This is a genomic window from Mycobacterium sp. E2989, assembly GCF_001667595.1.
Lineage (GTDB): Bacteria > Actinomycetota > Actinomycetes > Mycobacteriales > Mycobacteriaceae > Mycobacterium.
Window position 1 is genome coordinate 1 of record NZ_LZJX01000111.1, and the last position, 49,650, is coordinate 49,650.

Sequence of the window (49,650 nt, forward strand, 5' to 3'; positions counted from 1 at the left end):
GGCCGGTGTGCTGGTCTTCGTGGTGCTGAAGCTGACGCAGGGCAACCAAACCGCCGGGCGGCCGACCACCCAGCCCGCGCCCCCGCAGAGCTTCGCCATCCCGGGCTGTTACAACCTGTCGGTTCCGCCGGTCGAGCGTCCCAAGCGCCTCAACGTCCTCGGGTGCGCGAGCGTCGCCGTTGCGCTGCAAGACATGTCGTGGAGCTCGTGGGGCCCGCAGGGCGCGGATGGGACCGGCACGGCGGTATTCAAGGTCTGCGACCCGAACTGCGCGGCCGGGTATCAGCTCACCGAGCCGGTCGTCGTGCATGCCTGGAATCCACAGCCGCCGCGGCGCGAGGCCATCTGCCAGGTCGGCCTGAACATCTTCGCCGACATGATCCTGGCGTTCCCCAAGGGCGTCCCGCCACCGCCCGTGCAGAAGATGAACACCCAATACAACGGGCAGCCGGCGGTGCACTTCGCCAATTACTCGAGCGGGGACACCCGCGGCACCCAGTTCATCGGCTACACGTACTGCAACTAGCGGCTAAACCTCGATCACTACGGCGCCGCCCTGGCCACCACCGGCGCACATGGCCGCGACGCCGATGCCGCCGCCCCTGCGGGCCAGTTCGTAGGCCAGCGTGGTCACCATGCGCGCACCCGAGGCCGCGATGGGGTGCCCGAGGCTGCAACCGCTACCGGAGAAGTTCACCTTCTCCTCGTCGATGCCGTACTCCCGGCACGCCGCGATCGGCACGGACGCGAACGCCTCGTTGATCTCCCACAGCGCCACGTCGTCGACCGACAGGCCGGCGCGCTGCAGCCCCTTGCCGATGACCTTGACGGCGCCCAGGCCGGTGTCCCGCGGGGCGACGCCCGCGGCGGCCCACGCCCGGACGGTGCCCATCACGTTCAGGTTCTCGGCGGCGGCGTACTCGCGGTCGACGAGGGCAACCGCCGCCGCGGCGTCGTTGGTGCCGCTGCTGTTGCCGGCGGTGATCGAGAACCCCTCGATCTCCGGGTGCAGCACCTTGAGCGCGGCGAGCTTCTCCACGGTGGTGTCCCGGCGGGGGTGTTCGTCGACGGAGAACTCGGTGACCGAACCGTCGAACTGGGTGACCTTCAGCGGGACGATCTCGTCGACGAACTTGCCCGCGTCCATGGCCGCGATGGCGCGCTGATGTGACCGGGCGGCCCAGGCGTCCATTTCTTCGCGACTGATGCCCACCGCCTGGGCGGTGTTCCAGCCCACGGTGATCGACATGTCCTTGGCGGGCGCGTCCGGCGTCTCGACGTGAGTCGGCGGCATCCAGCGTTCCTCGAACTTGAGCTCCGGGCCGGGGATGCGCCAGTTGGTCAGCGGCGTCATCGACAGCGACTGCACGCCGCCGGCGATGAGCACGCGCTCCATCCCGGAGCCGATCTGGGCCGCGGCGTTGCCGATGGCGGTCAGGCTGCCCGCGCAGTGCCGGTTCACCGACTGCCCGGGAATGTCCTCCATGCCGGTCGCGGTGGCCGCATACCGCGCCAAATCGCCGCCGCCGTAGTGGGATTCGGCGAAGATGATGTCGTCGATCTCGGACGGGTCGACGCCGGACCTGCGAACGACCTCCGGAAGCACGGTGGTGATCAGCGTCTCGGGCGGCGTGTTGACGAGCGTGCCCTTGAAGGAGCGGCCGATCGCCGTCCGAACCGCTCCGACAATGACGGGTGTGGCCATGCTTTTCATCCTCGAACTGTCGTGGGCGTGAAAGATATGTCGCGCCGAGTTTACACTAATCGCCTCGAGCGTAACGCCGCGGCTCCCGATCGGCGGGCCCGCGACTGCGGCGTTACGCTCGCGCGATGAGCACCACACCCCTCGCAAAACCCGACACCACCCAGACCGCCGCGTACCGGGTCGCGGCGATGCTCCTCGGCGTGGGCACGCTGCACTTCGTGGCGCCCAAGCCGTTCGACACGATCGTCCCCGCCGAGCTACCGGGCAGCGCCCGGTTCTACACCTACGCCTCCGGGGTGGCCGAGATCGGCGTCGGCGCGGCGCTGGTCCCCCGACGCACCCGCCGATTGGCCGCGCTGGCGGCGGCTGCGTTGTTCATTGGGGTGTTTCCCGCGAACGTCAACATGTGCCGGTTGTGGTGGAACAAACCCTGGCCCATGCGGATCGCTGCCTTCGCCCGGCTGCCGCTGCAAATACCGATGATCACCACCGCGCTGAAGATCAGCCGCAACAGCTGAGCGTCACACTAGTGACGGGGGTCAGTGCGGTTCAGCCGCAAAACCCTTGTGCGGCACTCGAACTCACGCCTCGACGTCGACCGAACGGCCGAGGAACGCCATGAGTCGGGCGGTCGGCGTCGCATCGCCCGGCGCGGGTTGGGCCGGCCCGAAGCCCGCTGGTCGCCGCAACAGGTGCTCCGGGACCGACTCCACCAGCCCGCGGCACAGTTCCAGCAGGTCCCCGGGCAGCTCGATCAGTCGGCCCTGGGAACGATGAATGTCCCAAGCGTGCATGGCCAGGTCCGACACCGGATAGGTCAGCGCTCGGCGCAGCGGGACTTCACCTTCTGGGGATCTCCGCGGTCCGTCGAAGTCGGCGGCCGGCAACGCCGCGGCCAGCCGCCCTGCCAGCTCGCGCAGCCGCTCGGCCGGGTTGTCGCACATCCAGTCGGAAGGCTGCGACGGCCGGTCCCAGAGCTCGCCGTCTTCAACCAGGGTCACGACTTTCGCGGCGCTGCCGGTGACATGCCCGACCAGCTCGCGCACGTTCCAACCTTCGAGGTTGGACGGCTGGTCCCAGTGTTCCGGTGAGACCTGGTCGACGGCCTCGATGAGCAGATCGATCGCCTCGGTGGCCAGCACGCCGATCCGGGCGTTCGTGTCGTTCATGGCGTGCATCCCCTCGAAACGCCGTGTCGCGTACCGTCCAGAAGTCTAGGGTCGCAACGCCGGATACACAGGAGGTCCGCTTGGGCAAAACGGATATCGCGGCGGTCTTGGCGGTCGCCTCCGCCCTGATGGTGGGTATCGGAGACGTCATCCAGCAGCGATCCGCCCAAGAGGTCACCGACAAGCCGGTTGGCACCGTCGCCCTGTTTCGCCGGCTACTGCGCGATCGGCAGTGGTGGACGGGCAGCCTGGTGGCCGGCGCCGGTTTCGGGTTCCAGGCCGCGGCGCTGGGGATGGGTTCCGTCGTGCTCGTTCAGGCGCTGCTGGTGACGTCGTTGCTGTTCGCGCTGCTCATCAGCGCGCGGATCAACCATCGGAGAATCACTGCGCGACAAGCAGTCTGGGCCGTCCTGCTGGCCGCGGCGGTCGCGGTGGTGGTGACGGTCGGCGACCCGCAGGAGGGCACTCCGCGAGGGTCTCTGCATACCTGGACCATCGTGGCGCTGGTCATGGGCCCGGCGCTGATCCTGTGCATGGTCGGCGCGCGCCTGTTCCCCGGTGCGGTCGGCGCGATGCTGCTGGGTTTGATGTCCGGCTCGCTGTGGGGGTTGTTCTCCGTGTTGACCAAGGGTGTGGTCGACCAGCTCGACCGCGGCATCCCGGCCCTGCTGCGCACACCCGAGGTGTACGTGTGGGCGGTCGTCGCGATCGCGGCCACCGCCTGGGAACAATCGGCGTTTCGGGCGGGCCCGCTCACCGCGTCGCTGCCGGCGACGACCGTCGCCGAGCCCGTCGTCGGATCGGTGCTCGGTGTCACCGTGCTCGGTGAGACGCTGCGCACCAACGACATCGGCATGGTGGCACTGGTCCTCTCGGTCGTGGTGATGGCGGCGGCGACGGTGGCGCTCACCCGCAGCCAGGCCGCGTCCACCCCGCCGGCGGACGAAAAGCCCGCGGTATCAGCTTGATCGGCTGCGCGAACCGACGCGGTGCGCCGTGCCGTCCGGATCGACATAGGCGAATTCGCGGAGCCCATAGGGAGTGTCCTGCGGGGGGACCAGGCGGCCCTCAAGGTCTTCCAGCGCCGCCCACTCCGCATAGAGGCCGTCGGCATCACTGACATAGAGGTACACGCTTGCGGCGGTTCGCAATGGGTCGTGCTCGTCCCACTCGGTGAGGTGAATGGATACGGATCCGCGGTCGACGAAGCCGTAACGATCTGGTCCGTCGTATGCACGTGCGGCGAAGCCGAGTCGTCGATAGCGGGCCAGGGCGACATCGAGATTCCGGACCGGGACGATCGGGGCTACGGAGGAGAAGTCGACTGCGGTCACGTCGCGAACATATCGCCTGGCCCGACATCGGTGGCGCCAGCATCGCCAATCGGATCGCCGGGAAGATCGGCAACCAATGGCACCGCAATAGCCGCCCGCCGTTCACCCGTCGGCGGTAGTTGCTCGCTGCGGCCCCGGCGTACGATCTTGCGGCCGAACCCGGTGAACCGACCACACTTGCACCACCACCGATCCTGGCGGTAAGCCGTACCTGCACACGACGTCGCGACGTGGCTTCGTGCAGGCTGATCGGAGAGTCGGTCGCGGGGTGTCGAGGAGGAACGAATGAGCGCATCGGAGACGGTGGCCGAAGGCGGCGGCCGACCAGTGATCCACCTTTCGCAACTACTGCGCGCGCCGGTGCTGGCCCGCGCCGGGGAGACCGTGGGCCGCGTCGAGGACGTGATCGTGCGGCTGCGGGGCGCGGACGAGTACCCGCTCGTGACCGGGATCGTCGCGGGGGTCGGCGGCCGGCGGGTGTTCATCGGCGACAAATCCATCGATGAGTACGCCGCCGACCGAGTCCTGTTGACCAAGAACAAGGTTGACCTTCGCGGCTTCGAGCGCCGGGACGGTGAGGTGCTGTTGCGCACCGACGTGTTGGGACATCGGCTGATCGACGTGGCCAACGTCGAGCTGATCCGCGCCTACGACGTTGAGCTCGAGGACACCGGCGCCGGATGGATACTTACGCGGGTTGACACCCGACGGCCACCCCGGCTGTTCGGGCTGATCAAGCAGTCCGGTGGACACGCGGCTCGCGACTGGAAGGCGTTCGAGCCGCTGATCGGTGACGCTCGATCCGACGCCGTCCGGCGCCTGTCGGACCGATTCGGCGAGTTCAAAGCCGCCGAAATCGCCGACCTTCTCGAAGAGGCGGACAAGGCCGAGGGCGGCGAGATCCTCGACCGCGTGCGCAGCGATCCCGAGCTGGAAGCCGACGTCTTCGAGGAGTTGGAGCCGGAGAAGGCCAGCCGGCTGCTCGACGGCATGCCTGACAACGAGGTCGCCGCCCTGCTGGGCCGGATGCGGGCCGACGACGCTGCCGACGCCATCGCCGACCTGCGCCAGTCGCGCCGCCGGCGCGTGCTGGATCTGATGCCGGGCCCGCAGCGCACCAAGGTCATCACCCTGATGGGCTTCAATCCCGAAAGCGCCGGCGGGCTGATGAACGTCGACTTTGTTTCCTGCGCCGCCTCGATCACCGCGGCGGAAGCGCTGAACCTGATCGCGAACGCCCGCACCATACAGCCGGAGGCGCTGATCAAGGTGCATGTGATCGACGAGGAGAGACGGCTCGACGGCGTCGTCTCGGTGATCGCCCTGCTGCAGGCACCGGCCGGGGAAGTCCTTGAGCGACTGATGGATTCGGACCCGGTGCGGGTCACGGCGGACGCCGATCTCACGGACATCGCACTGTTGATGGCCGACTTCAACCTCTATTCCATCCCGGTCGTCGACGACCAGGACCGCGTGCTGGGGGTGGTCACCGTCGACGATGTGCTCGAGGCGACCATTCCCGAGGATTGGCGACGGCGCGAACCGGCGCCGCGTCCCGTTCGCGAGGTCCCCGGTGACCAAGGCACCCGCGTGCCGGGAGGCAACCCGCTGTGAGCACAGGTCGCGAGGACACCAACCGGCGCAGCGCGGTGCTCGACACGGCGCATCTCGGTGACATCGAGGGCGCGTTCGGTCGGATCAGCGTCGGCGAAACCGAGCACGCCCGCACCTGGAAAACGCGGTTGCTGACGCTGCTGGCGATCGTCGGTCCCGGAATCATCGTGATGGTCGGCGACAACGACGCCGGCGGCGTCGCCACGTATGCCCAAGCGGGACAGAACTACGGCTACTCCCTGCTGTGGGTGCTCTTGTTGTTGATCCCCGTGCTGATCGTCAACCAGGAGATGGTGGTGCGGCTCGGGGCGGTCACCGGGGTCGGGCACGCGCGGCTCATCAACGAACGCTTCGGCCGTGGCTGGGGCTGGTTCTCGGTCGGCGACCTGTTCCTGCTCAACTTCCTGACGATCGTCACCGAATTCATCGGGATCACCCTGGCCGCGGAATTCATCGGCATCTCCAAGTACGTTGTGGTGCCGGTCTCGGCGGTGGCCCTCGTCGCGATCATGGCGAGCGGAAGCTTCCGCCGCTGGGAGCGCGCGATGTTCGTCTTTATCGCCGTCACGTTGCTGCAGATCCCAATGCTGCTGATGTCCCACCCGCAGTGGGCACAGGCGGCGAAATCCTTCGTGGTGCCCACCATTTCGGGAGGCGTCAGCTCGGATGCGGTGCTGCTCATCATCGCCATCGTGGGGACCACCGTGGCGCCCTGGCAGTTGTTCTTCCAGCAGTCCAACGTCGTCGACAAACGCATTACCCCGCGGTTCATCGGATACGAGCGCGCCGACACCGTGCTGGGCGCCTTCGTCGTGGTCATCGGCGCCGCGGCGCTCGTGATGACCGGCGAATGGGCGGCACGCTCCACCAGCAGCGTCGGCGGTTTCACCGACGCCGGGGCGACCGCGCACCTGCTGGGCGAACACCGGGCGACGCTCGGCTGGATTTTCGCCATCGTGCTGATGGACGCCTCCATCATCGGCGCCGCCGCGGTGACCCTGGCCACCAGCTACGCATTCGGCGACGTGTTCGGCCTGAAGCACTCGCTGCACCGTGGGTTCGCCGACGCCAAACAGTTCTATTTTTCCTACACCGCGATGGTGGTGGTGGCCGCGGCCATCGTCCTGATCCCCGGCGCCCCGCTCGGGCTGATCACCACCGCCGTGCAGGCCCTTGCCGGCCTATTGCTGCCCAGCGCCAGCGTATTTCTACTGCTGCTGTGCAACGACCGAGAGGTGTTGGGGCCGTGGGTCAATCGGCCGTGGCTCAACTGGGTTGCCGGGTTGATCGTCGGCACGCTGCTGCTGTTGTCAGGAATCCTGATGACCACCACGCTGTTCCGCGACCTCAACGTCGTGGCGGTGGCCGGCTACCTGGCCCTGGCACTGGCCATACTCGCGGCGGCGGCGGTACCGGTGCTGCGCTGGATGTCGCGCCGTCAGCCTGCAGCGCCCGCGGCGCGGCTTCCGGCGCGCGGGGTAGACCGCAATACGTGGCGAATGCCGCCCTTGACGCTGCTCGAACCGGTCACCTGGTCACCGGGCACCCGGCTCGGGATGATCGCGTTGCGCGCCTACCTGATCGTCGGCGCACTGCTGTTGGTGGTCAAGGCGATTCAGCTCAGTCACTGACGGCGTGTTGAATGCGGCGGGCCACCTCGCCGTACCGCTCGAACCGTTCCGGATCGCCGACGGCGTTGTAAAGCACCAGGCGCGTGGCCTTTCCGGCGTACTTCTCGGTGAGCGCGTCGGCCAACCCATCCCACGTCGACTCGGTCGCGAAGGCGGCGACGTGGTCGTCGCTGACCTGGGCCGCCATGCCGGCGAAGTCACCGGCCTTCTGCTTCTCGCGGATCCGGGCCGTGGTGCCCTCGAACCCGGCCTGGTCCCAGATGAACGCGTAGTTGGGGGTGCTGCCGTAGAAGGCCATGCTGGCGCGCACCCCTTCTCGTTGCTTGTCGCGCTCCTCGTCGGTGTCACCGACGATGGTCATCACGGGCACGATCACCGCAAGGTCCGACGGTGAGCGCCCGGCCTTCGCCGCCCCGTCGGCGATGTTGGGCAACACGTGCCGGGCGATGTAGCCCGGCTCCCCGATGGGATGCACGTGCACCCCGTCGGCCACCTCGCCCGCCATCCGCAGCATCCACGGATTGACCGCTGCGATATCGACTTTCGGATCGGGGGCGTCAATGGGACCCGGGCTCCATTGCGGGGTGATGAAGTCGAGGTCGTAGAAGTCGCCGTGGTGGTCGAGCGTCCCGGATCGAAAGGCGGCGAAGCACGCCTTGACCGCGAAGAGGTAGTCGCGCAGCCGCGGGCCGGGCCGCTCGAACGCCACACCGTAACGCCGGACGACATGGGTGCGCACCTGGGTGCCGAGCCCCAGCCGGAAGTTGCCGCCGGTCGCTTCCTGAAGCTCCCAGGCCGTGGCCGCCGTGATGAAGGGACTTCGCGGGAAGGCCACCGCCACGCCCGTGGACAGCTCGAGGCCGGGAGCGGCCTGCGACGCGACGGCGGCGTTGAGATAGGCCGTGCGCCCCGTCTCGGTGAACAACAAACCGGAGAAGCCGGCCGATTGCGTTCGCCGGGCCAGCTCGCCGATCCGGTGCAGCGGTTGCGGGACCGTCATCGCGTCGACGTGCATCCTCGGAGCCTACGTGTGGCTTGCCCCTTGCTGGGCGGCCGCGTCACGGTGTTAGCTCTTTAGTCGGCAGCAACCACCGCCGCTTGCGCTAACGGAAGGCTCGCGAACATGCTTCGTGGATTACTGGTCACTGCAGCAATCGCCGTCGGAATTGCCGGCACTCCCCCGGCCCAGGCCGCTCCGTGCGAAGTGTGCCACTGATGTTCGCTCCCATCACACGAACCGTCGCCGCCGTCGCCATGGTGGGTACCGGTCTCACGGCGTGCGGGTCGCAGCACGCCGCGCCGCCGGCCGCGTCCAGTTCGAGCGCGACGAAGGCGTCGGCTGCTCCCAGCCCGATCGCCTCGTCCAGCACACCCAGTAGCACCAGCGCGCCGGACTGCGTCGGACTGTCGATATGCCGGCCACCGCCGCCCGACGCCGAGGGGAATCCCGCGTGCTACTACTCCGACGGCTGGCGCGGCGACTCGTCGGGCAACGGTATCGAGGTGTGGTACTTCCGTGACCCGAAGAACCCGCCCAACCCGGACAAGGTGACGGCGTTAGTGCGCAAGAAGGACGGCACCAACGAGTCGCAGGACGCCGACATCGGGGCCGACCAGCAGGTGCATCGCTTCGGCTTCCCCGCGATCGCGGAGTCCTCGGTTCAAGAGGTGTTGCTCACCAGCGGCAGCGGCGCCCGCTGCTTCGTGATCGGACCCGGTGGCTGACGCGCAACGTGATCAGCGCCGACGGGGGCGATGGCTCACGGGCGCGGTGAAACCCTGGGTGTCGTCGAAGTGGGCCCACTGCCCGTCATCGTTGACCTCCATGCGCCAGCCCAGCTCGGTGTTGCCGCCGACGGAGTCGACGAACCAGGCGTAGGCGGACTCCGCGCCGGCAAAATTCTTCGTCGCGACGACCCGCCCACGTGGGTCGATGACGCGAAACTCAGCCATGGGAGGTGATTATCCCAGCAAACCCGCTTTCAATCGCCGTCATCTCCGGCGATTGTCGAGAATGCCGGCGGCCTACACGGTGCGGGTCAATCGGTCGGCCAGCAGCTCGGCGAACCTCGCCGGATCGTCGAGCGCTCCGCCTTCGGCGAGAAGCGCTGTGCCGTATAGCAATTCGGCCGTCTCGGCGATTGACGGGTCGTCGCTGCGGTCATGGTGCGCTTGGCGCAGGCCGGTGACCAGCGGATGGTTCGGGTTGAGTTCGAGGATCCGCTTGCCGACCGGGATGTCCTGGCCGGACGCCCGGTAGAGCCGCGCGAGCGCCGGGGTGATGCCGAAGGCGTCGGTGATCAGGCAGGCCGGCGAGTCGGTCAGGCGGCTGGAGAGCCGCACTTCCTTGACGTGGTCGCTCAGCGTCTCCTTCATCCAGGCCAGCAGGTCGGCGAAGTCCTTCTGCTGTTCCTCCCGCTCCGCCTCGCTCTCCTCGCCCTCGGAGCTGAGGTCCACCTCGCCCTTGGCGACCGACTGCAGCGGTTTGCCGTCGAACTCGGTCACGGTTCCCACCCAGACCTCGTCGACCGGATCGGTGAGCAGCAGCACCTCGTAGCCCTTGGCCTTGAAGGCCTCGAGGTGCGGGGACTTCAGGATTTGTTGCCGCGTCTCCCCCGTGGCGAAGAAGATCTGCTCCTGGCCCTCCTTCATGCGCTCGACGTATTCAGCGAGGGTGGTGGCCTCCTCCTCGCTGTGCGTCGAGGCGAATGAGGAGATCTGCAGCAGGGTTTCGCGGTTGTCGAAGTCCGACAGCAGGCCCTCCTTGACGACTCTGCCGAACTGGGTCCAGAAGCTGCGGTAGTCGTCGGGCCGTTCGGACTGCAGCTCCTTGATGGTGGAGAGGACCTTCTTGGTCAGGCGGCGGCGGATGGCCTTGATCTGCCGATCCTGCTGCAGGATTTCGCGCGACACGTTCAGCGACATGTCCTGTGCGTCAACGACACCCTTGACGAAGCGCAGGTACTCGGGCATGAGCTGGTCGCAGTCGCCCATGATGAACACCCGCTTGACGTAGAGCTGGATCCCGGTCTGGGCGTCGCGGTTGAACAGGTCGAACGGGGCGTGGGACGGGATGAACAGCAAGGCCTGGTATTCGAAGGTGCCCTCGGCCTTCATCGCAATGATTTCGAGCGGGTCGTCCCAGGCGTGCGCGATGTGCTTGTAGAACTCCTTGTACTCCTCCTCGGAGACCTCTTCCTTGGGGCGGGCCCAGAGCGCCTTCATGGAGTTGAGGGTCTCGGTTTCGAGCGTGACGGTCTCTTCGCCGCCCTCCTCCTCAGCCGAGGTCCGTCGTTCGACCTCCATCCGGATGGGCCACGCGATGAAGTCGGAGTACTTCTTGACCAGGCCGCGGATCTTCCATTCGGACGTGTAGTCGTGCAGCTCGTCCTCGGCGTCTTCGGGCTTGAGGTGCAGGGTGACCGACGTCCCCTGGGGAGCGCTGTCGACATCTTCGATGGTGTAGGTGCCCTCGCCGCTGGATTCCCACCGGGTGGCTTCGCTCTCGCCGGCCTTGCGGGTGAGCAGCTCGACCTTGTCGGCGACCATGAAGCTCGAGTAGAAGCCGATGCCGAACTGGCCGATCAGTTCCTCCGAGGCCGCGGCGTTCTTGGCGTCCTTCAGCTGCTGACGCAGCTCGGCGGTCCCGGACTTGGCCAGGGTGCCGATCAGCGCCACCACCTCGGCGCGGGTCATGCCGATGCCGTTGTCGCGGATGGTGAGCGTCCGCGCGTTCTTGTCGACCTCGATCTCGATGTGCAGGCCGGAGGTGTCCACGTCGAGTTCTTTGTTGCGGAAGGCTTCCAGCCGCAGCTTGTCCAGTGCGTCGGAAGCGTTCGAGATCAGCTCCCGCAGAAACGAATCCTTGTTGGAGTAGACGGAGTGGACCATCAGGTCCAGCAGTTGCCGGGCCTCGGCCTGAAACTCCAGCTGCTCGACACGCGCGTTCATGAGATTGCCTGCACTTTCCTCCAGGAGACGACGATGCAAATTTACGCAAGACGCGGATGGTCCGTGCCCGGGGGCTGGTCCTACCCTGAACACATGTCTGTCGCGCAACGCGAACGTGCCGCCCTCGTCGAAACCATGCGCGCCGCCGGGCCGGATGCGCCTACCTTGTGTGAGGGGTGGAAGACGCGGGACCTCGCCGCCCACCTCGTCATCCGGGAGTACCGGCCCGACGCCGCACCGGGCATCCTGATCCCGTTCTTCGCCCCGCACACCGAGAAGGTGCAGAACCAGGTGGCCGAACGGGCCGAGTGGGACGAGCTGGTCGACAAGGTCGCATCGGGACCGCCGGTCTACTCGCCGTTCAAGTTGCTCGACCCGGTGGCCAATGTCGCCGAGATGTTCATCCACCACGAGGATGTGCGTCGCGCGCAGCCCGGCTGGCAGCCGCGCACGCTCGACCCCGACCTGAGCGCCCGGCTGCGCCGCACCCTGCCGTTGATGGCCCGGCTCATTCTGGCCAAGGTGCCGGGCCGGGTCGCGTTGCGCACCCCGGAGGGCAAGACGCTGTTGACCGCGGGACGCGGCCCGGCGGTCACGGTGACCGGTGCGCCCCAGGAGCTGTTGCTGTTTTCGGTCGGGCGCGCCGCCAACGTCGAGTTCGACGGCGATCCCTCGGCGGTGCAGGCCGTCCGCGATGCGCCCAAGGGGCTGTAGAAGCGGCGCCGTGCCAGTCAAGCGCCGGCGTGGTCGCTTGCCTCGGGGTCGACTTCCGTATCGGTGCGAACAAGCGCCCTGGGCGTGCGATCGATTTGCAGGCTGAGCACGTCGGGACGGCCGTAGTGCCCATTGGCATCCATGAGCGCCTTGCGCCTGTCGATCAATGAAAAGTCCAGATCGCCGATCACCTCGCCTTCGCCCGAGCGCAGCGGTTCGCCCAGCAGCTCGCCCTGCGGCGTGATGATCGCGGTAAAGCAGCCGCCGGAAATGGGGCCGACCGGACCGCCCGTGTCCGACGCGATCCTCGCCTGTTGATCGGCGTCGAGCCAGGCCGTCGCGATCACCACGAACGCGCCGGATTCCAGCGCGTGGTTGCGGACGCTGATCTCCGTCTGTTGGGCGAACAACTCGCCCCCGAAGCATCCAGGAAACATGGCCGAGTGGATCTGCTCGCCGTCGGCGATCAAGGCGAATCGGGCCAGCGGGTTGTAGTGCTCCCAGCAGGCCAACTGGCCGATGCGACCGGCCGCGCTGTCCACGGCGCACAGTCCACTGCCGTCACCTTGTCCCCAGATCATCCGTTCGTGGAAAGTCGGGCTGATCTTGCGGCGGTGCTGAATCAAGGTGCCGTCGGCGTCGAAGAGCAACTGCGCGTTGAACAACGAGCCGCCGGCGCGTTCGTTGACCCCTATAGAGACCACCATGTCCGCCCGGCGGGCGGCTGCGCCTATCGCCGTCGTCGTCGCCGACGGTATCGTCACCGCCTCACCCATCAATCTCAGCTGCTCGGAACTCATTTCGAACGGACGCTGGACGAAGGAGAAGTACGGATAGTACGGGACAAAAGTTTCCGGAAAAGTCGCGAATTGCACTCCCCGGCAGGATAATTCGTCGATTTTCGCGACGACCCTGCTCACGGTGTCTTCGCGACTGTAGAGCACCGGACTGATCTGCACGGCGGCGGCCCGGACTGTGGTCATTGGCGCCTTCTATCCCTCGACGTCAGCGCTTCTGGCGAAAGCGATTACGGAGTGCCTTCCCAATGTTTGGCTAACGGTGTGCCGGCGAACTTTTCGAGCATCAGGCGCGAGAAGGACAGCAGCGCGCTGCGGGGTCGGTGGTTGACCACCACGCGTTGGGTCTGGCCGGCGGCGTTGTACGTGACCAAGACGACCACCCTGGTGGGCACCCCCCGGACATCGGCTGTGTAGTCCTCGACGAAGCCGTAATCGCCGCAGGGCCCGGCGAAGCTGAACACCTGATTCTCGTATTGCTGACGAGCCATCACCAGGATGGCGCCGACGTCCGCGACCCCGTGCGCGATGCCGTCCATCGCCGCGGCCTCGAGGGTGACGTCATCGGCCAATTCGTCCAACCACGCGGGGTAATAGTCCTTACCCGCATACGTCATGCCGGCCTCCGTTTCGAACGCCGGCAGGGCCGGCTCCCTGGCGCATCTTGCACGCTACGCCGTTCGTCACTTACGGCCTACACTTTGACCACTGGTTTACCGCTTGGAATCGGCAGGAGCAGCGGATGAGTTGCCGGGGTTGCCCAATGGTGGTCGGTCGTCGATCGTGACCGGGCCGCTGTACTTGATCACGGGTGCCGGCGGCGGCACGGCCGGGGTGAGTCGGTTGGTGATCGAGCAGCTGCGGCAGCGCGGAGAGCGGGTGCGCGCGCTGGTGCACAGTGACGATGCTCGGGCCGATCCGTTGCGCGCCATGGGCGCCGAGGTGGTGGTGGGTGACCTCACCGATCCGCAGAACGTCGTCGACGCCCTGGCCGGCGTTGATCGCATGTTCTTCTCGATGAGCGTCTCTCCCGACTACCTGCAGGCCACGGTGGTCGTCTGCGAGGCGGCATTGGAATCGCGCGCCGTCGAGATCGTCGTGAACATGTCACAGATGACCGTCTCGCAGATGACACTTACAAGTAGGGGCGAGTCTCGTCAGCATCGCTTGCACTTCCTGGCCGAGCATGTGCTGAATTGGTCCGGGGTGCCGGTCGTGCACGTCAGACCTACGACATTCCTTGACAATCCGATCTTTACGCTTTTTGCGGTTCCCGCGCTGCGCGACCGAAACGTGTTGATGCTGCCGTTCGGCACGGGCCGGACGTCACCGATTGCGGCCAGCGATGTCGCGCGGGCGGTCTCGACCGTCTTATCAGACCCGGCCCAGCACATCGGGCAGATCTATGAACTGACGGGTCCCCAAGTCCTCGACATCGACGGGCTGGCCGCCCAATACGCCCGCGCGTTGCATCGACCGATCACCGGCTCCGATGTCCCGCACGACAGATGGGTCGACGAGGTGCTAAAGCCCCTCAATCTTCCCGCGCACCTGCAGCAACACCTCGCCACCATGGCATTGTTGCACCGGGCCGGCCGCTACGATCGCTCCACCGCCGACGTCGAAAGGCTCACGGGGCGAGCGGCGTTGACCGTCGAGCAATATATCGTCGAGAACCCCCACCTGTTCTCGTGAGGGCCTCACCGAAATCACCCGAAGGCATCGCGGAGGTCTTTCTTGATCACCTTGCCGAACTGGTTGCGCGGCAGCGCATCGACGATCACCAGGCGCTCGGGATGCTTGTAGCGGCTCAGCTTGTTTGAATGGCAGTGCCGCACCAGCGATTCCAACGACACCTCTTCGGCCGATGCGGGCACCACCACCGCGCAGACGCGCTCACCGGTGCGCGGGTCCGGAACGCCGATGACCGCGACGTCGGCGACCGCGGGATGGGTGGCGAGCACGTTCTCGACTTCGAGGGCCGAGACGTTTTCGGCGTTGCGAATGATCGCGTCCTTGATGCGGCCGGTCACCCGCGCGTTGCCGTCCGCATCGACCAGGCCGAGGTCGCCCGTGCGCAGCCAGCCATCCCGGTCGAACGCGTCGGCGTCCAGCGCGGCGTCCGCGTACCCGAGAAAGCATTGCGGCCCCTTGAGCCGCAACTCGCCCTCCTGCCCGACAGGCAGTTCCGCCTCGTCGCCGCCGACCACCCGGACGCTGACGCCCGGTGTCGGCGCGCCGACGGTGTGGTCGAGCGACTCGGGCGTGGCGTCGAGCGACGGTGAGGCCGCCACGGGGAACTCGGTGAGCCCCCACGCGTTCGCGATGCCCGGCAGGCCGAAGGCCTCCCGGATTTGGCGGCCCAGCTCGGCGGTGATGGGGGCGCCGCCCGCCAGGCACCCCCGAAGGTGGGGAAAGAGCGGCCGGTCCCCGTGCGCCCGCTGGGCTTCGAGGTAACCGACGAAAAAGGGGGTCGCGGTGCCGAGGAAGGTCGGGTTGTGCTCCGCGATGGAAAACGGTGTGGTCACCGGATCGAACACCTCGAACAGCGCCAACCGCATGCCGGTCTGCAGCGCGGCCGCCAGCATCACCGCCCCGCCGATGTGCGCGATTGGAAAGGCGATGGGGTCGACGTCGTTGCCGTTGATGCCGACCGCACCGACCAGCCCGGTTGCACCGGCTATCACCGATGCGTCGGAATGGCGAATCCCTTTGGGCGCCGCGGTCGTTCCCGACGAGTAGTAGACCCACCGCGCGTCGCCGTCGGAATCGGGCGGTGGCGGGAGATCGTCGGCGCCGGCGCGGGGCAGCCGGAGCTCGCCGTCGGCCGGCGGCGTCGCCAAGTCGACGGTGATGACTTCGAAGCCGCGGGTCGCGGCCAGCGTCCGCGCCAGCTCGGCGTGATCGAATCCGCGCCAAAGTTTCGGCACCACCAGATATTCCGAGGAGAGCTGGTCGGTGATGAAGCCGACCTCGTGTTCCCGCAAGATGGGAATGATCGGGTTTTGCATGGCGCCAAGCCGGGCCAGCGCCGCCATGACGACCGCGGTCTCCAGCGTGGTCGGCAACTGCCAGGACACCACGGTTCCCGCCCGTATCCCGCGTTCGGCGAGCGCGGCGGCCGTCGCGCATGCGGCGTCGCGAAACTGACGCGCGGTCAGGCTGCGCCCCTTGTCGTCGGCGAGCAGCGGCCGGGGCGAATCCGTTCGCGCCGCGTCGGCGATCAACGTCCAGTAGGTGACACCTGGGCCGCTCATTCGCTCGTGGGCTTGACGTGTGCCGGGCGGAACCCGGAGTGCGCTATCGCGACCGACACCGCACTGCCGATGGGGCCCTTGCCGTCGACCAGCACCGCCGATCCCGTGGCCACCCCGTCATGGCTGTAGTGCGTCAGGGAGGCCATGCCGATGTGCGGCCCCTCGGGCAGCCGGCTCAGCGTCAGCGTGTAGTCGGCGTTGATGAATTGCAGGCCGTTGGTGCCCCAATTGGCAAGGGACGCCGTGATATCTGCCGCCATCGCCGCGCGGGTGAAAGCGCTGAGCGGTTCGCCCTCGATGAGCGCGCGCGACTCATACAGCCACGTGTATTTCGGCCCTGAGGTGTCGGCCCAATCGGGGTCGCGATTCTGCAGTTCGGTGCCCCAACCGTAGGTGCGCATGAAGAGCGTGGGTTGGGCGCCGTCCTCGATGGGCAGCGGTGGCATGTGCGGGGCGGGCGACCACACGTCCCCTTCGGGCTGGAGGCCCCGCCGCAGGAACAGCGCACTGCCCCGCGCGATTGGCACGCCCCGCTGACTGAGGACGGCCTCGACGAGCCGCAGCCGTCGACGGTCGTGATGCACGGTGGTGCTTACCTCGATGGGTTCCAGGGCGGCAGGCGCGGGTAGGTCGACGGTCAGCCGGGCGGGTTGCAGTTGCGGGTCGTCGACCGCGGTTTCGACCGCCCAGCCCAGCAGGCCGCCGACCACGTGCCCGCTGAGCGACGGGCCCCACCCGCCGCGCCCGATCGGGTTTGGCACGAAACGGCTTTCGTCGCGGGAGAAGTACGGCGTGGACGGCGCCCAGTCGACGTCTTCCGGCACGAAATTCGTTTCGGTCAATGCGCGACGCTCCGCCCGGCGTTGGGACCCTCAGGGTGAGGATGGCAACAGTTGATATTACAGTTCGAGTTCCAGTGCCGCGGGGCCGGACGGCGTCAGGTGATCGCCGCGCCCACCAAATGGCCGATCACGTAGGTGATCGCCAACGCGAGGCCGCCTCCGATGACGTTGCGAAGCACCGCGGGCCCTTTGGGCGCGCCGCCCAACCCCGCCGACACCGCCCCGGTGATCACCAGCGCCAGGAGTACCGCCGCGACGGTGACCGGGATTCTCCAGGATGCGGGTGGGGCCAGGATGGCGATCAACGGCAATAAGGCGCCGATCGCGAAGGACAGAGCCGAGGACGACGCCGCCTGCCAGGGGTTGGTCAGCTCCTCGGGATTGATACCGAGTTCGACCTCGGCGTGGGCGAGGAGCGGGTTGTGGTCGGTGAGTTCCTCGGCGACCGTGCGGGCGGTCGCGGCGGTGAGGCCTTTCGCCTCATACAGGGCGGCGAGCTCGTCCAATTCGGCCGCCGGGTCGTCGCGCAGCTCTTTGCGCTCCTTGTGCAGCAGCGCCTTCTCCGTGTCGCGCTGGGTGCTGACCGACACGTACTCGCCCAACGCCATCGACACCGCCCCGGCGACCAGTCCGGCGGTGCCGGCGGTCAACACCGGAGCGCGTTCCACCGTCGCCGCCGCGACGCCCACCACGATGCCCGCCGTGGACACGATTCCATCGTTGGCGCCAAGGACCCCGGCACGCAGCCAATTCAGCTTGGACGACACCGAACCCACGTGGGGTTCGGCGGGATGTGACGGAGTCGACACGGCGGCAACGATATACGTCGAAAACCGGCCCGACTAGCAAACATAGCCTTGCCAAACCGGCAGGCGCCCCTCATTTTCCGCGCCGCGGCGCGCGCCAACGCTCCGCATGGGCCTCGCACAGCCGATCCATAGGGAAGCTATCTATGGTCGGTCTGTGTAAGGGGGGATTCCGAGGAATTCACTAATCGCTAGACAGGTGAAGGACTATGAGATTCAGGCAGATACTTGGGGGAATAACCGTCGCCGGTGCCCTTAGCGCTGCCGCGCTGGGCATGGGCGCGGCCGCGGCCAACGCCGCTCCGGGGGCGCCGCCGCCCGGGCCGGCCGGCAATCATGGCGGGCCGGCCCCGGGCGGTATCCATCCGCCGAACGCGCCCGGTGATCCGGGTGGCCCTGGCGGTCCCGGCGGGCCGGGTGGGCCCGGCGGCCCCGGTCACCCGGGCGGACCCGGTGGCCCAGGCGGACCCGATCATCCCGGCGGTCCGGGCGGCCCAGGCGGTCCCGGTGGGCCCGACCATCCCGGCGGTCCCGGTGGGCCGGGCGGTCCCTGGCACGGAGATCCCCAGCGCGGTTACTTCCGCGGGGCGCCGTGGGGCGACGGACCGGCCCCGTGGGGACCCGGTGAGCCGCCGCGGCCCGCGTGGGACCGGCCGCTCCCCCCGCCCGGTGGGCATTGGGGATACGGCCCGATCAACTACTGGGGCTACCAGGAGACCCCGGTGTGGGATCCCGGATTCAACCAGTGGGGATTCTGGTTCTTCGGCGTCTGGATTCCGCTGTAAAGAGCATTAAGCGCGGCGCCCGCTTCGCCACCAGGCGAGGCGGGCGCCGTCGCTTTCCCGCGGATCGCCGGGGTAACCCGTTGCGGCACAGGCGTACAGCGCGTTAGCCGGTCTTGGTGCCGACGGTGATGAGGTCGGAAATGATTCGCGTCCAGGCCGGCCGCGGGATGCGGTGCTGATCGCTGATCACGAAACCGGCGGCTTCGAACATGGCCCGCATCTCCGCCGGCGACGCATTGTGCTGCGGCTTCCATCTGCTGGCCGACGGCGCCTGCAACAGCTGTTGGCGCGCGCTCAGGGCCGAAACGGCCACCATCCCGCCGGGCGCCAGCACGCGGTGGAATTCGCGCAGGGCCGCGGGCTGGTCGAAGAAGTGGAACGCCGAGGTGGTCACCACCGCATCGAGCGCCCCGTCATCGAAGGGCAGCTGCTCGGCCGGCCCGCGAATCCATTGCACCCGATCGGTTCTGGCACGCGCCTGGTCGAGCATGCCCTCGGACATGTCGATGCCATAAATCTCGTCGGGCTGCAATTCGCGGGCGATCCGATCGCTGAGAACTCCCGTACCGCAGGCGATATCGGCGATCTTGCGGGCGCGGTGGGCGCGCAGCTGCGCGATCACCTCGTCGTGCGGCGGACGGTAAACCCAGCGCTGCAGGACCGGTAGGTCGTACGCCGGGGCCAGAAAGCTCCACAGCCGCGTGACGGCGTCGTTGAGTCCCCGACGGCTCGGTGCCGTCATTTGCTCGAGCTGTAGTAGACGGTGTCGGCGACCGAGACCGAGTCATTGGTCTGCGGAATCGCCGCAAGCCCGCTGCCGGCCAGCAACTCGCTCATCTGGGTGCCGACCGTCTGCCAGCCGAGGTTGTTCAAGTAGTCGGCGACGTCGTTGCGCTCACCCTCGAAACCCAGCTCCTCCCAATCGAGTTCGAAGCCGTGGTCGCGCCACTTGGCGGTGGCCCGGCGCATCATTTCCCGGGCCTTGTCCACGTCTTGCTGCGGGCGGTTCGGGATCGCCTCGACGGCGAGCCTGCTGCCCTCGGCGCTGAGCGCGGAGATGTTGTCCAGCAAGCGGTCCTGAGCGTCGGGCGGTAGGTACCCGAAGAGGCCCTCCGCGATCCAGGCGGTCGGGCGCGTCGTGTCAAAACCGGCGTCCACCAACGCCTTCGTCCAGTCACTTCGCAGATCGATGGCAACCGTACGAAGGTCGGCCCGCGGGGCGGCGCCCAGCTTCGCCAGGGTGGAGGTCTTGAACTCGATCACCTCGGGCTGGTCGATCTCGAAGACCGTCATGTCGGCGGGCCACGCCAATCGGTAGGCGCGGGCGTCGAGGCCGGAGGCCAAAATTACGGCCTGGCGAATCCCGGCCCGCGCGGCGTCCTGGAAGAAGGCATCGAAGAACCGGGTGCGGGCGGCCATCGCCACCGGCATGTGCTCGAGCTTCCAGCCGGATTCGTGGTCGTCGACGTCGGCGGCATCAAGGTCGCCGTCGACCCACCGGGTGAAGAAGTCCACGCCGACCGCGCGAACCAGTGGTTCGGCGAACCGATCGTCGATCAGCGGGTTGTCGGCCTTGGTCGCAATCGCTCGGGCCGCGGCCACCATCGTGGCGGTCGCGCCCACACTGGTGGCCAGATCCCAGGTGTCGTTGTCTGTGCGTGGCATGCGCCTGTATTCCCCTCGAGTCGCAGCGTTACTTAGCAACCATAACGACCGCGAGGGGTCCCGAGTTCCCCGGAATTTTGCGGTAGCTCGACACGGTGACCGCGGGATTGGGCCGTTGCGCCCGAACGGGGACAGGGATCGGTAGGTAGCCCCGGGCCGCCGGGCCCGCGGGGCCCCACGGGCGCAGCCGGCCCGTTCGCGGAGGGGACCCATACCACGCATTGATTCAAAAACCCGCTCCACACGAACCCGGGCGGGCAGACGGGGTCGGCGCGGCCAATCGCCGGCACGGAAATCGTGATTGACGGCAGCATCGCCAGAGTGAACGCGAAGGCGCCAGACGCCCAACGCCGGACCAGATGCTTTCTCGCGGCGGTTGTCATGTGGGTCGCCTCCCCTGGGGGTGCGGCTATTCGGTAACCAGTTCGAAGACCGGGATGACCCGGTCGGTGCGCTGCTCGTACTCGCCGAACCCCGGCGCGCGTTCGACGACGGTCCGGTAGACGGAATCCCTTTCGTCGCGTGGCAATTCGCGCGCGGTGGCCGGCCGTGGGGGTTGCGAACCGATCTCCACGCTCACCCGCGGGTTGGCGCGGATGTTGTGCACCCACGCGGGATTCTTGTCCCGGCCCGCGGCGGAACCGATGACATAAATCTTGCCGTCGATATCGAAGTAGCCGATGAGATTGACCCGCTGCTCACCGGAGCGCGCACCGGTCGAGGTCAACAACAGCAACGGGAAGCCCTCGAACTGCCCGCCCACCTTGCCGCCGTTGCGGCGGAACTCCTCGATGTTGCGCTCGTTGAATTCGCGTTCGGACTGCATCACATCGTCGGCCATCACCCCATCCTGGCATGGGAACCGCGCCCGCGAGCGACCCGCGGTTGATCGTCGCCGAATGCGGGTATCACCTGGCAATCCCATCCGGGGGGTATCCGCTTTTCGTAGCAACGAAGTGAGCACGAGATGGTCGGCTGGCTGGACAGGCTGCAGCGACGAAACCGCGCCGCGGGCGTCGTGATCGCGGTCTTCTACAAATACATGGACGACCAGGGCGGCTACCTGTCCGCCTTGATTACCTACTACGCCTTCGTCTCGCTGTTCCCGATGCTGCTGCTGCTGACCACCGGACTTGGGGTGCTGCTCGCCGGCCGCCCCGACCTGCAGGACCAGGTATTGCACAGCACGCTGAGCCAATTCCCGGTCATCGGCGACCAGCTGCATCAACCCGCAGGGCTCAGCGGAGGGACCGTCGCCGTGGTCGTCGGCATCGCGGGCGCGCTCTACGGCGGCCTGGGCGTCGGTCAGGCCGTACAGAACGCGATGGACTCGGTATGGGCCGTCCCGAGGAACAAGCGTCCCGACCCCTTCCGTTCGCGGCTGCGCAGCCTGATGCTGTTGCTGGTCCTCGGCTCGGCGGCCGTCGCCGCCACCGTCCTGTCCGCGGCCGGCCAGGCCACCAGCACGCTGGGGGTGTTCGGCAAGATCGGCGTCGCGCTGGTGGCCATCGCCATCAATGCGTCGATCTGCCTGGTGGCGTTTCGCGTGACCACCGCGCGCAACCTCACCTACCGCCAGGTGTTGCCCGGAGCGCTTGCGGCGGCCGTGATCTGGCAGATCTTGCAGTGGGGCGGTGCCGGCTACATTCGGCACACGGTGAAATCGGCGAGCGCAACCAACAGCGTCTTCGCCTTGGTGCTAGGGCTTTTGGCCTTCCTTTTCCTGGTGTCGTCCACGCTGGTGCTGTGCGCCGAGATCAATGTCGTTCTGGTGGAACGGCTTTACCCGCGGGCGTTGCTCACGCCGTTCACCGATGACGTGGAACTCACACCGGCCGATCGCAAGACCTACACCAAGAAGGCAAAGGCCGAGCGGGTCAAGGGTTTTCAGCGCGTCAGCGTCAGATTCGGCGACCTGGGCCGCAAGGCGGACCGACCCACGATCGGCGGCCGGCCCGCCCCCTGATCAGTTGCCGCGCCCGGTCTGTTGCTGCAATTCGTCGATGAGCTCCGACGCCTGCGCCTTCGTCAGATCGTCGGGAACATCGCGCCCGGCCTCCTGGGCCAGCGTGTGCACGTAGCTGCGCTGCGGCCCGGTCATCGGCTCGTCGCCGGTGACCCACTGCGACGTGTCCTTTTCGGGGTTTTCGCTCGGCGCCTGCCGCATGTCATCAGTCATCCCATTCACCTCCGCGACGAGGGATAACCATCGCACGTACGTTCGAAACATCGGATGCGACGGGCGGGCGCCGCGGGCGGGCTCCCCTTTGTAAGAATCGGTGCCATGTCGCGTCGCTTCGATATCCACATCGAGTCGCCCGCCAGCGTGGAGCAGATTCACGCGACGTTCGGGCGCGAAGATTATTGGGCAGCCCGGCTCAAAGTGAGCAACGCGCCGATCACGCTGGACGCGCTGAGCGTGGACACCGACGGCACGGTGTCCGTCCGCGCCACCCAGCATGTGGCCCGTCAGGTGCTGCCGGCGCTGTTGGCCAAAGCCGTCCCCGGCGATCTGAAGATCGTTTCCAGCGAGACGTGGCGATCGGTCGGTGACGGCGAGGTTCGCGGGCAGATCAACGTCGTGACTTCAGGCGGGATCGGGTCGGGCCGCGCCGAGGCGTGGATGGCGCCCGCGGGTGAAGGCGCGAAATTGCGCTTCGCCGTGGAGGTGGCGGTGAAGATCCCGTTGTTGGGCCGCAAACTCGAGAAGTCGATGGAATCCGACTTGGCTCAGAGCATCCCGGCCTTGCAGCGCTTCACCAGCACCTGGATCGCCGAAAACGCCTGAGGGCCAACGGGTTTGTGATCAGCCCGCCGCGGCGGGCTCGACGGCGACCAGTTCGGTCAGGCCGCTGATGGTCAGGATGGGCATCAGCATCGGGTGCGCGATGAGGTTGATGTGGTTCGCGTGGGTGAACAGCAAGTTGATGGCCGCGCTGTCGAGGTACTCGACTTCGCTGAGGTCAACCGTGAGCGGTCCGCCGCTGGCGGCCTCGGTGCTCGCGGTTGTGAGGGCTTGATTGAACGCGTCGACGTTGCTCAGGTCGATCTCCCCCGCGGCGACCAGCATCAGTTCCCCGTCGGTGCGGCGCGCGGTGTCGAGCGTGAGCGACGTGGACATCATGTGATCCTCGCGGATAGGCGAACCGTGGTTCCAGCGGCGTCGGGGCTGATGGTGACGTCATGCATGAGCCCTCGCATTAGCGCTATACCTCGCCCTCGGTGGGGGTAACTAGCGGGTTGCGGGGGCTTCCACGAGCCGGTGTCGGTGATGGTCAGCTGCACCCGGTCGCCGAGCGCGGTCGCACCCAAACTGACCGTGCCCTCGGGCTTGTCGCGATGGCCGTGCTCGATCGCGTTGGCGACGGCCTCCCCCGCTGCCACCAGCACGTTCATCGCCTGTTCCGGGTCCAACCGGGTCCGCGTCAACCAGCTGCGCAACGCGGTTCTCGCCGGAGCGAGGTGGCTGACGTCGGCGGGAAAGGTCAGCTCCAGCGGCGCGGGATGACGATAGAGCAGCAAAACCACGTCGTCCTGATAGCCCTCGCTGGGGGCCAGGCCTGACATGATCTGGTTCGCCAACTCGTCGAGGGTGGCCGCGCGTCCCTCCTGCACGAGCGCGGCGGCGCGGGAGATGCCCTGCCCCAGCGCGGTGCGGCGACGCTCGACCAACCCGTCGGTGTAAAGCAGCAGGGTCGCGCGGGCCGGCATGGTCACCCTCGCTTCGGGGCGGGTCCAGTCGGCTCGTACCCCCAACGCGATGGTGTGGCCCTCATCAAGCATCTGGGTGGTGCCGTCCGCGTGGACCAGGATCGGCGGCGGATGCCCGGCGCTCGAATACACGAGTTCACCGGTTTCGGGGTTGAGCACCGCGCACACGGCGGTGGTGCACTGGGCGCCGGGCAGCCGCGCGGCGAAGCGGTCCAACCCGGCGAGAGCGGCTCCGGGACTTGGGTTTTCGAACAGGAGTGCGCGGCAAGCGCTGCGCACCTGACCCATCACGGTGGCGGCGGCGAGGCCGTGCCCCACGCAGTCACCGACGACCATTGCGATGCGCCCGTCCTCGAGGTCGACGATGTCGTACCAGTCACCGCCGACCTGGAGCGGCCGGCTGGCCGCCTGATAGCGCACCGCGAACCCGTGCGGCAGATCAGCCGGCCCCAGAATGGCATGCTGTAGCGCCAGCGCCGTTTCGCGCTGCTGGTCGACCTGATGAACCCGCTGCAGGCCCTGGCCCAGGCGGCCGGCCAGCACCGTGAGCAACGTCTGGTCCTCGAGGGTGAACGGCCGCCGCTCGGCCAGATCGATCCAGACGACGAGCACCCCCTCGGGGTGTTGCAGCGCGATGCCCGCCGTGCCGGACTCGCCGGCGCTAGGGGTCAGCAGGTCACCCTCGCGCAACGAGCTGAGCATCTGTTGGGTGTGCGGCGGCAGGTCGTCCCACTGGGTGGGCTCGCCGACGGAGACGACGTGCGGTGCGCCAAAGGCGGGTCCGGAGGCGGAGCTGTTGGTCGGGAAGGCGACGGCCAGGACGCGGCGGGCCCGCCACAGTCGGCGCAGTTCCTCGGCCGCTGCGTTGATCGCGTTCTCCACGGTGTCCGCCTGGGCGAGTTCCTGGTTGAGCGCGTGCTCGCGGCCCGCCGCCAGCGCCAGGGCGATCGCCGCGTGCCGGGCGAAGTCGCTGACGAGCTCGAGGTAATCGTTGCCGAAGGGCGACTGCTGGTCGCGGGCGACGGCGATCACGCCGAGCACCGCGCCGTCGGCGATCAGCGGCATGACGATCGCCGAGCGCTCACCCACGTCGGTGAAACCTTCGATCGGGTATTGGAAGGAGTCAGTGATCAATGGCAGGCCACGCCGCGCCACACCGCCCGTGGTGGAGCCGTCCATCGGCACCTGGCGCCCGATGACCTCTGAGGAGTACCGGCCCGCCGTGGCGGCCACGACCAGGGTGTCGACCTCGTCGGCGGGCACGTCGGGCTCCTTGGGAACCAGCAAGATCGCCTGTTCGGCGCCGGCCAACTCCAGCGCCCGGTTCACGATGAGCTGTAGCGGACCGGTCTGAGGGTCGCCGGACAGCAGCGCGGTGGTGATCTCGCGGCTGGCCTTCGTCCATTTCGCCGATTCGCGTTCGCGCTCGAACAGCCGCGCGTTGTCGACGGCCGCCGCCGCGGCGGTCGCCAAGGCCCGCACGGCGGCGGCCTGGGAATCCGAGAAGACGCGTCCGGCGCGGTCGTCGGCCAGGTAGAGGCTGCCGAAGTCGGCGCCGCGCACCGTGATGGGTATTCCCAGGAGCGCCCGCACCGGCGGATCGTGGGCCTGCAGCGCGCCGGCCTGCGGATGCGCGCTCACATCCGCCAGGCGCAGGCCGTCCCCAATGGGCAGGTCGCCGAGCTGGCGCGCCGTGAGGTCGTCGATGCCCGCGCAAACGAACGAGGCCAGGAGACCGTCCGGTGCGCGGATGCCCAGGGCGGCGAAACGGCAGCCGGTCAGCTCCATCGCCCCTTTGACGATTCGGTGCAACGTCACGTCCAGGTCGAGGTCAGAGCCGATCTCGCTGATGACCCGCACCAGTTGTTCCATCTGGTCGCGGGCTTCCACCAGCTCATCGAGCTGCTCATGGATCTGGCTCACCATGTCGCGCCGGCCCTGCCAGGTGAACGCCGATCCACCTCCCCCTTCGTTGCCCATGGATACAAACCTAACTGTTGATATTCGCTACGCATACGGGCGCGGGGTGTTCGAGCAGCGGCGGCGGCTTTACTCGATCTTGACCATGCATTGAATTGCCCCACCGACGATGGTCGATGTGAGTAACCTTCCATCGGTGGAACTGGGGGTTTTGGGGCCTCTCCAGGTCCGGCAAGGCGGGGCGCCCGTCGCCATCCCGGGCGCCAAGCCTCGCGCGATCCTTGCGATGCTCGGGCTGCACGGTGGTTCGGTCGTCGCGGCCGAGACGCTGGTCGAACTGCTCTGGGGCGAGGATCCGCCACGCACTGCGGCCAAGGCCCTGCAAACCCACATCTCCTCCCTGCGGCGCACCCTGGGCGACGGCTTCGTGCTGACGGCGGGCGCGGGTTGGACCCTGGCCGAGACGCAGGTGGACGCCGCGCGTTACAAGTCGGCGGCCCGGCTGGGACGCGACGCCGCCGCGGCCGGTGATCACAGCCAGGCGGTGGCCCGCTTCGAGGAGGCGCTCGCCCTGTGGCGGGGAACGCCCGAGCTGCCCGACGGCCGGCGAGGAACCTCGGAGAAGACGCGGTGGATCGAGGGCCACGCCGCCCTGGTGGAGGATCGGGCCGATGCGCTGCTGGCGACGGGCCGGGCCGCGGAGATCATCGGCGAGCTCGAAGCGGCGGTGGCCGACGCGCCGCTACGCGAGCGGCGCTGGGGCCAGCTGATGCTCGCGCTCTACCGCGCCGGCCGGCAAGGCGAAGCGCTGGGCGCCTATCAGCGTGCGCGGGCGCTGCTCGCCGACGAACTGGGGGTGGACCCCGGCCCGGAGCTTCGCCGGCTGGAGGCCGCGATCGTCGCACAGGACTCTGCGCTGGAAACGCCTGCGGCACAACAGTTCTCGTCGGTGACACGCGCCGTGACGTTCCTGTTGACCGACATCGAGGGCTCCACGGCCGCGTGGGAGGCCGACGCCCAGGCCATGGCGGTGGCGCTGGCCCGACACGACGAACTCGTCGAGCAGGTCGTCACCTCCCGGGGAGGGCGGCTGATCAAGACCCGCGGCGAGGGCGACGCCACGTTCTCGGTTTTCGAGCGGCCGTCGGCGGCCGCGGCCGCGGCGATCGAGCTCCAGGATGCGATCGTCCACGAGCCGTGGGCGCTACGGGAGCCCATGCGAATTCGGGTGGCCCTGCACACCGGGGAGGTCGAGCTTCGCGACGGCGACTACTTCGGCCGCGCGGTCAATCGCGCCGCCCGCCTGAGGTCGCTGGCCGCCGGCGGCCAGATCCTGTGCTCCGGTGCGACCGCGGAGCTCGTCATCGACTCCCTGCCCGATGACGTGGTGCTCGCCGACCTGGGAACCCGCCAGCTGCGCAACCTCGCGCGTCCGGAACACGTTTTCGAGCTCCGGCTGCACGCCGCCGAGGAGCCTGGCGAAGACACCCCGACCGAAGCGCCTCTGGAACGACCCAGCCTGCCCGCGGTGCTCGGCGGCCGCGGGCCGTTCGTCGGGCGCGGCGACGAGCTCGAGCGATTGTCGGCCGCATGGCACACCGCACTCGCCGGCGGCACCAACGCCATGCTGATCGCCGGCGAACCGGGGGTCGGCAAGACGCGGCTGGCCGGCGAATGGTCCCGGCAGGCTTACGACCAAGGCGCCCTGGTTATTTACGGGCGGTGCGACGAGGACCTCGGTGCGCCGTACCAGCCGTTCGCGGAGGCCCTGCGGTCGTTGGTGCCGTGCTTAGGCGCGGGCGCGCTTCGCGGGCTGCGGGGTGTGGAAGCCTTGCTGACACTGGTTCCCGGGCTGATCGACGTCCTTCCCGACGTGTCCGCGCCGACTCGCGCCGACCCGGACACCGAACGCTATGCGCTCTTCGACGCCGTGGTCGGGCTGTTGGCGATGGCCTCGGCGAGCGCGCCGGTCGTGCTGATCCTCGACGACCTGCATTGGGCGGCCAAACCGACGCTGTTGTTACTGCGGCATCTGCTGCGCTTTGGCGAACACGCGCGCGTGCAGATCATCGGCACCTACCGCAGCACGGACCTCGACCGCTCCCATCCCCTGGCGGCAATGCTCGCCGACCTCCATCGCGACGGCACGGCGAACCGCTTAGCGCTCAGCGGGCTCGACGAGGAGGACGTGACGGCTTATGTCGCGGAGGCGGGTTACAACGACGAAGAATTGGCTCGGGCGTTGGCTACCGTCACGGGCGGCAATCCGTTCTTCCTCATCGAGGCGTTGCGCCACGTAGATGAGAGCGGCGGCCGGTGGGACCAGAGCACGCTGCCGCAGGGGGTGCGCGAGGCGGTGAGTCGGCGCCTGTCGCGGCTGCCGGCCGAGGCGAACAAGGCGCTGGCCGCGGCCGCCGTGGTCGGGAGCCGGTTCGCACTGGAACTGGTGGAACGCGTGGTGGGAGACGACCTGGTCGACGCTTTCGACGAGGCGTGCAAGGCGGGCATCGTCATCGAAGAGGCCGGGGGTCGGTACCGGTTCAACCACGCGATCGTCCGCCAGTCGCTGCTCGCCGAATTGCCGTCGGTGCGGCGCATGCGGTTGCACCAGCGCATCGCCACCACATTGGAGGACGAGCCCGGCGCCGACGACGAGCTGCTCGCCGAATTGGCCTATCACTACTTCGAATGCGCGTGGGCGGGCAACGCGGCGAAGGCGGTCGAATACTGCCGGCGCGCGGCGGACCAGGCGATGGCGCGCCTCGCCTACGAAGGCGCCGCCGACCTTTACGACCGGGCGCTGCACGCACTGGAAGAGATCGACGAGGAGCTGCCCGACCGCGACGATCAAGTCGCCGCGCTGCTGATCACGCGCTGCGAGGCCCTGCTGGCCGCCGGCGACGTGACTTCGGCGGCCAACGCCGTCACCCAATTGCAAACGGACACAGTCGGTTCACCCCACCTTGCGGCCTGGGCGACATGTTTCGACGGTCAACTCTCGATGCTGATCCATCCGGAACGACTCGACGAGGTCGAGGCGGCGGTTGGCGCCGCCGCCGACAAACTGGCGGAACTGGGCGACGCGGCCGGAGAAGCCAAGGCGCACACCGTTCGTGCCGGATGCCTCGCCCGGCTCGGGCGAATCGGCGATTGCGAGATCGCCCTCGACGAGGCCCTCACGGCCGCGCGGCGCGCACGTGAACACCGCCGGGTGAACGCGGTGCTGGCTAACGCACCCCTGGCCGCGTTGTGGGGCCCGAACCCCGTACCGCGCGCAGGCGGCCGGTGTCTGGACGTGGTGCGGCTGCTCCGGATCACCACCGACTCGCCGGCGGTCGAGGCGACGTCGACGCGCTGCCAGGCGGTGCTGGAGGCTTTCCGGGGACGGGCCGCGGCCGCGCGACGAATGATCGACTCGGCCCGTCGCACCGTGAGCGAGCTCGGGCTGCGCCATGCCCTGATGGAGGTCGAGCAGTTCGCCGGGATCGTGGAGTTGGTCGTAGACGAGCCACTGGCGGCCGAGCCCCATTTGCGCAAGGCCTACAACGGCTTTCGCCGCATGGGCCTCGACGCCGACACCGCCGAGACGGCGGCGCTGCTGGGCCGCACGTGCCTCGCGCTCGGCAACGATGACGAGGCGGCCGAATTGTGCGCCGAGAGTGAGCGTCTCGCCGGCCACGCGCTGAAGGCGTCGATCGCCTGGCGCACGCTTCGGGCGCGGCTGCTGTCGCGGCAGGGCGATCACGACGCCGCACGGCGGGTCGCGGAGGAGGCCGTGGCGCTGGCCGAGCGCACCGACGCGTTGGTGGATCACGGCGACGCGTGCCTTTCGCTGGCAACGGTTTTGAGCGCGGTCGGCGACGTTGCGGGTGCGCGGGCCGCCGCCGAGCGCGCCGTCGAGTTGTACGAACGGAAAGGAGCCGGCGCACTGGCGGAGAGGGCGCGGCTCGTTCTGGGATCCGGACCACCCGCCGAGGCGGCTCGGTCCGAACCCGCGGTTGTCGAGCCCGAAAATGCGTGCGTCCGAGTGGGTCAACGCGTGATGGCAGCCGTCGATAGCGGGGCCTGGGAGGAGTTCGAGCAGCTTTTTGCGCCAGACGCGCGTCTCGAGAGCCGCCGGAAGATCGTGGGTTTCACGCCGACCGACCTTCCGCCGGACTGGGTGCATCAGAACAGGCTCAATCTCGAGATGACCGGCATGCGCGTCACCGCACAGGTTCTCGCGGTGCGGGGCGATAACCTGGCCCTCAGTCGATTGGTGTCGGGCACTTCCGACGCGAGCCCTGGGGCGCCGCGAGACGAATTGCTCCAGGTCTACGGGATCAACGAGTCGGGTCTGATCGCGCTGCAGATATGGTTCGACGTCGACGACCTCGACGCAGCAATGGCCGAGCTTGACGCCCAGTTCCAGGCGGAGCACCCGATTCCGCGGCGATTGGAAAACACGGCAACGCGCGTATTCGAGGACGAGTGGAAGCACTTCGCGGCCCGCGACTGGCGCGCCATGGCTGAACTCGTGGCCGATGACTATGTCGGCATAGATCACCGACGGGTCGTCAGTGCCGAGACACAACACAGTCGCGATGAGGTGGTCAGAGACTTGCAGGCGGCCGCCGAAGTCGGTTTCACGATCTCGATGGTGGGAGCCGTCGCGATCCGCGGCAACCGACTTGTGCTCGCCCGCGTTCGCGCTTCCGGCCGCGACCCCGGGGCCATTGAAAACGACGCCCTCAACGTCGTCGAGATCGACGACGACAACCGGATCGCAAACGTCGTCACGTTCGACCTCGAAGACATCGAGTCCGCGGTCAACGAGCTCGACGCGCGCTTTGTTGCCGGTGAAGGCGCCGCGTACGCCCGCACGTGGTCGGTAGTAACCGGGGCTCTCACGGCCCACAATCGACGCGAACTGCCGGCCGCAACACCGGATGCGGTGACTATCGACCACCGTCGGGTGGCGACGTTTGCGCCCGGTGAGGGTCTGGAATACATCCGTGCAGGCTGGGATCTCGACCAACAGCTCGACATCTATGTCGAAACAGAGCATCGCCTCAACGACCGCGGCGCCGTTTTCACGTGGGCGGGACATGGAACGTCACGCGACGGCTTCACGGCGGAATGGCGCGGGGTCGACCTGATGCTGGTCGACGACGAAATGATCAGTCGAGTAGAGGTTTTCGAAGAGACGGACCTCGACGCCGCGATCGAAAAGTTCGACAAGCTCAGTCGGTCTGCACCACGGCTGGAAAACGCCGCCAGCCAAACCTACGAGCGCCTGATGCGTTTGTTGGCGGCCCACGACTGGGACGCTATCACCGCAATAGTGGCCGACGATTTGTTCTACAACGACCGCAGGCGCGTGGTGAACGCCGGTTTGCGACATGGGCGCCGTGCGGGGATCGAAGACGTGCGGGCGTTGGTCGACGTCGGCTTCTCGCTGACGATCGTCCAGGTTCCAGCGACCCGGGGCGCGTTCCTCGCGCTCTTGCGTATGCGCGCGTCGGGCAGCGACCCCGAGACGATCCAAAACGACGCCTTCAATATCATCGAGGTCGACGCTGAAGGGCGGATCGCGGCGGTCATTGTGTTGGACCTCGAGGACTTCGACGCCGCCATCGCAGAGCTCGACGCCAGGTACCTCGCCGGTGAAGCGGCCACCCACGCGCACACGTGGTCGGTGATAACGCGGGCATACGCCACGCTCAACAGGTACGAGATGCCAGCCACCACAGCGGACTTCGGGAGCATCGACCATCGCAGAGGGACGGCGTTCGCGGCGGGTGAGCTGATCGCATATGTTCGCGCCGCTTGGAATCTCGCACAAGATGGCACGACACACATTGAGACTGTTCATCGGCTGACCGACGGCGGAGCGCTTGTCACCCATGTAACGCGGGGAACGTCCCAAGAGGGCTTCGAAGCCGAGTGGCGGGAACTCGCCCTGCTGACTGTCGAAGGTGAGCTGCTCAACCGCTGCGAGTTATTCGACGAGGAAGACCTTGGCCTCGCGACCGCGCGCTTCGACCAGCTGAGCCAACCGGCATTGCAGCTCGAGAATGCGGCAAGCCAAATGCACAAGCGCCTGGAATCCGTCTTTGCGGCCCGTGATTGGGACACGATGTCCGCCGTTATGGCCGACGAAATCCGCCTTGACGACCGTCGCCGAACGGTGAATTCCGGTATACGAGAGGGCCGTGCGGCCATTCTTGAAGAGATGTCGGCAACGGTCCGGATCGGCGTCAAGACCATGACGTCTGATGTCATCGCCGTCCGAGGTGACCGCCTGGCACTGTGCCGTAGCCAAACCTGGGGTCGCGACACGGGGCCGGAGGCATTCCACACCGATGTCTTCGACGTCTTCGAGCTCAACGCCGCCGGGAAGGTGTCGGCGCGAATCGTGTTTGACCTTGACGACTTTGACGCCGCCATTGCGGAGCTCGACGCGCGCTATCTCGCCGGCGACGCGGCCGCCCACGCACACACCTGGTCCCTGCTCACCGAGGCCTTCGCGGTGCTGAACCGGCGGGAAATCCCGCCCGTGACGCCAGACTGGACGAGCATCGACCACCGACGACTCGCCTCAATCGGTTCGGGTGATCTGGGCGCATATTTGGTTGCTAGCTGGGAACTCTCGCCACAGTCCCGAATCTACATGGCGGCCGTGCACCGGTTGAGCAACCTTGGTGCGGTGGTTACACACGTGGCCATTGGCACCTCGCCGGAGGGTTTCGACGCGGAGTGGCAGGTCGTTGACGTTGTAATGTTTGACGGCGACCGGATCAGCCGCACAGAGCTTTTCGACGAAACCGACGTCGATGCCGCGATCGCGCGGTTCGAACAATTGCACTCTAAGGCGGCACGGCTCGCAAATGCGGCCAGCCAAGCGGACCAGCAATTCTGGGTCTGCTTCGCAGCCCGCAACTGGACTGCCATGGCAGAGTTGCTCACCAGCGACGTGCGCACGGAAGATCGCCGGCGAATCGTGAACGCGGGGGTCTTGCACGGCCGAGAAGTCCATATCGAAAACATGCGCGCCCTCGCCCAAATCGGTGCATACATCACGTCAGTCGACATCGCGACCCGCGGGAAGCGGCTCACCCTTCGTCATATTCGTTCCGCGAACCAGGACCTGCGTCACGGAGAGTTTGGCAGCGAACTGCTGTACCTCATCGAGGTCAATGCGGACGATCAGATAGCGGCGGGGGTCTTCTTCGACCCCGACGACTTTGACGCCGCAATCGCCGAACTCGACGCGCGGTATCTCGCCGGCGAAGCGGCGGCACACGCGCAGACCTGGTCGGCCATCACGCGCAGCTTTGCGTCGATCAATCGGCGCGAAATGCCTGCGACGACATCGGATTGGGTGAACATCGACCACCGGCGCGGTACGTCGATTGCACCCGGTGAAATGGCTGCGCTGATGGGCGCCGCATGGAGTTCGGAGTCTGATCTGAGGTGCTTCATCGAATGGGTGCACCGTCTGAACGATCGCGGTGTCGTCATCACGCACGTCGCACATGAGACCTCGCGAGAAGGATTCCACGCCGAATGGCGGGTGATCAGCGTGATCACGGTCGAGGGCGACCTGATCAACCGCACCGAAGTATTCGACGAGGCAAGCCTGGCTGCCGCGATCGCGAGGTTCGATCAGCTGAACCAGCCCACGCCCCGGTTGGAGAACGCGGCTAGCCGAGTCGGTATGCGGTACCTGGCCCGCTTCGCGGCGGCCGATTGGGACGCCATGGCCGAGATGCTGGCCGAAGACTTCACCAACGACGATCGCCGTCGGGTGGTGGGCTCGGGAATCCAACAGGGTCGCGATGCCCAAATCGCGGACATGCAGACGGTCGGCGACCTGTGGACGCGAAACGTGACGCCGATTGTAATGGCGATACGCGGAGAGCGCCTTGCGCTCATGCGTCTGTGCTTTGCGGACCAGAAGCAAGGGCCGGATGCGTTCCTCACGGAGGCGCTCGGGGTCCTTGAGATCAATGCCGACGACCGAATCGTCGCGGCCGTCTTCTTCGACGACGTCACGGCCGCCTTCGAGGAGCTCGAAACTCGCTATCTCGCCGGTGAGGCGGCCGCCCATGCCAGCGCGTGGTCGGTGATCACCGCGATTTACCGGATGTTCAACCACCATGAACTGCCCACGGCGGATTGGGCGATCGTCGACCACCGGCGGGGCACGCCATTCGCGTCCGGCGAGCTGACCCCGGCTCTGCAGAACTTCTTCGATCTCACGCCGGAATTCCGGGTCGACATCGAAACAGTGCACCGACTCGACACCGTCGGAGCAGTGGTCACCATCGATTCGCAAGGATCGTCACACGACGGCCTGGCCGTCGAGTGGCGCATGATTCAACTTCTCACCGTTGAAGGAGATCGACTCACCCGGTGTGAACTCTTCGACGAGACAGACTTGGACGCCGCGATCGAGAGATTCGAACAACTTCACCGTCCGACGGTGCGGCGGGAGAATAAGGCGACACGAGTTGCTGACCGCTTCTTCGCAAATGTCCAGGCCCGCGATTGGACAGCGATAGCCCAGACCATGGCCGACGACGCCTGCGTCGACGATCGCCGTCGCGTGGTTAATGGCGGGCGTTGGGATGGTCGCGATGTCGTGATCGCAAATATCCGCGCGATCGGCGTAGGTGGGGCCAACATCGCATGGTCCGTGATCGCGATCCGCGGTGAGCGCCTGGCCCTGACCCGTATCAGTTCCTCCAACCTCGGCCTGACGCATGGAGAGTTCGAGAACGCAATGCTCGGCATCGCAGAGATCGATGCTGACGACCGAATGAAGGCTCAGGTCCTGTTCGACGCCCACGACGTCGAGGCGGCTTTTGCCGAGCTCGAGGCGCGGTACATCGTCGGAGAGGCAGCTGGGTCTTCCCGCGCTTGGTCGGTCATCGCAGAGGCGTATGCCGCGGTCAATCGTGGCGAGCTACCGTCGACGACGCCGGACTGGACCAACATCGACCACCGACGGGGAATAGCGTTCCCACCGGGCAATTTGGAGGCGTACCTCGAAGCCTCACGGGACCTGCTCGCTCCGGGGCTCAACGCCTACATCGAAATCGTGCATCGGTTGACTGACATCGGTGCGGTAGTCACTCGGATGATAGAAGGGACGTCGAGCGACGGCTTCCAGGCCGAGTGGCGAGAGATCGGCATCTCAATTGTCGAGGGTGATTTGATCAGCCGCTCCGAGATCTTCGATGAAACCGACCTCGACGCCGCACTCGCCCGGTTCGAAGAACTGCAACCGCGGGCGCGGCGCCTGGACAATGCGGCAACCCAAGTGAGTGAACGGTTTTGGAGCTCCCTAAAGACGCGAGATTGGGCAGCGATGGCCGAGATACTCGCCGAGAACGTCGTGTCGCATGACAACCGCCGGGTTGTCAACTCCGGTGAACTGCGCGGGCGAGATCTGAACCTCGCAAACGTGCGGGCCGTCGCCGAGGTCGGTTTCGAGGGTGTTGACTCGACCCTCCTCGCGATTCGTGGGCAACGGCTTGCCCTCTTCCGCATTCGGTCCTCCGCCCACGGGCTCGAGCCGGGTGAGATCAGCGCGGACATGATCGGCGTCGTGGAGATCGACGGGGACAACCGGATGATCGTTCACTCCATATTCGACGCCGACGACTTCGACGCCGCTTTCGCGGAACTCGAAACCCGGTACATCGCCGGCGAAGCGGCTACCCATGCGCGCGTGTGGTCGCTGGTCACGCAAGGCCACGCTCAATTCAATCGGCACGAGCCTCCCGCAATGACGCCGGACGTGGTCTACGTCGACCACCGTCGCGGCGTGACAATCGCAGGAGCCGACCTTGCCGCATCCGTTCGCGCCGGGTGGGACCTTCTCCCGCAGGTGCACGCCTACGTAGAGACTGTGCATCGAGTGACCGAATTGGGGGCCGTCGCAACCCAAGTGGTCACAGCGACCTCACAAGACGGCTTCGATGCCGAGTGGCAGACGATCACCATTTTCACCTTCGAAGGTGACCGGCTCAGCCGATACGAAGTCTTTGACGAGACGGAGCTCGAAGCCGCGCTCGCCCGCTTCGACGAGCTCAGCCGGCGGATGCCGACCCTAGAAAATGCGGCAAGTCGAGCAGAAGACCGGCTCTTCGCACACTCGGCAGCTCGCGACTGGGTGGCCGCGGCGCAAGTCCTGGCTGACGACAGTTACGTCGATGATCGCCGTCGCGTCGTGAATGTCGGCTTCTGGAATGGTCGTGACGCCGTTTTGGCGAACATGCAAGCCCTGGCTGAAGGTCTTGCCCAAGTGGAACTGAGAGTCATCGCGACTCGCGGGGAGCGTCTCGCCCTCGTTCTCATCCGATCCTTCAGCCCCGACTCACAGCGCGGAGAATTCTTCATCGACATGCTGGGAGTCGCCGAGATCAACACGGAATGTCGAATTTCAGCACACGTCTTCTTTGATCCCGACGACATCGACGCCGCCTTTGTCGAACTCGAAAGTCGTTACCTCGCAGGCGAAGCGGCCGACCACGCGCACACTTGGTCGCTGATGGTTGAGGCCTATGCCACCCTCAACCGGCACGAGATACCCACTATCTCAACGGACTTCGTCAACATGGACCACCGACGCGGGATCACGTTCGAACCAGGCAACATCGTCAGGTACGTCCAGGCCACCTGGGAGATCGCGCCCGACCTCAAAATGTATATCGAGACGGTGCATCGGCTGACGAACGTCGGAGCGGTCATTACGCACAGCGGATATGGGACCTCTCACGAGGGTTTCGACGCGGAGTGGCGCGAGACCATTTTGTACACGTTCAACGACGGCCTGATGAACCGCTGCGAGATGTTCGACGAAGAAGACCTCGACGCCGCGCTCGCGCGCTTCGAGGAGCTGCAACCCGATGCTCGGCGGCTGGAAAACGCGGCAACCCTTGCCGATCAACAGTTCTGGGGGTACATCGCGGCAGGTGACTGGACCGCCCTGGGGACTATCCTGGCTGATGACGTGGCCAATGACGACCGCCGGCGGACCGTGAACGCCGGCATTCGGCGAGGTCGAGATTCCGATGTCGCCAACATGCGAAGCCTTTCCGAGATCGGGGTCACCCACGTCACATCGACCGTCATTGCGACCCGCGGCGAACGACTTCTCCTCAGACGTACGCGATTCTCTCTGGACGAAGGGCCCGAAGACTTCAACGTCGAGCTGCTCTGCGTCGTCGAACTCGACGCCGCAAATCGGATTGCGACCCGCGTCCTGTTCGACCCCGATGACATGGACGCCGCCTTCGAAGAACTCGATGCGCGGTACCTCGCCGGTGAGGCGGCCGCCCACGGGCGGACGTGGGAGATCATCGCGGGTTCTTATGCTTCGATGAACCGGCGCGAGCTGTTTCCGACGACACCGGATTGGGTGAACGTCGATCACCGACGACCCGGGATGTTCGAGGAAGGTGGCCTAAACGCATCCCTGCGTTCGCTGTGGCAGTTGACCTCAGACCTGACCTTCCGGATAGTGGCCGTGCATCGCTTGACTGATGCGGGCATGGTTTGCTCCCATGTGGCCCAGGGTGTTTCACACGACGGCTTTGACGCCGAGTGGCGAGGGATTGAGGTCCAGACCATCGAGGGTGATCGGATTAATCGCTGCGAAATCTTCGACCAAGACGACCTCGACACTGCGCTGGCGCGGTTCGACGAGATCACCGCGGCCAGGCCCGTCGGTGACTGATACAGTCCCGCAACAACAACCGCTCTATCTCTTGGCGGACAGCCAGCTGCTCTTCTGGAGACGGCGGGACCGGCTGATCCTCGATGCAGCCCTCGATGGACTATCCTGCGGCACAACGGTTACCGCGGCCTACATCGGTGCCTCCAACGGAGATCGTCCGGAGTACTACGAAATCTTCGAGGCGGCGATGGATGCCGTCGGCATCACCGACCGGCGCATGATCGCGTCGTCATTCGGCCCGCAAGACCGCGCCTACCTCGAGAACGCCGCGTTGATCGTCCTCGCTGGCGGCGACGTGCGTCTCGGCTGGAACACCATCGAAAAGACGGGGATGAAGGGGGTGATTCTGGACCGGCACGCCAAAGGGGCGATTCTGGTGGGCATTTCGGCCGGAGCAGTCCAGCTCGGACGCTACGCAATTGTCGATCCGCCGGAATCCGCCGTGTCCGAGCGGCTCGATGGGTTCGACCTCGTCCCCATGGCCATCGACGTGCACGACGAGCGGGCCGGGTGGGGGCGGCTGTCGCGGGCCATTGAAGGCCTGAACGGGGCGGCCGCCGGGCTCGGCATCCCGTCCGGCGGCGGCGTCATCGCCCACGCGGACGGCACCATCGAGCCACTGCGCCGTCCCGCGCGCAAATTCGTCTTCGACGGCGCTAGCGTCGTGGCCTCAACCGTGCCCGCCGCCTAGGCGGTCACCGATCATCGCCGTCTCGGGCGGTGCGCCGCCAGCACGTCGGCGTTGGCCAACGACTGGGCCTCAGCGGCCAGCGTCGAAGCCCTGTTGGCGTACGCAATCGCGTCGGCGGCGTTGCTTGCCTCATGGGCGTGCGCCGCCGCCAAATGCCCTTTGGCTTCCTCTAATCGGGCCTGCGCCTTGGCGCCGATGCTCTGGCGATGGCTGGCGACGTAGTCGGAGATCTGGCGCATTCTGGCATCCGCGGTGGTCAAGGCCTGCGCCAACGACTGCCCCTCAATACTTCCCTGCCCAGCGCTGACGGCGGCGCGTCGGCGCTGCCGGCGCGCCACATAGAACAGGAAAAGTGCCGCGACGACGACCACGGCGACACCGACGATGACGATCGGCAGCCACGGCCGCTTCGATGGGCTTGCCGGCTCAGGCAAGTTCGCCGATTTGTCCAGCCCGTCGGCCGCGGCGACGGCGGCACCCGCCCAATTTTTCGTGGCCACCGCGGGGTCAATTTTGCTGCGCTGCAGGTCGCTTAATTCGGTTGCGGTGAGACTGCGTGGCGGCACGGTGAACGTGTACAGCTTGGTGTTGGTGGCCACGGCGAGCAGCGCGTCGTGGTCGCCCAGCCGGCTTTCGCTACGGGTGCGTTCGGCCCAGTTATCGGGCTTATATCGGTTGAAGTTGTCGACGTAGACGACCCACAGCCAAATGCGCTGATCGTGGTAGAGCCGCTCGATCGCCGAGCTGACCGCGGCCCGGTCTGAGGCGGCCAGCGCCCCGGTGTTGTCGGTGATGTGATCCGCGAGCTTGGACGGGGGTTGCGCGGCGGCGGGGTTCGCCACCGGCAGCCCCACCGCGAGGATCGTGAGAATCACACCGACCAGGCGAACGACGCGCATACCGGTAATTTAGCCGTGATTCACGCATGCGGAGTGACGAGGAACTTTTCTCCGGTGGCTCGCTTGAGGTATGCGTTGAACGCCTCGGGTTTGAGCATGCCCGCGAGCGATACCTCGCGGGTATAGCTACTCGCGAACGTCGTGGTGAGCTCCGCGGCGACCCGGGCACGCAGCCGGCGGATCGTCTCGGCGCCCGCGCTCTGCAGGAACGGGGTGAGCAGCCACCCGCCCACACCCCAAGCCATTCCGAAGTTTCTGTTGAGCACGGTGGGGCCGGTGTCGAGGGCGCCGTAGATGTACACCTGCTTGTGAACGCTCGACCCGTAGCGCGAGTACTGGGCCGCGGTCGAATTGGCCGCCTCCTCCATGCCATTGAGGATCTGGCTCGCCAGCGTTCCGCCACCCGTGGCGTCGAACGCGAGCGTGGCCGATGTCGCCTTGAGCGCCTCGACGAGATCGGTCGCGAACGACGGCGACGTCGAGTTGAGCACATGGGTCGCGCCGAGAGACTTCAGCAGCTCTTCTTGTTCGGGCTTGCGGACGATGTTGACCAGCGGTATCCCGTCCTGCTGGCACAGCTTGACCAGCATCTGGCCGAGGTTCGAGGCCGCGGCGGTGTGCACGAGAGCGGAATGCCCTTCGCGACGCATGGTTTCGGTCATGCCCAGCGCCGTCATCGGGTTGACGAAGGACGACGCCCCGTCCCGGGCCGTAGCACCATCGGGCAGCACTAGACAGGCGGATGCGTCGACCGCTCGGTATTGCGAATACATCGCGCCGCCCGCGATTGCCACCGTCTTTCCAACCAACGCCTGGGCGGCTTCGGACGACCCCGCGGCCACCACCGTGCCCGCGCCCTCGTTGCCGACGGGAAGCGATTGGTCGAGTCGAGCCGACAGCCCTTTGAGGCTGGTCTCCCCGACAGGCGCGGTGACGACGGGGCGCTCCGGTGTGCCCGCGACCGTCGCCTTGGTCATGTCCGCCCCGGCAATCAGCAGGCCCAGGTCCGACGGGTTGATGGGCGAGGCTTCCACACGCACCACCACCTCGTTGGCACCGGGGGCTGGTACCGGCACCTCGTGCAGCGAGAGTTCGAGCGTGCCCTCCGACGTCACCAACGAACGCAGTTCCAGGGCGGTGTCGGGCAGATCTGCGGACATGGGCTCTTCCTCGTTCCTGTCAGGGGCTTCTGTCGTCCTCAACGTCACACCCGGCTACACATCTTCCGCCGCGGCGTCGAGGTAAAACCAGCGGCCGGCGCGGCGCTCGAAGCGGCTGCGCTCGTGCAGAGCGCCCATGCGGCCGCCCGACTCGAACCGGGCCGCGAACTCCACCTCGCCAGAATCGTCGTTCGGGCCGCCGGCGACGACGTCAAGCACGTCGAGGCCGGTCCAGGTGATGTTGGGGTCGACGGCCACGTCGGCCGGCCGGGTGCGCGGGTGCCAGGTGCGAAACAGGTAGTCGGCGTTGCGGTGCGCGAACGCCGAATACCTCGAACGCATCAATTCCTCGGCCGTTCGGGCCTGGACCTCGCCGTCGTGCAGCGGTCCGCAACACGCGGGATAGTCGTCGCCACTGCCGCAGGGACACGGTTCTGGACTGACGCGGCGCCCAGACATCAGGATCGACTGCCCAGCAGCCGTCGCTCGATCACGTCCGCACCGCGGGTGACCCCACCCGTTGCCTCGAAGCCCTCGGCGACTCGCTGGGCCCCAGTTGTCATCGAAATAGCTTCCAGCACTTTTCTTTTCAGCCTCGCTGGCGTGAGTTTTTTTGCCGGCAAACGGGTTCCGCTGCGCGATACCTCGACCCGTCTGGCCACCTCGAACTGATCGCGGCCATAGGGCACGGCGCACACGGGGACGCCGCGCGCAAGCGCCTTCTGTGTGCTGCCCATGCCGCCGTGCGTGACGGCGACCACGGCCCGGCTGAGCACCAGCCCATGCGGCACAAACTCCCGCACCGTGGCGTTAGCGGCCACGGCAATGCCATCGGGTACTCCAGACGGGTACGTGGCGACGACGTGTACCGGTTCTGCGGCCAACGCTTCCATTGCGGCAACGGGCAATCCGCTGTCGGACTGGCGATCCGATGAGGTTGTCACCAACACGATCGGACGGTCTATGTCTTCTAGCCACCCGGGAGGAGCGGCCGGTGGGTCGAACTCGCACGGCCCGATGAGCTCGACGGAATGCCCCCAATCGGGGTGCGCGTACTCGAACGGCTCGCCGGTTGCGACGAGCAACAGCGGCGCGCGCCTCAGTAATTCGTCGACGGTGCGGACGGTCACGGCGCCAGCGGTTGCGCGGACCGCGCTCAGCGGCCCAAGCAACGCACGCTCGAATGGTGCGGCCACGAAGGGGCGGACCGCCTCGTCACGCAGCCGGCCGACCAGCCCGGGCAAGGGACGCAAACCCGGCCCGAACGGCGGTGCGCCACGCGATCGCAGGAACGGCGTGTACGGCCAGAACGACACCCAGGGCAGGGCACCGGCGTCCGCCACCGCCGCCGCACCCCAACAGTTCGCGTCCACCACCAGCAGATCGGGCCTTCCCGTGGCGATGGCCGCACGCAGATCTTCGACCTCGTGGGCGGCGCGTTCAACGAAAACCTCGAACGCCATCCTCAAGGCGGTACGGCCATTCGGCGCCATCCAGTCGGTCATGGCCAATGCTTCGATCCGCCGATCGATCGCCGTCGTCTCGAAGCCCTGCTCGCGGCCGGTCGGGACGCCCTCGGTGAGCGTTTTCAGGATGATGCGGTGACCGCGCCGCTGAAGTTCGATGAGCAACGCGACGATTGGATACAGGTTTCCGCGCGCAGGCGACGTGTACGCCAGGATGATGGCCATCGAAATCAGGGATTCCGACGTTCGGCCCTGTCAGGCATGAGCGGATAGTTTATCGACAACGCTTGATCCGAGACCGCGCTTCGGCGGTTCGCCCGCGTTCCTGATCGGGTGTCTGCCGCCCCGGTGGACGTTACGCTTGACCGGCAGCCACCTCGAGGACGCGGAAATGGTCACATGACGGGGTCAGCATGTCGGAGGTGCGGCACCGAGCCTCGCGCCGGCGCCCGCTTTTGTGATGCTTGCGGAGCCCCCATCGAGGCGGTCGCCGCACAGGCGGAACACAAACAGGTGACCGTCCTCTTCGCCGACGTGGTGCGGTCAATGGCTCTCGCCGCGATTGTCGATACCGAACGACTGCGCGAAGTCATGGGCGACCTTTTCAACAGCTGCGGGGCGGTCATCCAACGCTACGGCGGCACGGTCGACAAGTTCACCGGTGACGGCATCATGGCGCTGTTCGGCGCCCCGATCGCCCTGGAAGACCACGCGATCCGCGCGTGTATCGCGGCTCTGGAGATACAGACCGAGGTGGCAACGCTAGCCCGTGATGTGCAGGATCGCGATGGCATTGCGCTTTCGCTGCGGATCGGACTGAACTCCGGCGACGTGGTGGTCGGTCAAATCGGTGCCAGCCCTTCCAGTTACACGGCAATCGGCGCACAAGTGGGGATGGCTCAGCGGATGGAAGCCGCCGCTCCCCCGGGTGGTGTCATGCTCAGTGAAGCCACCTCCCGCCTCGTCGAGCATGTCGCAGTGCTCGGGGATCCACAGATGGTGTCCATCAAGGGCGCAGCGGAACCCGTCCCCGCTCGGCGTCTGGAGGCGATGGCCCGCGGCAAGACGCTGACCGCGCGGATTGAATCGACCATGGTCGGTCGAGATGACGAAATCGCCGCCTTGCGGGTGACCCTCAACGATGCGGTCGAGGGCCGAGGCTGCGTCGTCGGCGTCTCCGGGCCTGCCGGTATCGGCAAGAGCCGGATCTCTCGCGAGCTGCTGAAGATGGCCCAGGGCCATGGGGTGAAGGTGTTCTCGACCTTCTGCGAATCTCACGCCAGCGCAATCGCCTTCACCGTCGTTGCCCGGCTCGCCCGCGACCGATTCGGGCTGAACGAACTCGACCCCGCAACCGCCCGAGCGGCGCTGAGAACTCAACTCACCCAGGCCGACCCCGAGGACCTGATACTGCTCGATGAGCTTGCCGGCATTCGCGATCCCAACGTACCGTCGCCCAACGTCTCAGCGGACGCCAGGCGGCGACGCTTGGCCGCGCTTCTCAAAACCGCTGCTCTTCAGCGCAATACTCCGTCGCTTTACATCATCGAGGACGCCCACTGGATCGACGAGACCAGTGAGGCGATGCTCGCCGACTTGATGACCGTGATCCCCCGGACACGGTCGATGGTCGTTGTCACCTACCGTCCGGAGTACAAGGGCGCCCTGGCGCAGACGCCCGGTTTCCACAGGTTCGACCTGAAGCCGTTGGATGGCTCAGCGGCATCGACGATGACCGTGGAATTGATTGGCCGCGACCCCTCACTCGTCGAGCTCGCAGAACGCATCGTCGAGCAATCAGCCGGAAATCCTTTCTATGTCCAAGAGATCGTGCGCGAATACGCCGAACGCGGGGTTATCGTCGGCGAGCGAGGCGCATACCAGCGGCAACAGGACGTCGGCGATGTCAGTGTGCCTCCCACCCTGCAGGCGACTATCGGCGCCCGCATCGATCGCCTGACGGCTCCGGCCAAGCACGTTCTCAACGCCGCAACCGTCATCGGATCCCGTTTCAGCACTGAACTTCTCGCCGTGGTGCTCAACGAAACCGACGGTCAATCACAAGTAGCCCTTGCCGAGTTGGTGCACTCCGAGCTCATCGATCAAGTCATGTTCACACCGCGCGCCGAGTATGCGTTCCGCCACCCGCTCGTCCAAGCCGTGGCCTATCAATCTCAGCTCAAACAGCCACGCGCCGAGCTTCACCGGCGCCTGGCCGCGGCTATCGAGCAACGCAACGCCGTGGCGCTCGATGAAAACGCGGCGTTGATCGCGGCTCACCTCGAAGCCGCGGGAGATCTGCGTGACGCGTTCGGCTGGCACATGCGGGCCGGAACGTGGTTCACCAACCGCGACATCAACGCCGCACGCGCGAGTTGGCAACTGGCGCAACGGCTGGCGGATCAGATGCCCGGTGGCGAACCTGACCGGGATGTGATGCGTGTGGCACCTCGCGCCCTGCTGTGCGGAAGCGCATGGCGGGCTGGCGGCAGCGTCGCCGATGCCGACTTGGAGGAGCTGCGCGACCTGTGCGCCAGCGCCGATACCCAGGTGCCCCTGGCGTTGGGGATGGCCGGTTTGTTGATGCAGCAGGCGACGCACGCGCGCAATCGTGAGTCGCTGCGCTTGATATCCGAATACGTAGAACTGCTGGAAGCCATTGGAAGCCCTGAGCTGACGGTGGCGCTGCTCTATCCCGCGATATACGCGAAATATGAGGCGTGCGAGATGTCGGCAGTCGTGCAGCTAGCACAGCGCGTGATCGATCTGGCCGACGGTGATCCGGTCAAGGGGAATCTTCTTACCGGCTCACCTCTGGCGTTCGCGACGGCCATGCGCGCATCGGCACGATGCGCGCTGGGGCAACCGAACTGGAGGGGCGACTTCGACCAGGCGATCGCGTTCTCCCGCGTGGACCCGACGACCTTCGTCTCGATTGTCATGTTCAAATACATGTTGGGCATCTCGATCGGGGCGGTGGCGGCAGACGCCGAGGCGTTGAACGACACCGCGGAGGCGTTGCAGACCGCTCAGCGATGCAGTGAAGACTTCGCCGTGCATGCGGCGCAGCTAGCGCGGGGAATCGCCCTCGTCTCCGAGGACGGCGCTGATCGTTCTGCCGGTTTCGAGCTGCTTGCCGAAGCGCGGTCCGCCGCGCTGAGTGAGCGATTCATCCTGGGGACCGTGCCGATCATCGACCTCCACATCGCGAAAGAAAAAGTTCGGGCGAAGGAGATCGACGGCGCGATTGAATTGTCGCGCCGCGTGATCGCCGAGCTGCGGGCGACAGGGCCGCCGGTGTACCTGGGTGCGGCCACCAGCGTTCTGGTCGAAGCATTGCTGCGGCGGGGCAGCGACGCCGATCTGATGGCCGCGCGTGACGCCATCCACGACATGGCGGCGGTTCGGACAGAGCCGAACTTCGTGGCCTACGAGCTACCACTGCTCCATTCGCAGGCGTTGCTGGCGCGCGCTCGTGGCGACACACTGGAGTACCGGACCCATGCGGGTCGCTACGAGGCCCTGGCGCAGGCGGTCGAGTTCCAAGGTCACACCTCGGCGGGGCTTGGCGCGCGGTAGGCGCCAGTTCACCTGTGCCCCATTCACCGCTCGGCTCGCCACCGCAGCGGCACATGAACCGGGTACCAGCCGTCGAAGATTTGGCTCGGAGCAGGGCTGTAGGGCTGGGGATACCACGCCTTGGGGACGTCCCCGGCGTCCCAGTCGAACCAGAAGAACGGGACCTCGGCAAGCCACACTTCGAAGAACAGGCTCAGCAGATCGCGGACGAGGTGCGACGCCGGGCAGCGGTGCGGTCCTCCCCCGAAACTCCAATTCCGTTGCGGGCCATCCAATTTGAAGGTATGGCCCGACATTTCATCGGCCTCGTCGCGGTGAACCAGCCCGACGCACAGGTGGACAGGGGACCCGCCGGGAATCGTCGTTTCGCCGATCGTCACGCTGCGACTCGTGATTCGTGACACGGTCTTGGCCCCGCCATCCAACCGCAGCAGCTCCTCGATGAAACTGCGTAGCTTATCGGGGTTTTCGCGTAGCTCCCGCTGAAGCGTGGGCCTCCGCGCCAGCACCGCCAGTCCGGCCTTCATCGCGAACGACGCGAAAATCAAACCGCGCAGCACCGACCCGATCATTCCGAGCACTTCTTCGTCGGTGAGCGCTTCGCCGGCGAGGCGGCTGATCACATCGGCGCCACCGCGCGGCTTACGGCGGGCGGCGCCCACCAGCTGCGGGTTGAGCGCTTCGAGACTGACGTCCGCCGGCAGACCCGAAACCGCGACGAATGCTGCCCGCCAAGCAAAGTCAGCGGCATTGGCGCCGTCGCAGTGGTCCAGTTGCGTCGCGACGTCGCGCACGCCAGTTTCGATGATTCCGCGTACGGGCTTCAGCATCTCCCGCGAATTGCCCGGATTGAACAACAAGTCGACCATGATTTTGCGGTACGGCCCGAACGGCGGATTGCCGGGCATCAGTTCGCTTTGGCGGCTGGCGAATGACTCGCCGTCACGCACCGCGGCCAGGACGTCGTCCCGCCGCCACAACACGTAGGTGCCGTCCGGCTCCCGCAGTACCCTTTGACCCGTCCGCTGCGCGGCGGCCAGCCACTCCCGGAAACCCGCGGCGGCAACCTCGTCGGACCGCATGACTTCCGCCGCGGCGGAGGCGGCCTCGCCCGCAGACTCGGTCACGGCGCACCACCCATACGGGTTAATTTAGCCGGAATCAGCTCTCACCGATCTGGAAGGTGAACTCGTGGCCGCAGATGCGAATGCGGTCACCGTCGGCCAGCGTCGCGCTGGTACGGATCCGCTGCTCCGCGACCTCGACTCCGTTGGCCGACTGCAGATCGGTGATCACGAAGCTGTTGCCGGTGTCGACGAGCACCGCGTGAAAGCGGCTCACGGTGTCGTCGTCGAGGACGATGTCGTTGTCGGCGAGGCGCCCGATCCTGGTGGCCGCCCCTCGCAGGGGGTAACGCCGTCCGGTGGCGTCACGCAGGTGGGCAACGGCGGACGTCCGGGCCTCGGTACGCCACTGGAACGTGCTGGCGGCACGCTTCGCGGTCGCGCGTGCCGCGTGCTTGACGTCCAGCGGCTCCTGGCTCAAAACCCTTTGGTGAAGGCTTCGCAACGTTGGGCCAGGGTCGATGCCGAGGTCCTCGGCGAGCGCACTCTTGAGCCGACCGTATGCGTCGAGTGCATCGTATTGGCGGTCCGCTACGTAGTAGCCGGTTATCAATTGCGCCCACAGCGGTTCTCGGTAGGGGTGCTCGGCCACCAGCGCCTCCAATTCGGGAATTATGGAGTGCGTTCGCCCGCAAGCGATTTCGGCTTCGGCCCGCGCCGTCAGGGTCACCAACCTGTCCTCCGCGAGGGCGGCCGCGAACGGCCCGACGAACTCGAAGTCGCGCAGATCTTCGAGAACCGGTCCGCGCCACTCGGCCAGCGCGTCCGATAGGTGGCCGCTGGCCTGTTCGAACCGCCCTGCGGCGGCGGCCTGGATCCCCGCCTTCTGCGCGATGGCGAAACGGCCGAGGTCGCAGTCCGCATCGGGCACGTTGAGCCGATATCCCGGTGGGGCACTGACCAGAACGTCCGCCGGATCCACCCCGGCGCCGCTGACCAGTCGGCGGAGCCTGGACACGTGCGCGTGCAGGCTCGCCCGGGCCTCGGGAGGCGGGCGCTCCTGCCACGCCGCGTCGATCAATGAGTCGATGGAGACGGTGCGGTTCCGGTTGATCAGCAGCGCCGCCAGCACCGCGCGCTGCTTGGCCGGCCCGAGCGGAAGGTCGGTGCCGTCGGCGCGCATCTGCAACGGCCCCAACACGCCAAACTGGAGAGCGTTCTGGGCCATCGCGGTGGCAATCCCTTCAGCCGGCGTTAAACCCCATTCTGGGGTGTGGTCTGCGCCGTCACCACAGGTAGACGCGCGCGCTGCTGCCCCCGACGCAGGTGATCCAGCTTTCCCCGGGGTGCTGCTGACAATGCATGAGGAAGTTCGATCCGTTGCACAGTGCACCGGGCACCGTTTTGCAGTCGACAGCCCCCGGCGCGGAAACGGCGCGTGGCAGCGGGCTGGCATCGCCGTATTCGGCCCAATACGACGTCAGCACGCTGTTGGCGAAAAGGCATGAGGTTTCGGGTGTCCCGCGTCCGGCGCGGGTGCCGAAGCCGGTGGCCGTCGGCAACGAGAAGCCTTGGTCGCAGGACTGATGCAGGCTGCTCATGTCGGGCCCGGTGATCAATGGGGGCTGGACGGCGCGCGCGGGCGGGTCCTGTTGCTGGCCCGTCGGCGGGTGGACGAGAACACCGACGGCGACTGCGATTCCCGCGAGGATCAGGGCGGCCGCGGCCGCGATCACGGTCGGTAGCACCCAGCGCCGCCGGCGCCTTTCCGACCGGGGCTCGCGATGTTCGGCAGCGGCGAGCTGGTCCGTCGGGCCGCCGGAGGCCATGGTGGCGGCGGTGAACGGTCGCGTGCGGTCACCCTCGGCCGATGGGCTTCCCAACGCGCGCTGCGCGGCGCGGGCGAGGCCGCCCGCCGTCGCGTACCGGTCGTCGGGGTGCTTGGCCATCCCGCGGGCGACGACGTCGTCGAACGCCGGGGGAACGCGCCGATTCACCGCGCTCGGCCGGGGCGGCGGCAAGGCGAGATGCGCCGCCACCAGATGCTCGAGGCTGTCGCCGTCGAACGGAGCGTCCCCGGTCAGCGACTCGTACAACACGCACGCCAGCGAGTAGACGTCGACGGCGGGCGTGGCCACTTTGCCGTTAAATCGTTCGGGCGCCATGTAATTCAACGTGCCGATCTGGGTGCCGACCGTGGTCAGCCGGGGATCGGCCGTGGTCTGCGCGATTCCGAAGTCGACGAGATACACGAAATCCGCGGGCGTGACGAGGATGTTCTGCGGCTTGACGTCGCGGTGAATCAATCCTTCGGCGTGTGCGGCGTCGAGCGCGTCGGCGACCTGGCTGACGATGGCCACCGCCCGTGCGGGCGCCAGCGGCCCCTCCGCGATGAGGTCGAAAAGCGTCTGTCCCTGCACCAAACGCATGTCGATGTAGAGGTTGCCGTCGATCTCCCCCCAGTCGTGGATGGGAATGACATGCGGTTCTTGCAGCATCGCCGCCGCCTGGGACTCCCGCTGGAACCTGGTCCGGAAGGTGGTGTTGGCTGAGAGCTCTTCGGCGAGCACCTTGAGAGCGACGGTCCGCCTCTTGCCGGTGTCGTAGGCCTCGTACACCACCCCGCCGCCGCCCTTGCCGATCCGGCGGGTGATGTCGTATTTGCCGAACGTCGTGCCGACGCGCGAGTCCACCGCCATCGCCCTCGATTCCTCGGGTACCGACGCAGTATCTCCCCTGCCGGCCGAGCGACGCACCTGTTTGCCGCAAAGCCGTCGCGACGGTTCGGCGCCCCCGCAAGGTTCGCGCAAGAAACACGCAAGGCGTCCGCCGCAACCTTTCCGTGACCGGGCATCGAGGCCCAGCGCAACGACAAACTCTCCTACCGAAGGAACCGAAGATGGCAACACTGTCACACCCCCGGAGTCGGCGCGCCGGGCTCCGCCGCAAGCTGGCGTCCGCCCTGGTAGCCATGATTGCGGGCTCGGCAACAATCAGCCTGGCGACTACGGCCCACGCCGAGCCCGAGGCGATGGCGGCGCACGGCGTCGAGGCGCCGCTATCGGCCGTCCCATGGTCACAGGTCGGCCCGGGCTGGTTGCTCGCCATGTGGAGCCCCGCTCCCGGGCTGCACCCCGGCGCGCCACCGATCAACGCCGCGGC

General features: G+C 67.0%; 38 protein-coding genes and 1 pseudogene. 15 read left to right on the forward strand and 24 right to left on the reverse strand.

Annotated elements, in window-relative coordinates:
* Positions 1–7 precede the first annotated feature (7 nt).
* Positions 8–526, forward strand: coding sequence for a hypothetical protein (locus A5680_RS19805; protein ID WP_082970432.1), 519 nt, complete (start codon positions 8–10; stop codon positions 524–526).
* Between the two features lie 3 nt (positions 527–529).
* Here A5680_RS19805 and A5680_RS19810 read toward each other — a convergent pair whose 3' ends face one another.
* Positions 530–1,705, reverse strand: a complete 1,176-nt coding sequence (locus A5680_RS19810; RefSeq protein WP_067822421.1) for a thiolase family protein — start codon at positions 1,703–1,705, stop codon at positions 530–532.
* 125 nt (positions 1,706–1,830) lie between these two features.
* Between A5680_RS19810 and A5680_RS19815 the strand changes: the two genes are divergently transcribed.
* On the forward strand, positions 1,831–2,223 hold the full coding sequence (locus A5680_RS19815) for a hypothetical protein (protein WP_055399993.1): 393 nt from the start codon (positions 1,831–1,833) through the stop codon (positions 2,221–2,223).
* A 63-nt stretch (positions 2,224–2,286) separates the two neighbouring features.
* Here the strand turns inward: A5680_RS19815 and A5680_RS19820 are convergent, their stop codons facing one another.
* Complete coding sequence (locus tag A5680_RS19820; RefSeq protein ID WP_067822424.1) at positions 2,287–2,874, reverse strand: TIGR03086 family metal-binding protein; 588 nt, start codon at positions 2,872–2,874, stop codon at positions 2,287–2,289.
* A gap of 80 nt (positions 2,875–2,954) precedes the next feature.
* On the opposite strand from A5680_RS19820, the gene A5680_RS19825 reads away from it, so the two are divergent.
* Entirely contained in the window at positions 2,955–3,842 is an 888-nt protein-coding gene (locus A5680_RS19825) for a DMT family transporter (RefSeq protein ID WP_067822353.1), read from the forward strand.
* Here the strand turns inward: A5680_RS19825 and A5680_RS19830 are convergent.
* Positions 3,834–4,208, reverse strand: a complete 375-nt coding sequence (locus A5680_RS19830) for a VOC family protein (RefSeq protein ID WP_055399998.1) — start codon at positions 4,206–4,208, stop codon at positions 3,834–3,836. The two genes, A5680_RS19825 and A5680_RS19830, sit on opposite strands and share 9 nt — an antisense overlap.
* 285 nt (positions 4,209–4,493) lie before the next feature.
* Between A5680_RS19830 and A5680_RS19835 the strand changes: the two genes are divergently transcribed.
* The gene (locus A5680_RS19835) at positions 4,494–5,822 is read left to right on the forward strand and encodes a magnesium transporter MgtE N-terminal domain-containing protein (protein ID WP_055400000.1); all 1,329 of its coding nucleotides are present in this window, start codon (positions 4,494–4,496) and stop codon (positions 5,820–5,822) included.
* Positions 5,819–7,453: an Nramp family divalent metal transporter gene (locus tag A5680_RS19840; RefSeq protein WP_055400002.1), complete on the forward strand. Its 1,635-nt coding sequence runs from the start codon at positions 5,819–5,821 to the stop codon at positions 7,451–7,453. The genes A5680_RS19835 and A5680_RS19840 overlap by 4 nt, the downstream gene beginning before the upstream one ends.
* On the opposite strand, the gene A5680_RS19845 is transcribed toward A5680_RS19840, so the two are convergent.
* Positions 7,443–8,468, reverse strand: coding sequence for a TIGR03617 family F420-dependent LLM class oxidoreductase (locus tag A5680_RS19845; RefSeq protein ID WP_055400004.1), 1,026 nt, complete (start codon positions 8,466–8,468; stop codon positions 7,443–7,445). The two genes, A5680_RS19840 and A5680_RS19845, sit on opposite strands and share 11 nt — an antisense overlap.
* Before the next feature lie 200 nt (positions 8,469–8,668).
* On the opposite strand from A5680_RS19845, the gene A5680_RS19850 reads away from it, so the two are divergent.
* Positions 8,669–9,178 carry a hypothetical protein gene (locus A5680_RS19850; protein ID WP_055400006.1) on the forward strand — a complete coding sequence of 170 codons (510 nt, stop codon included), beginning with the start codon at positions 8,669–8,671 and terminating at the stop codon, positions 9,176–9,178.
* Positions 9,179–9,190: 12 nt separating this feature from the next.
* Here the strand turns inward: A5680_RS19850 and A5680_RS19855 are convergent, their stop codons facing one another.
* The gene (locus A5680_RS19855) at positions 9,191–9,406 is read right to left on the reverse strand and encodes a hypothetical protein (protein WP_067822356.1); all 216 of its coding nucleotides are present in this window, start codon (positions 9,404–9,406) and stop codon (positions 9,191–9,193) included.
* 72 nt (positions 9,407–9,478) lie between these two features.
* A complete protein-coding gene (gene htpG, locus A5680_RS19860) occupies positions 9,479–11,404 on the reverse strand; it encodes a molecular chaperone HtpG (protein ID WP_067822359.1) in 1,926 nt (641 codons plus the stop codon).
* Positions 11,405–11,497: 93 nt separating this feature from the next.
* Between htpG and A5680_RS19865 the strand changes: the two genes are divergently transcribed.
* Positions 11,498–12,118, forward strand: a complete 621-nt coding sequence (locus tag A5680_RS19865; RefSeq protein ID WP_067822362.1) for a TIGR03085 family metal-binding protein — start codon at positions 11,498–11,500, stop codon at positions 12,116–12,118.
* 17 nt (positions 12,119–12,135) lie between these two features.
* Here A5680_RS19865 and A5680_RS19870 read toward each other — a convergent pair whose 3' ends face one another.
* Together A5680_RS19870 and A5680_RS19875 are read right to left on the reverse strand one after the other, a co-directional pair.
* Positions 12,136–13,101 carry a nitrilase-related carbon-nitrogen hydrolase gene (locus tag A5680_RS19870; RefSeq protein ID WP_067822365.1) on the reverse strand — a complete coding sequence of 322 codons (966 nt, stop codon included), beginning with the start codon at positions 13,099–13,101 and terminating at the stop codon, positions 12,136–12,138.
* Positions 13,102–13,145: 44 nt separating this feature from the next.
* On the reverse strand, positions 13,146–13,532 hold the full coding sequence (locus A5680_RS19875) for a hypothetical protein (protein WP_067822367.1): 387 nt from the start codon (positions 13,530–13,532) through the stop codon (positions 13,146–13,148).
* A gap of 166 nt (positions 13,533–13,698) precedes the next feature.
* On the opposite strand from A5680_RS19875, the gene A5680_RS19880 reads away from it, so the two are divergent.
* Positions 13,699–14,610: an NAD(P)H-binding protein gene (locus tag A5680_RS19880; protein ID WP_067822370.1), complete on the forward strand. Its 912-nt coding sequence runs from the start codon at positions 13,699–13,701 to the stop codon at positions 14,608–14,610.
* 14 nt (positions 14,611–14,624) lie between these two features.
* On the opposite strand, the gene A5680_RS19885 is transcribed toward A5680_RS19880, so the two are convergent.
* The 3 genes from A5680_RS19885 to A5680_RS19895 all read right to left on the reverse strand — a co-directional run bounded on the left by A5680_RS19885 (position 14,625) and on the right by A5680_RS19895 (position 17,823).
* On the reverse strand, positions 14,625–16,172 hold the full coding sequence (locus A5680_RS19885) for a class I adenylate-forming enzyme family protein (RefSeq protein WP_067822373.1): 1,548 nt from the start codon (positions 16,170–16,172) through the stop codon (positions 14,625–14,627).
* Entirely contained in the window at positions 16,169–17,014 is an 846-nt protein-coding gene (locus A5680_RS19890; protein WP_067822376.1) for an acyl-CoA thioesterase domain-containing protein, read from the reverse strand. The genes A5680_RS19885 and A5680_RS19890 overlap by 4 nt, the downstream gene beginning before the upstream one ends.
* A 95-nt stretch (positions 17,015–17,109) precedes the next feature.
* Complete coding sequence (locus A5680_RS19895) at positions 17,110–17,823, reverse strand: VIT family protein (protein ID WP_055400018.1); 714 nt, start codon at positions 17,821–17,823, stop codon at positions 17,110–17,112.
* 206 nt (positions 17,824–18,029) lie between these two features.
* Between A5680_RS19895 and A5680_RS25435 the strand changes: the two genes are divergently transcribed.
* Positions 18,030–18,605 carry a chitin-binding protein gene (locus tag A5680_RS25435; protein WP_082970430.1) on the forward strand — a complete coding sequence of 192 codons (576 nt, stop codon included), beginning with the start codon at positions 18,030–18,032 and terminating at the stop codon, positions 18,603–18,605.
* Positions 18,606–18,708: 103 nt separating this feature from the next.
* Here the strand turns inward: A5680_RS25435 and A5680_RS19900 are convergent, their stop codons facing one another.
* The 3 genes from A5680_RS19900 to A5680_RS19910 form a co-directional block, all read right to left on the reverse strand.
* Positions 18,709–19,347 (reverse strand): class I SAM-dependent methyltransferase, encoded by a 639-nt coding sequence (locus A5680_RS19900; RefSeq protein WP_055400020.1) that lies wholly within the window; start codon positions 19,345–19,347, stop codon positions 18,709–18,711.
* Positions 19,344–20,270: an SAM-dependent methyltransferase gene (locus A5680_RS19905; protein WP_067822380.1), complete on the reverse strand. Its 927-nt coding sequence runs from the start codon at positions 20,268–20,270 to the stop codon at positions 19,344–19,346. The genes A5680_RS19900 and A5680_RS19905 overlap by 4 nt, the downstream gene beginning before the upstream one ends.
* 409 nt (positions 20,271–20,679) lie before the next feature.
* A complete protein-coding gene (locus tag A5680_RS19910; RefSeq protein ID WP_055400024.1) occupies positions 20,680–21,111 on the reverse strand; it encodes a nitroreductase family deazaflavin-dependent oxidoreductase in 432 nt (143 codons plus the stop codon).
* A 126-nt stretch (positions 21,112–21,237) separates the two neighbouring features.
* Between A5680_RS19910 and A5680_RS19915 the strand changes: the two genes are divergently transcribed.
* Positions 21,238–22,236: a YihY/virulence factor BrkB family protein gene (locus tag A5680_RS19915; protein ID WP_055400026.1), complete on the forward strand. Its 999-nt coding sequence runs from the start codon at positions 21,238–21,240 to the stop codon at positions 22,234–22,236.
* Here A5680_RS19915 and A5680_RS19920 read toward each other — a convergent pair whose 3' ends face one another.
* Entirely contained in the window at positions 22,237–22,449 is a 213-nt protein-coding gene (locus A5680_RS19920; protein ID WP_055400078.1) for a DUF3072 domain-containing protein, read from the reverse strand.
* 105 nt (positions 22,450–22,554) lie between these two features.
* Between A5680_RS19920 and A5680_RS19925 the strand changes: the two genes are divergently transcribed.
* Complete coding sequence (locus tag A5680_RS19925; RefSeq protein ID WP_067822383.1) at positions 22,555–23,058, forward strand: DUF2505 domain-containing protein; 504 nt, start codon at positions 22,555–22,557, stop codon at positions 23,056–23,058.
* Positions 23,059–23,076: 18 nt separating this feature from the next.
* On the opposite strand, the gene A5680_RS19930 is transcribed toward A5680_RS19925, so the two are convergent.
* Both A5680_RS19930 and A5680_RS19935 read right to left on the reverse strand, forming a co-directional pair.
* Positions 23,077–23,391 carry an STAS domain-containing protein gene (locus A5680_RS19930; RefSeq protein WP_067822386.1) on the reverse strand — a complete coding sequence of 105 codons (315 nt, stop codon included), beginning with the start codon at positions 23,389–23,391 and terminating at the stop codon, positions 23,077–23,079.
* Positions 23,391–25,907, reverse strand: coding sequence for a SpoIIE family protein phosphatase (locus A5680_RS19935; protein WP_369827688.1), 2,517 nt, complete (start codon positions 25,905–25,907; stop codon positions 23,391–23,393). The genes A5680_RS19930 and A5680_RS19935 overlap by 1 nt, the downstream gene beginning before the upstream one ends.
* A 190-nt stretch (positions 25,908–26,097) precedes the next feature.
* On the opposite strand from A5680_RS19935, the gene A5680_RS19940 reads away from it, so the two are divergent.
* A complete protein-coding gene (locus tag A5680_RS19940; RefSeq protein ID WP_067822391.1) occupies positions 26,098–37,629 on the forward strand; it encodes a BTAD domain-containing putative transcriptional regulator in 11,532 nt (3,843 codons plus the stop codon).
* Positions 37,622–38,320 carry a Type 1 glutamine amidotransferase-like domain-containing protein gene (locus A5680_RS19945; RefSeq protein ID WP_067822395.1) on the forward strand — a complete coding sequence of 233 codons (699 nt, stop codon included), beginning with the start codon at positions 37,622–37,624 and terminating at the stop codon, positions 38,318–38,320. The genes A5680_RS19940 and A5680_RS19945 overlap by 8 nt, the downstream gene beginning before the upstream one ends.
* 11 nt (positions 38,321–38,331) lie before the next feature.
* Here A5680_RS19945 and A5680_RS19950 read toward each other — a convergent pair whose 3' ends face one another.
* The 4 genes from A5680_RS19950 to A5680_RS19965 are packed head-to-tail and all read right to left on the reverse strand — an operon-like array spanning position 38,332 to position 42,070.
* Positions 38,332–39,219, reverse strand: coding sequence for a TPM domain-containing protein (locus tag A5680_RS19950; RefSeq protein ID WP_067822398.1), 888 nt, complete (start codon positions 39,217–39,219; stop codon positions 38,332–38,334).
* A 20-nt stretch (positions 39,220–39,239) separates the two neighbouring features.
* Positions 39,240–40,379, reverse strand: a complete 1,140-nt coding sequence (locus A5680_RS19955; RefSeq protein ID WP_067822401.1) for a zinc-binding dehydrogenase — start codon at positions 40,377–40,379, stop codon at positions 39,240–39,242.
* Positions 40,380–40,433: 54 nt separating this feature from the next.
* Positions 40,434–40,838: a YchJ family protein gene (locus A5680_RS19960; protein WP_067822404.1), complete on the reverse strand. Its 405-nt coding sequence runs from the start codon at positions 40,836–40,838 to the stop codon at positions 40,434–40,436.
* Entirely contained in the window at positions 40,838–42,070 is a 1,233-nt protein-coding gene (locus tag A5680_RS19965) for a nucleotide disphospho-sugar-binding domain-containing protein (RefSeq protein ID WP_067822407.1), read from the reverse strand. Before A5680_RS19965 ends, A5680_RS19960 begins: the two co-directional genes overlap by 1 nt.
* A 174-nt stretch (positions 42,071–42,244) precedes the next feature.
* Between A5680_RS19965 and A5680_RS19970 the strand changes: the two genes are divergently transcribed.
* The gene (locus A5680_RS19970; RefSeq protein WP_067822409.1) at positions 42,245–45,424 is read left to right on the forward strand and encodes an adenylate/guanylate cyclase domain-containing protein; all 3,180 of its coding nucleotides are present in this window, start codon (positions 42,245–42,247) and stop codon (positions 45,422–45,424) included.
* Positions 45,425–45,447: 23 nt separating this feature from the next.
* Here the strand turns inward: A5680_RS19970 and A5680_RS19975 are convergent, their stop codons facing one another.
* From A5680_RS19975 to A5680_RS19985, 3 genes are all read right to left on the reverse strand, one after another.
* Positions 45,448–46,374: a cytochrome P450 gene (locus A5680_RS19975; RefSeq protein ID WP_156675182.1), complete on the reverse strand. Its 927-nt coding sequence runs from the start codon at positions 46,372–46,374 to the stop codon at positions 45,448–45,450.
* Between the two features lie 211 nt (positions 46,375–46,585).
* Positions 46,586–47,716: a BTAD domain-containing putative transcriptional regulator gene (locus tag A5680_RS19980; RefSeq protein ID WP_067822415.1), complete on the reverse strand. Its 1,131-nt coding sequence runs from the start codon at positions 47,714–47,716 to the stop codon at positions 46,586–46,588.
* A 58-nt stretch (positions 47,717–47,774) separates the two neighbouring features.
* A complete protein-coding gene (locus A5680_RS19985) occupies positions 47,775–49,187 on the reverse strand; it encodes a serine/threonine-protein kinase (RefSeq protein ID WP_067822418.1) in 1,413 nt (470 codons plus the stop codon).
* A 200-nt stretch (positions 49,188–49,387) separates the two neighbouring features.
* Here A5680_RS19985 and A5680_RS25895 point away from each other — a divergent pair.
* Positions 49,388–49,650: pseudogene (locus A5680_RS25895) on the forward strand (hypothetical protein); the annotation flags it as partial.

Coding starts and splice junctions, on each gene's coding strand:
- A5680_RS19810 (WP_067822421.1), bottom strand. CDS start 1,705: ATGGCCACACCCGTCATTGTCGGAGCGGTTCGGACGGCGATCGGCCGC.
- A5680_RS19815 (WP_055399993.1), top strand. CDS start 1,831: ATGAGCACCACACCCCTCGCAAAACCCGACACCACCCAGACCGCCGCG.
- A5680_RS19820 (WP_067822424.1), bottom strand. CDS start 2,874: ATGAACGACACGAACGCCCGGATCGGCGTGCTGGCCACCGAGGCGATC.
- A5680_RS19835 (WP_055400000.1), top strand. CDS start 4,494: ATGAGCGCATCGGAGACGGTGGCCGAAGGCGGCGGCCGACCAGTGATC.
- A5680_RS19845 (WP_055400004.1), bottom strand. CDS start 8,468: ATGCACGTCGACGCGATGACGGTCCCGCAACCGCTGCACCGGATCGGC.
- A5680_RS19850 (WP_055400006.1), top strand. CDS start 8,669: ATGTTCGCTCCCATCACACGAACCGTCGCCGCCGTCGCCATGGTGGGT.
- A5680_RS19855 (WP_067822356.1), bottom strand. CDS start 9,406: ATGGCTGAGTTTCGCGTCATCGACCCACGTGGGCGGGTCGTCGCGACG.
- htpG (WP_067822359.1), bottom strand. CDS start 11,404: ATGAACGCGCGTGTCGAGCAGCTGGAGTTTCAGGCCGAGGCCCGGCAA.
- A5680_RS19865 (WP_067822362.1), top strand. CDS start 11,498: ATGTCTGTCGCGCAACGCGAACGTGCCGCCCTCGTCGAAACCATGCGC.
- A5680_RS19870 (WP_067822365.1), bottom strand. CDS start 13,101: ATGACCACAGTCCGGGCCGCCGCCGTGCAGATCAGTCCGGTGCTCTAC.
- A5680_RS19875 (WP_067822367.1), bottom strand. CDS start 13,532: ATGACGTATGCGGGTAAGGACTATTACCCCGCGTGGTTGGACGAATTG.
- A5680_RS19885 (WP_067822373.1), bottom strand. CDS start 16,172: ATGAGCGGCCCAGGTGTCACCTACTGGACGTTGATCGCCGACGCGGCG.
- A5680_RS25435 (WP_082970430.1), top strand. CDS start 18,030: ATGAGATTCAGGCAGATACTTGGGGGAATAACCGTCGCCGGTGCCCTT.
- A5680_RS19900 (WP_055400020.1), bottom strand. CDS start 19,347: ATGACGGCACCGAGCCGTCGGGGACTCAACGACGCCGTCACGCGGCTG.
- A5680_RS19905 (WP_067822380.1), bottom strand. CDS start 20,270: ATGCCACGCACAGACAACGACACCTGGGATCTGGCCACCAGTGTGGGC.
- A5680_RS19910 (WP_055400024.1), bottom strand. CDS start 21,111: ATGGCCGACGATGTGATGCAGTCCGAACGCGAATTCAACGAGCGCAAC.
- A5680_RS19915 (WP_055400026.1), top strand. CDS start 21,238: ATGGTCGGCTGGCTGGACAGGCTGCAGCGACGAAACCGCGCCGCGGGC.
- A5680_RS19920 (WP_055400078.1), bottom strand. CDS start 22,449: ATGACTGATGACATGCGGCAGGCGCCGAGCGAAAACCCCGAAAAGGAC.
- A5680_RS19925 (WP_067822383.1), top strand. CDS start 22,555: ATGTCGCGTCGCTTCGATATCCACATCGAGTCGCCCGCCAGCGTGGAG.
- A5680_RS19930 (WP_067822386.1), bottom strand. CDS start 23,391: ATGTCCACGTCGCTCACGCTCGACACCGCGCGCCGCACCGACGGGGAA.
- A5680_RS19935 (WP_369827688.1), bottom strand. CDS start 25,907: ATGGTGAGCCAGATCCATGAGCAGCTCGATGAGCTGGTGGAAGCCCGC.
- A5680_RS19950 (WP_067822398.1), bottom strand. CDS start 39,219: ATGCGCGTCGTTCGCCTGGTCGGTGTGATTCTCACGATCCTCGCGGTG.
- A5680_RS19955 (WP_067822401.1), bottom strand. CDS start 40,379: ATGTCCGCAGATCTGCCCGACACCGCCCTGGAACTGCGTTCGTTGGTG.
- A5680_RS19960 (WP_067822404.1), bottom strand. CDS start 40,838: ATGTCTGGGCGCCGCGTCAGTCCAGAACCGTGTCCCTGCGGCAGTGGC.
- A5680_RS19965 (WP_067822407.1), bottom strand. CDS start 42,070: ATGGCCATCATCCTGGCGTACACGTCGCCTGCGCGCGGAAACCTGTAT.
- A5680_RS19970 (WP_067822409.1), top strand. CDS start 42,245: ATGACGGGGTCAGCATGTCGGAGGTGCGGCACCGAGCCTCGCGCCGGC.
- A5680_RS19980 (WP_067822415.1), bottom strand. CDS start 47,716: ATGGCCCAGAACGCTCTCCAGTTTGGCGTGTTGGGGCCGTTGCAGATG.
- A5680_RS19985 (WP_067822418.1), bottom strand. CDS start 49,187: ATGGCGGTGGACTCGCGCGTCGGCACGACGTTCGGCAAATACGACATC.